Here is a 57671-nt window from a genome sequence, read left to right as displayed (position 1 = left end):
AACAGCTGGGAGCTCGCCGTTATGAACGAACGGAAGAACGAAAAGGCTATCGAAACGGTTCGTATCCACACCAGCTGACGACCCGGGTGGGACGGTTGACCTTGCGCGTTCCACGGACAAGAGATGGGGAGTTCTCTACGGAACTGTTCTAACGGTATCAACGGAGCGAACAAGCACTGGTACTGGCACTAATGGAAATGGTGGTAAACGGGGTGTCTACCCGAAAAATCACTCAAATCACGGAGGAATTATGCGGCACTTCGTTTTCCAAGTCGACGGTCTCCTCGCTGTGCAAGGGACTGGATCCGATTATCCAAGACTGGAATTACCGTTCCCTTCATGAACACGTGTATCCGTTTGTGCTAGTAGATGCTATTTATACGAAAGTCCGGGAGGATGGACGATTACGCTCCAGAGCCGTGTTGATCGCTACAGGAGTGAATGAGGAAGGATATCGAGAAATTCTTGGCCTGCAAATCGGAAACAGTGAATCGGAGTCCAGCTGGAGCGAGTTCTTCGGATGGCTGAAAGACCGGGGACTCCGGGGAGTGGACTTGATCATCTCGGATCAGCACGGCGGGCTGGTGCAAGCCATTGAAAAGCATTTCCAAGGCGCTACATGGCAACGATGCCAGACACATTTTATTCGCAATATCCTCGATGCCGCACCAAAGTATATGCAGGATGCCTTGCTCGAGGAGATTCGTGGGATTCTTCATGTAAGCAAACGGCCCGGCTGTTATTGGAACAAGTGCTGGCCAAATGGGAAGAAAAAGCCCCAAAAGCCATGCAAATCCTCGAAGAGGGATTCGAAGACGCCACCGCCGTATTGGACTATCCGGACCGTTATCGTCGGCGTCTGCGTACGACAAACGGAGTGGAACGGCTGAACGAAGAAATTCGCCGCAGAGAACGGGTCATCCGCATCTTTCCGAACCGGGAATCGGTGTATCGCCTCGTTGGTGCCGTGTTGATCGAAATCGATGAGAAATGGATGTCGGGACGTAAATACTTAGATATGTCCGAATATTGGCAGTGGCGGAAAACGAAAGAGCAAGAAGCTCGATCGGTGAATCAGGAGGCTCCGGCGATCAAGAGAGTGGGATAACCTCTATGCCGTGTCAAGGAGAACGTGGAATACCGGAGCGAAGCGAGGATATGCCGCGAAAGCTCCTTGACACGCCTGTTCCTTGACAACATGATGTTTTGTCCGGAAGGCGACTGGCAGGGAGACTTGCCGGACTTACCTACTATACGTCAAGTCATCAGGTCCATGTTGTCTATCAAAGGGGAATTACACAATAATTTGGACTTGACCCTGCAGTGCTGGGATTAATCTTTGAAAAAATTAATGGTTATAGGGATGGCTCATACTTTACACCTGGTCACATCACAATGTATATGAGCAGATATATTATTAGAAAAGCTGTGGTTGATAAGATAAATGAGGTCAAAGGTTGGAACTGTAAAGATATTTACGAGGTTCAGTTTAGAATTACATCGTTAGATGAAGCAAAAGAAATTAGTGGAATTATAGACACTATTAAAATTTGTGATCCTGCGGTTGGATCAGGACATTTTCTTGTTTCAGTGTTGAATGAACTTATCGCTATTAAAAGCGAACTTAGAGTCTTAATTGATACTGAAGGGCGATCAATGAATGATATTCGTTGTACAGTTGTGAATGACGAATTAGTCATTCAAGATATGAATGGTGATAATTTTACTTATAGAAAAGGAAATCCAGAATCTGAACGTATTCAAAAAGCAATTTTCCATGAAAAAAGAAAATTAATAGAAAACTGTCTATTTGGTGTAGATATTAACCCTAACTCTGTTAATATTTGTCGCCTACGTTTGTGGATTGAATTACTTAAAAGCTCTTACTATTATCATGATGAAGAATCAAATACACAGCAATTAATCACATTGCCTAATATTGATATTAATATCAAGGTTGGTAATAGCTTGCTTCATAAATTTGGCATTCACGATAGTTTAGATAAACGGTTTTCTGAATTGAAAAATTATACACAACTTGTTTCTGAATATAAGGGTGCTAATGACAAACGGAAGAAACAAGATTTGATGAAGCAGATCGATGAAATTAAAAAGCGGTTCTTATCCAGTATTGAAACACCTGAATCACGGCGTGTAAAACGATTAAATCGCAAATTAGCACTAGTTGGGCAAACCAATTTGTTTGCTTCGGATGAAGATGTAAAAAAACAACGTAAAGAATTTGCTGAAATTGAGAAGAAACTTAAAGAAGCAATTGCTGACTTGGAGTATTCGCGTCAAAATCCTCTGTTCCGTAAAGGCTTAGAATGGCGAATGGAATTTCCTGAAGTTCTAGATGATGAAGGTAACTTCGTTGGTTTTGATGTTGTAATTGCTAATCCACCATATATATATTCGTCTGATGGTGCTTTTAGTGAATCTGAAAAACGGTATTTTGAAACAAAATATCCTCTTTGCAAGTATCAAGCAAATACATTTGGTCTTTTTTTAGAACTGAGTTTTAAAATTTTAAGAAAAAATGGATATTGCTCAATGATTATTCCAAATACTTTCCTTACAATTGGTCAATACGATACATTACGTCGATATATCTTGGAACACACAGGCGATGTATTCATTATAAATTCCCATGATAAGATTTTTGAAGATGCATCGGTTGATAATTGCATTGTAAACTTTAAAATGTCATCTCCTAATACAGTTGTTTTAGCGGAACTAATAAATGAAGAAGTATGTATAGTTAACAAAGTTACGCCAGATCAGTTATTAAGATTCAGTGTTATTAATATTTCTTCAACCCGTGGTGCTAGTTGAGTCTTAACGCTCAACTAGCCCAAGAACAACAAGGGAGTAAGCCAGTAAAATACCATCCAGTGCCGTTTCAAATCCAGAAACCGAGTTCGCTCGAATCTCGGTGATCCGATACGAATCGACTAAAATCGAAAACACGGTTTCAATCACTTTGCGTTTTCGTTTCATCCACTGTTTCCATGCGTCGGATTGGAGAATTCGCTGATTTTTTCGAACGGGCGTCCAAAAAGCGACTTGATGCTCTTCGTACAGCTTCTTTTGCAGTTTTTGGCTGATGTACCCTTTGTCACCTAGGTTATATGGATGTGGAATTTGCGTCATGACGGTTTCAGCGGCCACCCGGTCGTGACAAGACGCTTCGGTGACAACATATCCCATCGGAAGCCCTTGGTCGGTGACTTGCAGGTGAAGTTTCAACCCATAGAAAGTGATCCTTTTGGAAGCACAATAGCCAATATCCGCAATTCCACGAAACCGTTTGGCGCGATACATTCGAGCTGAATGACACAGCTCGATCGGCAAACTGTCCACGACCGCATACGCATGGTGTTGTCCACGCTTGGCCAGCTGGTGCCGCATCCACTTGATCGCAAAGCCAAGCGCTCGGCAGCGACGGTTGTATCGAGAACGTTCAGGGAACAAGTCCTTGGAAAACAAATTCCCGATCACAAACCGGTGCCAAGCCCGTTCGGAAGTGAAGCCTAACAACTTTCCAAGGACATGGACGGCGATGATGACCTCGTCCTTCTGTTTCAACAAATGAAGATTTCGACGTTGAAGATGAATCTGGATACTCGATAGTTGAGCTGATACAAAACACAAAATCGATACATATTGTTTTTGAAGTTTGGCTCGATCTGTTGTAAAATGAAAGTGCTCTTGCATGTGAATTCTCCTTTTAAATGTTTGGTCGCACTTTCATTTTAAGGAGATCCTCATGCAAGGGCTTTTTTTATGCTTGTCTGATTTTATCTAGCACCACGGGTTTTAAATATCTTCTTAGGCTCCTTTAAATTTAATTCAGGAGTAATTTACACTATTCGGACAGCCCCTCTTAAAAATTAGATTTTTCGATAATCCTCTCTAGCTCCTAACCACTCTTTCCCATATTGATATAATGTTAAAGCAGCACCGAATGGACCTACTTTAACGGCACCTCCAACAACTTTTTTAATTAAAGCCAACTCAATAGATTACCAGCTTTTAACGCTTTTATTATATCATCTGCAAAACTTGCTACTCCAAAAGTAACCAAATCAAGCTCTTTACCCCTTAACCCATCTGCATGTCCTTGAAATCTAATAAAATTAGAATTATTTTTTCTTGTGTCTTTATAGTAAGGTTTTTGCCCAGCCATAATTGCTGTCGCCTTACTGTCAGAAAACACTCTATATCTAACATCTGCTACGTAAGATCCACCATCAGTATAATAATAATTTACTGCAAAAACACGGTTGCTTTTCAAATTACTACTATTGTTATACTAGTATCAATAAGAATCTTTTCACCTTCTTCTGATTCCACTTCAATCTTATCAGAGTCTACTTCAGAAACAATAGTAGTTCCTTCATCTATCAACAATTTATTTTCTCCATCAACTTTATAAAAAATTTGATTCATCACCACATTTTGTGATTTAACCTAAAAAATAAGGAAAACACTCACGAATTCCTGGCAATAATGTTAGCGTCACTTAACATAACAGGAGGTTCTAAAGTGTTTTCCGTATCACTAGATTTGCCAGAATTTGAAGTTGTTAAACAAGTGTTTCTTGAAGATTGCAATTTGTTACATGTCGAGAAAAATACTACAGAAGAACGCTGTTCTTACTGCGGTTTTTTTTCTAGTCATGTCCATGACTGGCGGACAAGAAAGGTTCGTGACTTGTCCGTATTGGGTAAGCCCCTTTTCTTATTTGTCAGAGTGTATAGATACCGTTGTCACAACTGTAATGAGGTATTTTCACAAACATTTGAATCTATCAGTCCTAATAAGCATCAGACCAATCGGTACAGAGAATATCTGTACGAAATGTGCATTGGCTCTACTATCCAAGAAGTGAGTCGAAAGGAAAAAATACCTTATACAACCGTTGAAAGAATATTTTATTCCGTTGCTAAAGAAAAAGAGAAGGAGCATTTAGAAACTCTTGAAAGTGTTTTAGAAAACAATGAATTAATCCTTAGCCTTGATGAGATCGCTGTCCGAAAGGGTCACCGATATGAAACAGTTCTTATGGATACCCAATCCGGGAGTGTGCTTGGTATGGAACATCAACGGAGTTATCATTCAACTCAGATCTTACTTGCCAAGAAGATTCTGTCTAATAATGGTATTATGTCAATAATATGGACACAAAAAATTAAGATTTTCACTTTGAACTCTACCGCGCTTTCGCTTGGTGGCCTCTAGATAAGATTGAGAGTTTCACTCGCAATCTTATCTAGAGGTTGTAATATCTTGATTCCTACTGTAATAGAGTTTTTCATACGCAATAGGAGACATATAATTATTAGAAGAATGAATCCGTTGATCATTATAAAAACTCACAATATATTCAAATATGCTTTGTTCCGCTTGCTTACGAGTTTGATAGTCTTGAAGAAAAACAAGTTCTTTCTTGATTACGCTATGAAACGATTCCATGCAAGCGTTATCGTAACAATTTCCTTTTCTGCTCATACTTGTCTTGATATGATGTTCACGTAATAACTTTTGATAATCTTTAGATGCATACTGGCTACCGCGATCTGAATGATGGACCAACCCTTCCTTAGGTGGTTGAGTTCTTATTGCTCGTTCTAATGCTGTTATTACTAACTCTTTGTTCATTCTTTTACTCATATACCAACCAATAATCCGCCTTGAAAACAAGTCCATTATCGTAGCTAAATACAGCCATCCTTCACGAGTCCAAATATACGTAATATCCCCAACCCACACTTTACCTGGTTTGTCTACTTCAAACTGTTGATTTAATAAGTTCGGATAAACTGGCAAGTTATGCTTCGAATTGGTTGTTGCTTTATACTTTTTCATAGTTTTTGAGCGAATATTGTTCTCACACATAATACGGCTGACCGTCTTTTGTGAGACCTTCGTTCCTTGTTCGTTAAGTACCTTTGTAATTTTAGGACTACCATATAGGCCTCTTGATTCTAAATGTGCACGTTTAATCTTAGCTGTTAGCTTTTCTTTTCGTTTCTTTTGTTGACTCTTTTCACGCTTTTTCCAAGCATAATATCCACTTTTTGCAACACCTAATACTTGGCACATCTTCGCTACACGAAACTCGTGTTGGTGTTTTTCAATGAAGTCATATATTACTTCTGGTTTTTGGCGAAGATGCCCATAGCCTTTTTTAAGATTGCGTTCTCTTCCTCCAAATCCTTTATACGCTTATTTAATTCACGCATAGCTGCATCCTCAGGTTTTAAGTTGCCACTCCCAACAAAACTATTTACTGGATCCTTTTTATAATCACTCACCCATCTATGTAAGGTTTTTGGTGAAATATCTAGTTGTCTAGCCGTTGCTGTAATTTGTTTTCCACCTTCTAAAACTAATTTTACTGCTCCTTCTTTAAATTCTTTATCAAATCGCTTTGCCATTATGGCCACACTCCCTTGAATTATTATATTAACTATAAACTTCTCAATTCTGTGTGTCCATAATTTAGACTAACACCATAAATGTGTTCATACCGTTGTTATGGATATGTGGGATCCCTTCCATAAAGCTGTTAAATCTATATTCCCAGAGGCCTGTATCGTCATTGATAAATATCATGTGGTGCAAAAGGTGACACATGCACTTGACCAAGTTAGAAAGAAAACTCCTGGACTAAAAAAGGGACGGTTTAAACTCTTGAAAGGTTCTGAAAAGTTAACGGCTAATGAAAAACAACAATTAGACGAGATGCTCAAAGAGCATTCAGAATTGTCATATGCCTATTTTCTAAAAGAACTCTTTAGAGAAATATACCAAGTGAATGACTATGATACAGCTGATTCACTCTTAGAAGAATGGATTCAACTCGCATGGAGCAGCCCATTTCCTTCATTTCATCAAGTTGCCAAGACGATAGAAAATTGGAAGGCACAAATTTTACAATATTTTCTTACACCTTTTACGAATGGCCGGATTGAAGGTACAAACCATAAGAGTAAGAACATCAAAAGACGTGCTTTTGGCTTCAGAAACCTTGAAAGATTTCGGCTACGTGTATTTTTGGAATGTACAGGTAAAACTTATAAAAATCAGGTTGCTTAACCATGCCCTTCATCAGCTTTCCGCATTGTAGTTGGTAGAATGGAATCCGTCAAGGAAAGCGCTTGACCTCTTCCATTCTACCCACTTAGTGGTCTGCAAGCTGACGAAGGAGCTACTCTAGATTGAGTATCAATCTCGCTAACTTATTACCGGAATTGTGTGAACATCACAGAATATGGTGATGAGACAAAAATTTTTAAAAATAAAAAATATAAAGTTTTTACTAAGTATTTTTTTATATTGTTGAAGATAATGAAATTTTGTGGATATTGTGCGTTTATGCCTTATAAGGTTAATTTTATTATTTGAATATTTAGGTTATTTTTTGTTAGCGCTTACTTTTTATTTGGCGATATCAAAAAGTGCTAATTAAAACGAGAAAATAAAGATTTAAAAAATTGGATAGAATAAGCGCTTGTAAATGATTACTATATGCATCAAGAAGAGGTCTTCTATATTCAAAATAAAGAATGAGAAAGGGGATGTTGGATGAGCGAGGTGTTTATCACTTTATTTTTTCTAGTATTTGCTATTGTTATGTTTGTATGGGAAATAATCCCTTTATCTATCACGGCAATGATCGTTGCAGTTGGTCTTACGGTTTCCGGGGTTCTTGAGCCTGCTGATGCTTTTGCTGGGTTCGTTGATGGAAATGTTCTTCTTTTCATGGCGATGTTTATTGTTGGTGCTGCTTTTTTTGAAACGGGTATGGCACAAAAAGTCGGAGAGGTTGTTACTAAATTTGCTAAAACAGAAAAACAGTTAATTATAGCTGTGATGATCGTTACTGGATTAATGTCTGGATTTCTTTCTAATACTGGAACAGCAGCAGTTTTAATACCGTGTGTCATAGGTATTGCAGCGAAATCCGGTTTTTCGCGTTCCAGATTATTGTTACCTCTTGTGTTGGCTGCTGCAATGGGAGGGAACTTAAGTTTAATTGGTGCGCCTGGAAATATGATTGCTCAGTCAGCGCTTCAAGAGATTGGATTAGAATTCGGCTTTTTTGAGTATGCCAAAGCAGGTTTACCAATTCTTATTGTAGGTATTTTGTACTTCAGTTTATTTGGTCATAAGGTTTTACCAAGGGGTGAAGATACTCTTTTAGATTCAGATTCCATTTACAATAAGCAAATCGATTATTCAAGCATACCGAAATGGAAACAGCATATGTCCTTCATTGTGCTCGTATTAACTATTTTGGCGATGGTATTTGAAAAACAAATTGGAATAAAGCTTTATGTGTCAGCGTGGATAGGAGCATTAATATTAGTAGCGATGCGGATTATTTCTAAAAGTAATGCGATGAAGTCAATAGATATGGATACGATCATGTTATTTGTCGGTTCTCTCGCACTAGCTAAAGCTATAGATGTAACTGGAACAGGGGCGGTCATAGCCGATTCAATTATTGGTGCTGTAGGAAACACTTCATCTCCTTACGTTCTGTTGTTCGTTATTTTAATACTTTCGGCGATGATGACAAACTTTATGTCGAATACGGCGACAACTGCATTGCTCGTTCCTATAAGTCTTTCCATTGCTAGTGCTATGGGTGCAGATCCAAGGGCCGTTTTAATGGCAACAGTAATTGGTGGTTCCATGGCTTATGCGACACCTATTGGAATGCCGGCAAACACAATGGTCTATGGTCTAGGGGGGTATAAGTTTAAAGATTATGTAAAAGCTGGCGCCCCGTTAATTATTATTTCAATTATTGTTTCGATGATTTTGTTACCGATTTTCTTTCCTTTCTATAGGTAAAATGGTGGTTAAGCGCTTTATTTTAGCTTATAAACAAAAGTACCATTGTTCAAACTCATACTTAAAAGTTGAATCGACTTAAAAATTATCTTATTAGAAAGTGAGGTTGAGATTTTGATGGATAAAAAACAGCAAAAAGAAAAAATGATTGAACTGATGTCAAATTTTATTTCACTCGTTAGCTATAAGCTTCCAGATGATGTGGAAAGTAAATTGAGAGAACTGAGTGAAGAGGAAAGCAACCAGCTTGCTAAAACCATATACAAAACGATGTTTGAAAATCAAAAGATAGCTTATAAGTTAAAGAGACCTTCCTGTCAAGATACTGGTGTACTACAGTTTTTTGTGAAATGCGGCGAAGACTTTCCTTTAATTGGACAGTTAGAAAGTATTTTAAGAGAGAGCACCTATAAAGCAACAAAAGAAACTCCATTACGTCATAATTCGGTTGAAACATTTGATGAATATAATACTGGAAAGAATATCGGAAGCGGTACACCGAGCATTTTTTGGGAGGTAGTAGAAGGTAGTGACAAAGCAGAAATTTATACTTATATGGCAGGCGGGGGGTGTACACTTCCGGGAGTGGCAACGGTTCTAATGCCGAGTGAGGGATATGAAGGAGTTGTCAAGTTTGTGCTTGATCGTATGACAAGCTACGGAATTAATGCATGTCCTCCTCTTCTCGTCGGAGTAGGTATCGGTACATCAGTTGAAACAGCAGCTTTAAATTCAAAGCTGGCACTTATGAGACCTGTCGGTAGTCGAAATGAAAATGAAAACGCTGCTAAATTAGAGAAACTTCTCGAAGATGGAATAAATGCGATCGGTCTTGGTCCTCAAGGATTAAAAGGTTCGAAGTCTGTCATGGGAGTTAACGTCGTGAACTCAGCAAGACATCCTTCTACTATCGGAGTAGCAGTTAATACAGGTTGTTGGTCGCATAGAAGAGGCAAAATCACTTTTGATAGAAATTTGAACTATGAAATTCACACACACAAGGGGGTAAAGTTGTGAATAAGAAAATATTAACTACTCCAATAACAGATGAAGATCTAAAGAATATAAGAATAGGAGATATTATTTACTTAAACGGAACGTTAGTTACTTGCAGAGATGTCGCTCATAGAAGAGTGGTTGAAGGAGGAATTCCGTTACCGATTGACCTTAAAGGAAAAGCGATTTTCCATGCGGGTCCCATCGTGAGAGAAACTGAGGATAATAAGTATGAGATTGTTTCTATCGGCCCTACTACAAGCATGAGAATGGAAAAATTCGAAAAACAATTTATAGAAAAAACTGGCGTTAAACTGATTATCGGAAAAGGTGGAATGGGGAAAAGGACAGAAGAAGGGTGTAAAACTTATAAAGCTCTTCATCTCGTCTTTCCCGCTGGTAATGCAGTTTATGCTGCAACAAAAGTTGAACGAATTAAGGAAGTTTATTGGACAGACTTAGGAATGCCGGAGTCACTTTGGGTATGTGAAGTGAAGGAATTTGGCCCTTTAATTGTTTCAATTGATGCAGAAGGTAACAATGTATTCGAACAAAATAAAGCGGAGTTTAATAGAAAAAAAGAAGAGCAATATGAGTACATTAGCAAGCAGGTAGGGTTTATTAAGTAGTCGAGGGAGTTTTGTGAATCATGCGAATAATGACCAAGACCCAAACGATAGTTCGGTATCAACGATATGAGGGCAATATTTTCTATGGCGTTTTAGAAGGAGATGAAATTTTACAACTGTCTAGTGATTTTAAGGACATTGTCCACAATGAATTAAAATACGATGGTGAAAAAGTAAAATATAGTGATGTGCAGATTTTAGAACCGATAGTACCATCAAAGATTATTAATTTCGGCTGGACATATGCTGAACATGCTGTTGAAACGGGAGGGAAGGTTGGTCTCCAAGAACCATTTTTGTTTTTAAAGCCGCCGTCTTGCTTGATTCCGGATCAAGGGGATATTATCATTCCGCCAAGTGATTTAACTAACCAGGTGGAGATGGAAGGAGAAGTAGCGCTTATTGTTGGAAAGCAAGGAAAAAATATAAAAGAAGAACATGCATTAGATTATATTTTCGGCTGTACGATATTTAATGATGTGACTGCGAGGGATCTTACAAAAACGGATCCGCAATTTACTAGAGGTAAAGGATTTGATACTTTTGGTCCTATTGGTCCGTATATTGTAACGGGTATAGATCCAACTAATTTACGAATCGTTACGACTTTAAATGGGAAAGTTGTGCAAGAAGGTAATACGAATCAGATGTTATTTTCGATCCCTTATCTCATAAGTTGGGTTTCGAGAATTATGACGTTAGAGCCCGGCGATGTTTTAGCTACAGGATCTCCTTCCGGCAGTTGTGCGATGAAGCGAGGAGATACTGTAGTCGTCGAAGTAGAAGGTATGGGTAAGCTTTGTAATTATGTGAAGTAAGAGCAAATAGTCTTTACCCGTGGTGCTAGTTGAGCGTTAACACTTAACTAGCACCACGGGTATTTTGATTGTTTGTGCGGATTATTTCCAATCCTGGATACGGTTGTGGAAGAAAGGGGATTAGGACTTACTATCCCATAGAAGGACGGTGAAAAAGTTCACTCTGAGAGAGGGGATGATAGGGCTTGTGTCGAAAAAAGTAAAAGAATGTTGTCGGGCTGTTTACAAATATGAAAAAGTCGGGGGGATTTAATGAGTATCGTATACTATGAATGGAAGAATGATAAAAAAGATATAGATGTAAAGCAGTACGTGTATTATATTAAGCATTATCATTACAACTGGCATGAATCATTAGAGTTCATCATCGTTCTTCAAGGTGAGGTTGAAATGAGCGTAAACGGGAATATATATATTCTGCAAGAAGACGATATTATGCTCGTTAACTCTAATGTTGGGCATGCTACTATTGCGAAAAAGATAAATTCAATAGCTATGGTTATTCATATTAATCCGATATATTTTCGCTCTTATTACAAAGACTATCATTTACTTCAGTTTTCATGTAGATCTAACTTTAAAACTAGAAATAATGAGAGTTTTAGCCGATTAAGAAATTTAGCGCTCGAAATGGTTAAATATATAAAAGGTGAACATCCTGAAGAAAAAATTTACTTCGAGAGCCTTCTTAATCAGCTAATAGCCAATTTGATCAGAGATTTTCCTCCGAAAATGATGTCTTCAAAAGAGTTAGTTAGAAATAAAAAGAGAAAAGAAGATGTAGACAATATTGTTGCGTATATTGAAAAAAACTATAAAAATAAAATTAGTCTTGAAGAGCTTTCATCATTTTCAGGATATCATGAAAGTTATATTTCTCAAATTGTAAAGCAACAGCTCGGTATTAATTATTACGAATATCTCACAAGAATTAGACTTCGTGAAGCTACGTATGACTTAACGGATTTAAAAAGAAAAATTTCTGATATCGCTTTGTCACACGGTTTTTCTGATGTCAAGTCTTTTAATATTGCATTTAAGAAAAACTTTGGAAAAACGCCTTCAGAGTACAGGAAGCAGCTCCTCAAAGAAAAGATGCACGAGACTGAGTTGCGGGAAAAGAGATATTTAGAGGAATATGAGTTTAATACGTTGCTTATGGGCAGGGAAGAAATCAAAAATAAAGTTGTTGCCGACCAAATCAGTAACAAGAAAATACCTAAAGGTTTGAGCGAAGAGGACTTTCTTGATATGAAGGAAATTATAGATAGTTTAGATGATTCTGTTGTTAAACTTATAAATCTATATGATAAATGGCGTAGAGAAGCAAATGATTAGTACTTGATCCTTCCTAATGCCAAGCGTTGAAGACAAAAAGGCGAAAATCGCACCTACAAACAGGATGCGAGAAAAAGAAAACGTTTACAAAAATCGAAATCACAGAAAATTAAAACAAAAAAAGGAACCTTAAATTGGCAATATAAAAAAACAAGACCCAACCGCTGTTTAAGTAAACAGATCGAATGCTGGATGCTTCCTTAGATTATCGAGCAACTTTATATGGGGTGGCGGGCATGATAGTCTAAAAAAATACTATTGTATAAAGCAACATGACATAAAGGACTGTGGTCCTGCTTGCTTAGCAACGATAGCGAAACAATATGGTCTAAAAATTCCTATTTCCAAATTAAGAGAGATAGCGAAAACAGATAAGCAAGGTACAAACTTATATGGATTAATTAAAGCAGCAGAGCAACTAGGGTTTACAGCAAAAGGTGTGAAGGGAAATAAAGAGAGTTTTTTTAGTCCATTTCCTTTGCCCGCTATTGCACATGTCGTAATCAATAATAGTTTGTTGCACTATGTTGTTATTCATAAGATTACAAAAGAGCAAGTCATTATTGCTGATCCTGCATCCTGCAGAAGGCTTGAAAAAAATGAGCCCAGAAGAATTTTTTCAGATTTGGACAGGGGTTTTAGTCCTTCTTGTTCCTGCTCCAACATTTGAAAAAGGAGATCAGACTAAAGGGTTATTTCAGAGGTTTATTGGTTTATTAAAGCCACAAAAAGGCATTCTTCTACAAATATTCTTTGCAAGTATTTTATTTACCATCTTTGGAATTATTGGTTCGTTTTATTTCCAATTTTTAATAGATGACATATTGACACAGAGTTTAGAAAAATCTCTTCATGTTTTATCTATCGGAATCATAGTACTATATACATTTAAAGTGTTACTAAATGCTTTTCGATCTTATCTACTTATTCATTTAAGTCAAAAGTTAGATTTAGGACTTGTACTTGGATACTATCATCATGTTTTATCTTTACCAATGAACTTTTTTAGTACAAGAAAAGTTGGAGAAATTATTTCTAGGCTAATGGACGCCTCAAAAGTAAGAGATGCTATTTCAGGTGCGACTTTAACGATTATGATTGATACTCTAATGGTCGTTATTGGTGGTGCCATTTTATATGCACAAAATACACTTCTTTTTGGTGTAACTGTTTTGCTTGTTCCTTTATATGCCTTAGTTGTATGGCTTTCTTACGATTAGTCAAGAGGTTTATCAATAGTTATTTGAGATCATTAATCTTTTTTTGGCGGAAGGGGTACCCCTTCCGCCAAAAAAAGATTTTCGCATGCCAAATAGACCTAACGATTTTTGCTTTTTTTCGCTAGGCCCATTATGTTATACTTTTACTACACAATTACGAAGATACTGAAGCGATTTCGTAATTGTACGTTAAATTGTGTGTAATAAGGTGGAAAAGGCACTTCAATAACTTATTCACACATGCGATGGACGCAACTTTATAACATTTGTTATAGGGTTGCGTTTTTAATTTGTCATAGTATTCTACAAAATGATTGTGTCCAAAGCGTCTGTTGGCGGATCATATTTTGAATCGTAAAATAAAGGATTTTGCGCAGATGACTGTTGCCACGCTTATTGATTTTATCTTTGTAAAACAAGGTGCCTGATTGAAAACGCCTTATATCAATTCCTGCATAGGCATTGAGTTGCTTATGATTTTCGAAGCGTGTCATGTCGCCTATTTCTCCAATCAAACGAACGGCTGTATTTTTCCCTATACCAGGAATACTGATTAAGATTTGATATTCATTTCGTTCTTCTGAAAGAACAACCATCTGCTGAATCAGTTCCTCACGTTTTCTCAAAATGGCTAAAGAACGTTTGGCATAATCTTTTAGCTGTTCACAGCGAATGTCGTCTTGATCCACTGCTGGATACGAATCCTGTGCTGCACTTATTAACTGTATGGCCTTTTTCTCTGCCGTTTTAGGCGCTAATTTCTTATCTGTGTTGGCAAGTAGTCGGTTGCGTACAACCGTTTTTGAAAGATTTTTAACGTAATCAGGATGTGGGAATAGCTGTAGGATATTTAAAAACAGTTCGGATTTTTGTGTGAACAGCGATTCCATTTCTGGGAAAGTCAGTTGTAGTAAAGTGTGCATTCTACTTCGAAGCATCGCTAATTCTTCGTCTAATTCATGATAGTATCGGGAAAGCGCACGCATTTGGTCGAAGTAGTGGTCCTGCGGTTTTTTTATGCGCCGTTCGGTTGTAAAGTGAGTTTGGGCCAAACGGTGGGCATCACTTTTATCGGTTTTATGAATGCGCATAGTAGCCGTTTGAATCTTTGATTCAAGGGGATTTAACAGACAGTACGGAAAACCGTGATCATTCATAAAGCGCTCTAATGGTCGGGAATACACGCCTGTTGCTTCAAATACAATGGCTGGAACTTGTCCATCTTTTTGTACTAAATCGATGATTCGTTTATTTAGCTGTTCAAAATGGGGGCGATTATGCAAAATTTCCCCTCAAAAATACAAGAACGTGCAGCGTTATAAATCACCATATAACTTTTTCCCATACTGACATCAAAAGCAATGACGCTTTTCATATACATTCCTCCTGATTTTTATGTAGAAGTCTTCACTTCACCTTATCGATTCCCTTTTCTTATACACGATCTCAAGGATCCAACATACTGAAACTGATTCTTATAAGGGCAGTGAAGTAGGCCAGTTTTTCATACGAACTCAAGGTTCTGGGGCTGTCACGACCTATTCTCCACTTCTACTATAAAAAAATAGTAGCACAGACCATGGCCGTGGTCTGTGCTACTAATCTTAGTATGTTTCTTATGTTTTCTTGCTTAAAAAAATAACTTTTATCATATATAAGCCTCTCCATACCATACCCTGTCAAAAAGTTGGTAAAAAATTTATAAATGAAAATGTGTAAAAGTAGTTTCTTTTCAAAAATATCCTATGATACCATTCAATTATTAGGTATTAAGATATGGTTTTTGTGAAGAGGAGTGGGATGAATTTCCAAATATCAATTTAAGATTTCCGGTAAAATTTTTTTGGTAATATCCATTGTAATTTATTTATTGGTCGGAGCTTATATGGTAGGAACAGGATATTATATCGATGAGGAGGCACCTGATGCGCTTGTTTTTCATAAATTTGGCTTTTTGGAATTAATCATCCTGTCCTATGCGTACATTTTTTTAGGACTTGCAGTAGGGTTTGGGAAAAGGAAAGAGAATTGAAATTGGAAATCCCCAAGGAATTTGGAGCCGTGGAGACGGGATATAAGGATGTAATCCATAATAAAGGAATCAAGGAGAACGATAACAATGAAAATTAGTGAATTGGCTGTTTACGAGCCATATTATATTTCAATTTTTTTAGTCTTACTTGGATTAGGATATTGGATGATAATTGCGTTAGTTGTTTCTAAATTTCGTTTTACTATATTCGGTAAATTATTTTTGGCAATATCCATTGTGATCTATCTCTTGGTCGGGGTTTATATGGTTGGCAAGGGGGATTATATCGATGAAAAAGCTCCGGATTCACTTGTTTTTCATAAATTTGGCTTTTTGGAATTAATCATCCTGTCCTATGCGTATATTTTTCTAGGACTTGCGGTAGGGTTTGGGAAAAGGAAAGACAATTGAATGTTAAATCTTGGATTTTTCAATATTCCACTTGTTTTTTCATAACACGGTTATGCAAAAAAGATTGGCCAAATTTTATGGTCAATCTTTTCATTTATCTATTCAAATACTTTTGTTGAAGAGGAAGATCTTATCGTTTTATTTTCTCTCCGCTTTTATTTCTTTTTTTAAGAAACCAGAACAGGACTGTAAGTGAAAATAATAAAATTGGTATATATCCAACTAACCGCCATGCGTTTAACGCACCGAGAAAATAATATGCAACTGGTAAAAATGTTACAGTACTAATAAGCATAAACAGCCAAGAACGATGGAGTAAACCAATTATAAATGTAATTATTGAAATAACAAATGAAGTTCTCCATAAGAATATAATCAAATTAAAATCATCCAATAAATCGTCCCCCCCTGCGTGAAATACTGTAATATTTAAAGAAACTAGGAGCTGTCCAAAAGGTCAGGGTTAACTGACTTTTTCGAGCCCCTTCATTTTAGGGACTTATCGGGCAGACCATTTTTTCTATCTTTTTATATCCTTCAGAAGTCTTATGAAGGACTTTTCTTATGCTCCCTCTTTCTGAATTGGTTCTTCAAAAGTTTTCTGACGGACATTCAGCACATACAATTTCTTCTTGTTGGGTTCATTGCCTCTATGAAGGACATTTACAAATTTATTCAATTATTTTTGTCCTTCACTGTAGTATTTCTCCAAACTCCTTCATTTTAGGAACTCATCAGGCAGCCCCTTTAAAAAATTGATTTCTTTCTCATCATCAACTTTTAATTTTAAATTTGAGTAAAGAACTAAATTCCTACCTCAAATTTTGCTTCGTCATCCGATGTATCAGCATCTATTTCATTAGAAGATCGTTAATCGATATTATTTCACCAGCTGTGAAAGCATTCGTTATTGGGATTTTACAAATAAATCTAATAGAATATTGCCGTATATAAATATTCTTCATTATGCACTCAATTCCTTTTTTGTTTTAAGAAGTGAGTCTTCAAGCTTTTTTCTGCAACGATATGGCATGCAGGCACAAAACTAAACAATTTAAATTCAATAGAGCAAATGTCCCGTGTATTTTATGTGAGTAAAAAGAATTAGTTAAAAATAGGGAAAATTTTAAGTTATAAAAACGTTTTACTATGCACATACATTTTATGAATCGTGATAGATCTGAATGTACTGATACGATTTCAAGATTTCCACAGGCTCTAAATCTCATTTTGGTACTTTCGTGTATATAAAAATAATTCAGCATCTGTCCGCATTTTTATAAAAAGTAGCTCCAAAAGCTGCCCCACTTGCCCCAAAATAATACATTATGAAAACCTAAATTGAAACAAAAAAACCCTGAAATCCTTTCTTCTCAAGGGTTTCAGGGTTTTTAAATACTGAATTATACAATCTAATTTTATTAACGAGAGTAGAACTCAACGATGAGCGATTCGTTGATTTCCGCAGGCAATTCAGAGCGTTCAGGCAGACGAGTGTATGTTCCTTCAAGCTTTTCCGGATCAAATGTTAAATATTCAGGAACAAAGTTGTTTAATTCAACCGCTTCTTTAATGATTTGAAGGTTGCGGGATTTTTCACGGACAGAAATCGTTTGGCCTGGTTTTACTTGGTAAGACGGAATGTCCACGCGGCTTCCATCCACTAAAATATGGCCGTGGTTAACCAATTGGCGTGCTTGACGGCGAGTGCGAGCCAAGCCAAGACGATAAACAATGTTATCTAAACGAGACTCTAAAAGGATCATAAAGTTTTCACCGTGAATACCCGGCATTTTGCCCGCCTTTACGAAAGTATTGCGGAATTGACGTTCGTTAACTCCGTACATATGGCGAAGCTTTTGTTTTTCTTGCAATTGTAAGCCGTATTCAGAAAGTTTTTTCCGTTGGCCTGGACCATGCTGACCAGGTGCATACGGACGTTTTTCAAGCTCTTTGCCTGTGCCGCTCAAAGAAATGCCTAAACGGCGGGAAATTTTCCATGTAGGACCTGTATAACGAGACATATTGCTCCTCCTTTTGTATTTTCGATTGTAAAATACAAACAGACTGATTCTCTCAATTATGCACATTTTGTTTTCATGTACCTTCGCTCCAGCAGCAGAGAGTTACACGGTACACCTCAGATTTGAGGAACAAAATGACATCATAATTGTCGAATCCTTAGGCTGCTATATTTTACACAACGATCATTATATGATTTTAAATGAGCGGTGTCAAGATTATTTCCTTTGCTGTCAGCGAAAAGGAATATTTAATCCGACGAACTTCACACATTCATTTCTATTTTTTGTGAAAAAAATACCAATTTTTTCACAAAAAAAATGTGCTTCATGTTATAATACTATTAAAGTCATAAGGTCTATTTTCCCGGTTATAGGTGGTGGAGTATGGATTGGGATCATTTTGAAAACTTATTTTTCCGATTACTTATGAATGATTCGGACAGGCAGCATTTCGATGAATTTATTAATGAAATGTTTGCCATTTTAATCAAAGCATTTAATCTTCAAAATGTGTCGATTTGGAAAGAGATCGGTTCGAATCTTTTTTTATGCCAATACTCGAGCAATGACGATGTAAAAGGTGCTTCGAAATCATTTAGCTTCAAAGACGATGAACAATTTGTAGTTTACAAAGAAAAAGGACGATTGTTTTTGCAGTATTCGGCAGATTCCTCTCCAAAAATGCTGTTGGAATTCAGAGGAGGCCGTGTACTTCACAAACTTTCTAATCAACAACTAGAAAAAATTTCTAAAATATGTTTTGCCATGTTTTTTCACGGAAAAAAATTATATTTGCAAAAAACGCTTAAAGAAAAATATTATCAATTGTTTTTATTAACTGATGAACTTTATTCCATTATGAAAGAAGAAGAAGTGTTAAACAAGCTTTATAACACTTTGAGGCAAATGTATCCCGACCTATTATGCCATTTCATTTTGCCAATGGATTATTCATTAGGACATGAAATTCCTGTGAAAAATTTGGAGCAGGAAATAGATCAGTATGAGGAAGCTATGACAGCCTTTTTGAAAGGCGATATGGTCGTAAGAAGCTCGTCAAACGGGCTCTATATTTATGTCCCGATTGCAGGAAGACAGGGTGTTTATGGATTAATTGATGTACATATCCCACTTCATATTGAACAAATCGATGACGTAATCGATATGATCGAAAAAGTGGCAAAGGCCGGCGGCAAAGCGCTGGAAAATGCCAAGCTGTATGAACAGTCGAAGCAGCATGTAAACGATTTGCAGCTCATTAATGATACGGCTCGAAAAATTAATAAAAACTTGCGGATTTCAGATACGATGAAATACATGGTTAAAAGAATGCTTCGTTCATTTTCTGCAGATGAGGCCGCTTTTTTTATTTTTGATGAAAATAAAAAATGGAACATGCTTTCAGAAAGTACATCGTTTTTCCATTCAGATGAATCGAAGGCTTACGTTGATTGGGTTGCACAAAATATATTGGAGCAAAATAGTGTATTCACTGGCGATATTTCCAATTCCATTCTCGGGGAAGCCGTTTATAAATCAATAATGGCCGTTCCGATGATCGACAGTGAAAAAATCATCGGATTTGCTGTTGTGCTGCGTAAAGAACCGTATTCCTTCACGTTTGATATGTACAAATTAATGGAATCGCTTGTGTCTCATTCTACACTCGCCTTTACGAACTCCATGCTTCGGGAAAAGCTGGAATTGCTCGTGATCACAGATCCGCTTACAAATCTTTTTAATAGAAAATATTTTGACGAGGTTGTTCATCAATCGTTTAAAGAAGACCAAAGAGGCACATTAATTTTAATAGACGTAGACAATTTTAAACAAATCAATGATACGTATGGCCACCAAGTAGGCGATAAAGTGCTTATTCAAATTGCTAAAACTATAAGGAACAACATACGGGAGGAAGATGTAGGAGCTAGATGGGGCGGAGAAGAGCTGGCCATTTATCTTCCTAAAGTGGGTTTAAAAATCGGATGTGAAGTGGCAAACAGAATTGTTTCAGCTGTGCGGAAATCAACGAAACCGCCTGTAACAGTTTCATGCGGTGTTTCCTGTTGGGATGCAGCCCATAAAAATGATTCGCCTGCCCTTTTTTTTAAAAGAGCAGATGATGCCTTGTATCAGGCAAAGCGCAATGGAAAAAATCAAGTATCGGTTTTAGACCAAGAAAGAGCATAAAGGGTTCCTAGGTATTGCTCTGATTTGTTAAAATCGTTTGACAGATCGTAACTAGGGACCCTTTTTTATATCATTTGAAAGGGTTCAAAAGTTGAATGCTCATTTCCACTCGTTCACGACTTCCGGCGTTTGAAAAACAAGGCTATTAAAGGTATTCTGTAAGAATATTCGTGAATTTTTCTAAATATCTTTGGTCTATTTTATCAAATCGGTTTTTAATCGGGCTGTCAATATCTAACACACCGATTACCTCATCGTTCTTAATAAGCGGGACAACGATTTCCGATTGTGATCGCGCGTCGCAGGCGATGTGTCCAGGGAACTCATTTACATCAGCCACTCTCACCGTTCTTTTTTCGAAAGCAGCCGTTCCGCATACACCTTTGCCAATAGGAATTCGAACGCATGCCGGCAGCCCCTGAAAAGGTCCGAGAACAAGCTCATCTCCGTCTTTTACATAAAAACCAACCCAATTGATTTCTGACAAAAATTGATTCAACAAGGCGGATGCATTAGCTAAATTCGCTATGACATTTTTTTCCCCTTCAATCAATGCTGTAAGCTGTTTTAACACAAGCTCATAATTTTCTTCTTTTGTTCCATTATAGCTTTCGACGACAAACATGGAAATTCCTCACTTTCTTTTTCAAAATGACAAGTAAGTACGAACTTTGTCGAGAAATTATAGCAGGAAAATATCGTTGCGGGTAGAAAACTTCTAACAGCCATCAACAAAAGGAGTGATCCACTTGCAAACGAAAACGAACACTGTTACGAAAGAAAATATCGTTGATGCAGCAATTTTCCTTTTTAATACAAAAGGTTACACCGGAACATCGGTTAGGGAAATTGCCAAACGGGCCAATGCAAATATCGCCCATATTTCTTACTATTTTAAAGGAAAAAACGGATTATTGGAACATTTAGTGTCCAAGTTTTATGAAGGTTATTTAGACGTAATCGATCAATGCTATCAAAAATGTACAGAATCTCCAAAACTCTCTCTTATGGCAATCGTTGAAGAACTTCTCCGCTATCAATATGAAAACCGCCGGCTTGCCCGTTTTGTCCACCGAGAAGTAACGCTTGATTCGACTCTCATTCGCCAGGTGATGATGACTTATTTAGCGAAAGAAAAATATTATTTGCTTAACCTGCTTGAACGAGGGATGCGAGCGAACCAATTTAAACAAGTAGACATTCCCCATTTTTTAGTACAATTCAAAAGCTTAATAAATATGCCGTTTTTACAGCCTCAATACATGTATGAAGTTTTACATATTAATCCGTACGAAGAATATTTTGTCAAGCAATATAGTAAACAGCTGGTTTCATGGCTGGAACAAATACTTTTTCAGAAAAACGAAAAACAATCAAATGACTAAACCATTTTTTCAAAAAGTGAAAAATCGCTGCCTACATCCTTCGCGCTATGGGCATCAGAACCATAAACGAGAGGGATGCTTTGTTTTTTTGCCGCTTGTATAATATCCTCTGGCGGGTAAATTTCTCCGCAAAAGGCTTTTCGTAAACCGGAAGTGTTGACGTCCAGTTCCATCCCCCTTTTGTTCATTTCAGCAAAAATCTGTTCAATATAAGGCTTTTCATCAAATGTGGCTTGGAAAAGCTTTTGAAATTTGTGTATTAGCGTAATATGTCCAAGCCGCTTCGGCTTATACTTTCCAAGATCTGAAACAACCCCTTTTAATACTGTCGCATAATATAATTCGTATAAATGATTGATGCCGCCTGAAAGCTCCGCCATTTTTTGAAACGTATGTTCATCAAAATCTACACAATAATATTGTCCATTTAATTTTAAAAAATGTACGGACAAAATGCTGTCATCAAGAAAAGGACCGTATTTGTCCAAAAATTGCGCTGTTTCTCTTTCAAAACCGTTAATATAGTCTACTTCTAAACCGATATGAATATCGATATCGCGTTTATATTGTTTTTTTAAGTCTAGCAAAATAGACAAGTAGCGGTCGATATCACTGAAGGGCATTGCGCTGTCCTTATCGGGAGTTGGATCAACAAACCCTTCCGGCAATGGAGCATGTTCTGTAAAGGTTATAGCAGAAAATCCTTTTTTTATGGCAGTTTCAATATACAATTCAAATGAATCGTCCGTACCGTGGGGACAAAAAGGGGTGTGAACATGTCCATCTTTTTTCATAGAAATCACCTCAAGTTTGTCGAGATTTATGTGAAAAAATTAAAAATTTTGCTCAAAAAATGTCGTTATCATGGTATCATAAATACATTGAGAACACATTATTTTCTTTTGAAAGTTTTTTCGACAACGTCGTTTAAAATATACATACCCTTTAAGAAAGTGAAACGGACCGAGGGGGCTCATAATGGAAGTTGTGATTGTATTAATTTTATTGATTTTCCTTCTATTTGGAATCGGTTATGGATTTCGAAAAAATATTTATAAAGAAGTAGACCGTCTTGAAGCTTGGAAAATAGACATTATGAATCAGTCCATAACAGATGAACTGTCCAAAGTAAAAGAATTAATCATGAGTGGAGAAACAGAAGAATTGTTTGAACGCTGGCGAAAAGATTGGGACGATATCGTCACTAGCAGGCTTCCGCAGGTGGAAGAGCTTCTGTTTGAAGCGGAGGAATATGCTGAAAAATACCGCTTTAAAAAGTCAAAAGAAGTTTTATTACATATTGAATCGGTTTTAAAAGAAATAGAAGAACAAATAGCCGGCATTGTTCAGCACATTAACGATCTTGTTGCAACAGAAAGCAATAATAAGACAGAAGGTGAAGCAGTCAAACAACAGCTAAAAGAGTTGAAAAAAACACTGCTCTCCCATCGCCATACATTTGGAACTGCGTATGAACGGCTGGAAAAAGAGTTGTATGAAATGTTACATACAATGGAAAAATTTGATGAGGAAATGAACTCGGGAAATTACGTAACAGCGAAGGAAATTTTGGATGAACAAAAACAGAAGCTTGAAGCACTCCAATTAAAAGTAGAGGAGATTCCAAAGCTTTTAACTGAATGTCAAATGATTGTGCCGAACGAGATTTCCGAATTGAAAGAAGGGTATAAAAAACTGCTCGAGGATGGCTACAAGCTTGAGCATTTGGAAGTGGAAAAAGAAATTTCGCATATTGAGGAAAAAATGCAGGGCTTGAAAAAGAAGCTAAGTGAAGCAGAGACAGAAGACGTGAAAATGGGTCTTGATTCCATAAAAGAAACGATTGATAACATTTACGAAATGCTTGAGAAGGAAGTGTATGCGAGCCAATATGTAAGACAAGAAGCGGAAAAAACCGGGGAAAAGCTGCAATCTTTATTAGAGGAAAAAAATGATTTAAAAGAACAAGTCAGTCTTGTACAGCAGAGCTACCAGCTGTCAAATGATGATGTCGACAAGCTAAAAGAGTTGGATAAACTGATGAACCAACTGAAAAATCATTACAAGCATATTTTGGCAAGCATAGAGAACTCCAATATTGCGTATTCCGTTTTACAGGAGGAACTGGAAAGTTTTAATAAGCAAATTGATCAAGCAAAGGAAAAATACAACGAATGGCATTCGATGCTTCAGGCATTGAGAAAGGATGAATTAAACGCGCGCGACAAATTAGCAGAACTAAAGCGAATGATGGCTGAGATTAAACGGGCGATTCGAAAAAACAACATTCCCGGCCTTCCGGAAAGCTTCGTGGAGCAATTACAAACTGCTCAGCAATCGTTTGAAAAGGTCAGCAATGCGCTTGAAGAAATTCCGCTCGATATGGATCGAGTCCAAACGTATTTAAACGATGCTGTGAGCATCATCGAACAATTAAAAGAAAACACAGATGAGATCATTGCCCAAGTTTGTTTAGTCGAAAGATTAATACAATACGGTAATCGATACCGCAGCACGTATTCGGGCCTTGATAAAAAATTAAAAGAAGCTGAACAGTTGTTCAGAAATTATGAATACAGCAAATCTTTGGAGCAAGCGGCTGCTGCCATAGAGGAAATCGATTCGGAAGCGATGGAAAGAATACAGAAGCTTGTTGAAAATGAATTGAAAGATCTATGATTTATGCCTGTCTTCGTTTGAAAGACGGGCATTTTTATTGCCCATGCTTCCATATTGGACTATAGTCAGTAAGCATTTTTATATAACTATGAGGAGTTGAAGCAATAATGCTGTGCGAAATGTCGGTTTGGAGAGCATATTTTTTCACTTAACATGAGAAAACCTATAAGAAATTGAAACTCCACTCGTACAAACATGAACAATTGCAGAGCTTGTTATCTATAAGATAATGAAATTCCACAGCCGGATGATTTTGCAAATCGCCCTTTCCTTATTTTTATTTGTCCCTTCTAGGCGCTTGCCGCTGTGAAGGGCTTTTTTATTGTAATTCATTGCCACATTTGTTATAAAGGTGTAAAAGGGAAACAATAGCAATTAAACAAACACTAAAAACAAGTTTCGAAAGCACGTACATATTTTTGAAGTCGAAAAGGTATGAAAGCGGAATTTTATAGAATGGGAAATTCACAATATAACGGAAAGGGTCGAGAGTGGATGGGATTATTGGACAGTAATAAAATCATGGAAATAAGAAGTCATGTTGAAAAACGAGTAGTGAAGCTGCCTGATGGCACGACTGTTCCATGTATAGGTCAAGGAACATGGTACATGGGAGATAAGCCACAGGAGAAAGCTAAAGAAATAAAAGCCTTACAACTTGGAATAGAATTGGGCATGAAAGTAATTGACACTGCTGAGATGTACGGAAATGGCGCTTCTGAACGCTTAGTCGGCGAAGCAATCAAAGGGCGCAGAGATGATGTGTTTTTAGTCTCTAAAGTGTATCCGCATAATGCAGGACTAGACAAGATTTCCGTTGCATGTGAAAACAGCTTAAAACGGCTGGGGACGGACTATTTAGATTTATATCTTTTACATTGGCGAGGCCGCATTCCTTTAGAAGAAACAATCGAAGGCATGGAAAAGCTGCGAAAAGAAGGAAAAATATTAAGATGGGGAGTCTCCAATTTTGACACAGACGATATGGAAGAGCTATGGAACACGCTCAACGGATCAAACTGTGCGACAAACCAAGTGTTATACCATATAGGTTCGAGAGGAATTGATTTTGATCTGCTGCCTTGGCACCGGGAACATCATATACCGATTATGGCGTACAGCCCCCTTGCCCAAGGAGGTACATTAAGAAAGCAGTTGTTGACGGATCCAACTGTTAATGAAATTGCCAAAAAATACAATGTAAAACCATTACAAATTGCACTTGCTTGGACGATACGCACGAATGATGTCATTGCTATTCCAAAAGCTGGGCAAGAGCAGCATGTGCTGGAGAATGCTGAAGCTGCTGCTATTGAATTAACCCAAGAAGACTTGAACCGACTTGATGAGGCATTTCCAAAACCTCATAAAAAAGTGCCTTTGGATATCATTTAACATGTTGCTGAAGCAATATTCGGTAATACGCTGGAGTTGTCCAGAAAGTCAAGCTCCCATTGAAAACAAAAAATCATAAACACCGATATATCAAAGTTTCTATAACATTAAAGGGATCAATAACCCGAAAAAACGACTTATTAGACAGCCCCTTCATTAAAAGGAAATAGAAAACGAAGGTCGTCATGAAAACTTTTTTTCAAGGATTGACGTTTCCCGAGTTAGCTCTGGCAGGCAAGGAGCAAGCAAAAAGGGCAGCTAAAGGACATGATGATGAACGGATTCAAGAAGCGAATCATCAGCGGGTTAAAACTATTGAACCTGCTGGCAGCTGTGGCAGTGTTCCGGCAGTCTTTTGGAACGACATTACGCTTTGCGCTATAGGCGTTTTATGAGCTGCTTAAAAAGTAATTCACGATAGTCCGGTTATTTTGAAAAATAGAAGCCGATGCTTTTATCAACTTTTTATGGCATAATGAACAGCGGCGAAAATCAGCTTTTTCTCGTTTCTCTCTAGCGTAATGCTAGTGAGAAACGAGTTTTTTATTGTGTGCATGTTCTAAGCGTCATTGATAGGAATAAGGAAGAGTTTGATCTCACTAGTAAAGGATTGAGAGAAATGAAATTTTATTTTCGGCGCAAGGAGTAGGAAACGATTGATGGAGAAATCATCCGCTTTGTGAAGCGAGTGACGAAGGAATACGATAGGTTAGTCGTGCTTGATGATGTCAGTTTTTAAGATTGAACGCGGGAAGTTTTACACGCTGCTTGGGATCGGCGGATGCGGGAAGACGACGATGATCGAAGATGACGTTGTTGAATTCACAAAAAAAGCGGCTTACGTGCGTGGACAAAGGCTTTCGTCTGAATGAGCCCGTTTATGTTATGATCTTTTCTTTTTCATTTCAATTTACTTATGTTAATATTGCATTGCAAAGTGTTAGAAAATATAATTCAAAGGGGTATACAACCGATGCTTTACTTGGATAATAGTGCAACTACAAAGCCTTACCCTGATGTACTTGATACGTACCGGCAAGTGGCGGAAAAGTTTTTCGGGAACCCATCATCTCTTCATCATTTGGGTGTTCAAGCGGAAAGACTTTTAACAAAAGCAAGAGAACAAGTAGCCGATTTGCTAGGTGTAAGCGGACAGGAAATCATATTTACGTCTGGAGCAACGGAAGGAAATAATTTGGCGATTAAAGGCGCGGCTTTTGCACAAAGACATAAAGGAAAGCATTTGATTACGACTGTAATTGAACACCCTTCTGTCAGCGAAGCATTTGAACAGCTTGAAAAAGAATTCGGGTTTGAAGTGACGTGGATTCCTGTAAATGAAAATGGCATTGTGTCTCCAGCTGACATACAAAAGGCTGTACGTAACGATACAATCTTAGTGTCCGTTATGCATGTCAACAATGAAATCGGAGCGATTCAGCCAATTGAAGAGATTGGCGAAATACTTAAAAACTATCCGAACATCGTTTATCATGTCGATCACGTGCAAGGAGTCGGGAAGGTTCCTTTAAATATAAAAAAAGCGGGAATTGATTTATGTACAATATCTGGCCATAAATTTCATGCCCTAAACGGTACAGGAGTGTTGTACATTAGAAAAAATACACCAATTCTCACTCTTTTATCAGGGGGTGGCCAGGAAGCAAGCATTAGATCAGGCACTGAAAATTTAGCGGGCAGCGTGTCCCTAGCGAAAGGTTTAAGGCTGGCATTCAACGACTATGAAGAGAAGATCGATCGTCTGATTAATACGAAAAACTATCTTATAAATGAGCTTGAAAAAATAGATGGCATTATTATCAACACACCAAAGGAATCTTCCGCCCCTCATATTATCAACTTTTCTGTACCTGGTATAAAAGCGGAAGTTCTAGTTCATATGCTTGAAGAGGAGAATATTTATGTCTCCACTACTTCAGCTTGTTCTTCAAGGAAAAAGGGAGAAAGCAAAGTATTGAAGGCGATGGGCAAAAAAAGCAGCATCACCGAAAGCGCCATCCGCATAAGCCTTTCAATTGGGCAGACGATCGATGATGTCAAGCCGTTGATTGACGTCCTGCCATCATCTATACAAAAATTAAAAAATATAATGGGGTTATAAACATGCAATATGATCATATTTTAGTCAGATATGGTGAAATGTCTTTAAAGGGAAAAAATCGCAAACATTTTATTAACCATTTGAAAAACAATATAAAACTTGCATTGTCTTCCTTTTCGTCTTTAGAGTATACAGCGAACAGAGATCGTCTTTTCATCAAATTAAATGGAGAAGACGGGGAAAAGGTAGCGGAAAAATTGCAAACAGTTTTTGGCATACAGTCCTTCAGTTTGGCAATCAGAACGAAAAGCGACATCGAAGCCATAAAGGACTCGGCTTTACAGGCAGTCAAGCAATTGTATAAAAACGGAGACACTTTTAAAGTGTCGGCCAAAAGAGCAGATAAATCGTTTCCGTTAACTTCAGACCAACTCAATTATGAAATTGGCCGGCATATACTTATTCATACTGACGGTTTGAAAGTAGATGTTCATCATCCGGACATAAACGTGCGCGTAGAAGTCCGTCCGCACGCCACATATATAATGTGCAAAGATTTTAAAGGGGCGGGAGGGCTTCCGGTTGGTTCAAGCGGAAAGGCGATGCTGATGCTTTCTGGAGGAATTGACAGTCCTGTCGCTGGGTATTTGTCAATGAAAAGAGGCTTGGAGATTGAAGCGATCCATTTCTTCAGCCCTCCTTATACGAATGAAAGAGCGAAGCAAAAGGTTATGGATCTCGTAGAAAAATTAACCGAATTTGGCGGCAAAATCGTGCTTCACATCGTTCCGTTTACAGAAATTCAAGTGACCATTCAGCAAAAAATATTAGAAAATTATACAATGACATCGACTAGAAGAATGATGTTAAAAATTGCCGATGAAATTCGGAAAAAACGAGGCGCCTTAGCCATTGTAACAGGCGAAAGTCTAGGGCAGGTAGCAAGCCAAACGCTTGAGAGCATGTATGCTATTAATGAAGTGACGACAACTCCTATACTGAGACCTTTAATTTCAATGGATAAAAATGAAATCATTGAAATTGCCGAAAAAATTGATACGTTTGAGATTTCAAACAGACCTTATGAAGACTGCTGTACTATTTTTACACCAGCTTCACCGAAAACGAAGCCGAAAAGGGAGAAAATATTAAAGCTTGAAAGCTATGTAGATTTTCAACCTCTCATTCAGAAGGCGATTGAGGAAACAGTAACAATTGAATTTCCAAGAAAACATGATATACAAGAAAAAATAGAAGAGGATTTTGAAAATTTACTATAATATTCCACAAGTTCAAAACAATTACCATTTCGTTTTATGCATGAAGCCATGTGTTTTTTCACATTCTATATCCACAAGGAGGTGAATGACACATGGCTCAAAACAGATCTAGCAACTCTAACCAAATTTTAGTTCCTGGTGCTGAACAAGCACTTGAGCAATTAAAAACTGAAATCGCATCAGAATTCGGTGTAAACTTAGGTCCTGATACTACATCCCGCGCGAACGGCTCCGTTGGAGGAGAAATTACAAAGCGGCTTGTATCTTTTGCTCAGCAGCAACTATCTGGCGGTGGCGGAACATTTCAATAAATGAATATTTTGGCTTTTGAGCGAAAAGGTGATCCTTTTCGCTCATTTTCATTTTATAACTGTAGATGAGCAAATTCACTAACATAAATTTACATCCGAACAAAAAAGGAGACATGAACCCGATTCCTTGGTTAGAATAGATGTGCCAACAAACCATTCACACAAGGAGGTTCATGTCTCATGAATAGATTAGCACATCATCAAGGAATCCACAAGTTTTTCACGATGTTGGGGTTGGCACTTTATTTTTCAAAACCTGTCATGAAGCATCTCGTTCATATCGTGGATGCGATGATCACGAAAGGCTTTTCTGGAACGTTGACCGATCTTCATCATTGGAGCTTTCACCCCAATCATCGAACGACACTCAGCCATTTTTTCACGAAAAGCCCTTGGGATGAAGAGACGCTGCTTCGCAAACTCCAGCAATGGATGCTTCATCGTGTCGAACGGATCGCCAAACAGAAAAATCAACCCCTTTTTGTTTCGATCGATGATACGATTTGCCAAAAAATCAAGCCTTCGTCACGGGCAACGCACGCCATTCAAGGGTGTGATTGGCACTATTCTCACACAGAGAAAAAGTCGATCTGGGGACATTCTCTTGTTTGGCTCATGGTTCATACGATGACCCAGGCTTTTCCCTTTGCGTTCCGCCTCTACGACAAGGCGGCTGGGAAAAGCAAGGGGGAACTCGCGATCGAGATGCTTTCTTCTTTGGATGTACGCCGTCCCGTTTATGTGCTGATGGATTCGTGGTATCCATCGCAAGCGCTCGTGGAAGCCTGTCTGAAAAAAGGATTTCACGTCATCGCGATGCTCAAAACGAACCGGATTCTCTATCCGAAAGGCATCGCCATCCAAGCCAAACAGTTTGCCCGCTATATCGAACCGAACGACACCCATCTCGTCACGGTGGGAGAAGAGCGTTATCGCGTGTATCGCTACGAGGGATCGCTGAAAGGTCTCGATGATGCCGTTGTGTTGTTGGCTTGGAAAGCCGATCAGCCGATGACACCCGAACATCTTCACTGCGTCTTGAGCACCGACCGGGAGCTAAGCGATGAAGAGATCTTGCGCTACTATGCCCAGCGTTGGTCGATCGAATGCTTTTTTCGACAAGCGAAAGACCAGCTGAAGCTCGATGGGTACCGCGTTCGTCAACGTCGGGCGGTGAAACGGTATTGGATCTTGGTGCAACTCGCTTATGTGTACAGTATGGTCGAGTCCAACCGGGATTTCTCTACTGGGCTTGATCTTCTCCGAACGAAGAAAGGGCATAGTCTCGTCGAGTTCATTTACCATGCAGCGAAGCAAGATATTCCCATTGATGTCGTTAAAAAACAGCTCCATGTGGCATAAGGGGTACTCCGTTTGTCTCTTTTTACATGGTAATTATTGTAATGAAAATTGCTCAACTACAGTTATAAAAAGGTTCTTTTCACTTTATCCCAGAAAGAATTATCTTTTAATTTAACAGTTTTAATTTTTTTCTTTCCTAATTCAATATCCAGCTGGTTGACATGACGAATGCTTAGAGCTTCGTTGTCCATTCCGATAATCGGATAATCGTTGCCGTCCTGCACTACTTTTAACGTAAGCTTTCGATTTCCGCTTAAAATAAAAGAGGATCCTAACGTCCGATATAGATTATTGTTCAAAGATGCAAGTTCAGTTACTTGTAAACAGTCTATGAGCGGATCGACGACAGCTCCCTTCACAGATTTATTGTAGGCTGTGCTCCCTGTTGGAGTGGCAATAATCATTCCATCGCCTCGGAACGTTTCAAAATGCATATCATCAATAAATACATCCAGAACAAATGTTTTAATAATTGCTGATCTGACACTACATTCATTTAAGCAGGAAATCTTTACTTCATGGTCGACGGTGACATCGATGGTTGGATATCTTCTTACCTCGACCTTTTCCAGCTGAAAAGCTTCAACTAATTTGTCTTTTTGATCTATATGGAAATCACAATAAAAACTGATATGCCCTTCAGTTGCGATGCCTATGTACAGACAGTCGTCGCGAAATTGCGTTTTTCTAACCGCTTGCAAAAATGTTCCGTCCCCTCCGATTGCTACGATAATGTTCGCATGTCTCCAATCTTCAACAGGACGAAAATCATACTGCTTCGCCAAGTCAATCAACGAAGCTATTTTCTGTTCAAGGTGATCGCTATGTTTGTAAAAGAAGTAGATATTTCGGCGTGGATCCATCAAAAAAACCCCCTCTTTTTGGAAGATTCTCCACAATTATATAAATAAATGTTAAAATACACTATGATATATAGTTTAACATTTTTATAATGGAACATGTCAAAAAAGGTGAAATTGAATCAAGGAGGTAAACATCTTGAGTGGAAAAAGGTGGGCTGCGTTAGGAATTGCCGCAGCATTATTTGTTTTTTCGATGATCATTAGCTTTACTTCTATGGCTGTTTCAAATGCAGAAAAATTGTCTGAGAATTTTTTTGAATCGCAGTTTTCCGAGGAAGTCCTTGAAGAAGGAATGCCGGATGAAAAAATTGCGGTGCTGGAAGTAAATGGAGTGATTCAAGATACGGGTGAAGATGTTACATCGATTTTTGCCAGTGAAGGCTACAATCATAAAGAATTTTTGAAATTGATTGAAAAGGCCGGCGAGGATAAAAGCGTAAAAGGAATAATTTTGCGAGTCAACTCTCCTGGCGGGGGAGTAGTGGAAAGTGCAGAAATTCATAAAAAACTAATGGAAGTTAAAGAAAAGGCGAAAAAGCCGATTTATGTTTCAATGGGAACCATGGCAGCTTCAGGAGGATATTATATTTCAACTCCTGCCGATAAAATTATTGCAGCACCGGATACGATGACAGGCTCGCTAGGGGTCATTATGCAAGGAATAAACTACAGTGAATTGGCAAAAAACTTTGGGGTGAAAGTAGAAACGATCAAAAGCGGTCCATATAAAGACATTTTTTCTTCAACAAGAGATATGACAAAAGAGGAAAGAGAAATTCTTCAAAAAATGGTGAATAACGCTTATGAAGGCTTTGTAGACGTAATCTCGCAAGGAAGAAAGATGGATGAAGGGGAAGTGCGGAAAATTGCCGATGGACGAATTTATGACGGCCGGCAGGCGAAACAGCTCCATTTAGTTGACGAGCTAGGCTATTTTGATGATGCGGTGGAAATGATGAAAAAAGACTTAGACTTATCAGATCCATATGTATTCAAATATAAATCGAGCTTTGGATTTGAATCGTTCCTTTCCATGATGGCTGGGAAGGTGATCTCTAAAGATCTGGAAATGCAAGGACTATACAAATTGTTTTCACAACCGAATTCTCCCCGCCTGATGTATTTATATTCGGAGTAGGAGGTGCCAACATGGATGGAACATTTGAAGAAATAAATCAAATTGAACAAAAGCGTGAGGTTCAAACAGACATCTCTTATCACTTTGCGGGATTTTGGATGCGGTTTTGGGCATACTTGCTTGACCTCATTGTTGTTTCAAGCGTCATCCGAATTGTTGCCAATCCGCTTTTTTTACTGATCGGATTGGAAAAAAGCGATTTTATTTTTTCACCTTATCGAATTTTAAGCGCCTTGTTTTTCTTTTCCTACTTTATTCTTATGACGAAGTTTTTAGGACAAACGCTCGGGAAAATGGTTTTTGGCCTGCGTGTTATATCTTTAAAAAATGATAAGCTTACATGGACCGATGTTTTCTTCAGGGAATGGATCGGACGGTACATTTCCAAGGTTACGTGGATCGGATATTTGATCGTTGCTTTTACAAAAAAGAAACAAGGACTGCACGATTTATTCAGCGATACAACAGTTATTCATGATGAACGGTTTTCAAGATGACCTGCCGAAAAGGCAGGTTTATTTTTTTATAGAGAGGTGATAATGGTTCACTGAAAGGATGTGAAATTATGCCATTTTGGCTTGCAATAGTCTTTTTCCTATTTTTGATATTTGTGCTTCTTGTTGCAATGACAAAATTAACGATTGTACTTTCATATAAACACGATAAATATGACGATCGGTTAAGAGTGACATTTCTATTGTTTTTTGGCCTTATTCGCTACACAATCAAAATCCCTTTTATAAAACTGGATCAAGAAGGTCCAAATATTGTTTATAAACAAGAAAAAGAAACGAAACATTCAACTCAAAAATCGTCCGAAAAAGTGACTCCTGAAGAGCTGTTTGAGAAGCTGCAAAATTTTAAAGAAATATTGGAAAATGTTATCCATTTTTCCTTTATTATTCGGAAATTTTTGAAGAAGGTTCGGATTGTGAAATGGGAGTGGCGTACTGAAATCGGAACGGGAGAAGCTGCCTCAACAGGAATGTCGGCGGGTACACTATGGGGGATGAAAAGCTCTATTATTTATTTCGCTTCCCGATACTTTACATTAATAGGTTATCCAGTTGTTTCAATCTTTCCTAATTTCAACCGAATGGTTTTGAAAACGACATTTGTATGTATGATGCAATTCCGACTTGGGAATGCTATCATAGCAGGATTGCGTCTCGTAAAATGGTCGAGATCAAAAACAGCATTATGGCGAAACTTACCGTTTGCCAAGAAAAACAAGAAGAATGAACATAGTTTAGAGGAGGCAAAAGTATGAGCGATCATCCGATTCAAGGGTTAATGAAAACGGCAATGGAAAACTTGCAGCAAATGATCGATGTCAATACCATAATTGGCGATCCAGTTGAAACTCCTGATGGGAGTGTTATACTAACCGTTTCAAAAGTGGGATTCGGATTTGCGGCAGGTGGCAGTGAATTTTACGGACCGACAGGTGAAAAACATTCAAGCAGTCCTTATGGAAGCAGCACTACAGGTGAAAAAGGAAAACTTCCTTTCGGCGGAGGAAGCGGAGGCGGTGTATCGATTACGCCAATCGCATTTCTTATTGTTGGAACAAATGGAATCAAAATTCTTCATTTAGATGAAAATACCCATCTTTATGAAAAAATTTTAGATGCAACCCCTCAAACGGTAGAAAAAATTCAAGAACTGTTTCGAAAGAAAAAACATATACAAGACGATAACAATGAAAAAGAAAAAATTGATTTTGACATTTAAAGCTGCTTTGGCAGCTTTTTGAAATTTTCAAACACTTTTTCTTTGAAAAGTCTTCAAAAACAAGCTATAGTTAAACTATACATAGATTTGGAGGGGATAAAATGGCAAACGTAACATTTAAAGGAAATCCGGTAACTCTTTTAGGAAATGAAGTGAAGGTTGGAGATAAAGCGCCTGATTTCAAAGTGCTTGCGAATGATTTGTCGGAAGTTACTTTAGCTGATACAAAAGGGCAGGTCCGAATCATTTCTGTTGTTCCTTCGATCGATACTGGCGTATGTGATGCACAAACACGCCGCTTTAATGAAGAAGCTTCCAAGCTGGATAATGTTAAAATTTTAACAATCAGCATGGATCTTCCTTTTGCGCAAAAACGTTGGTGCGGTGCGAACGGAATTGAAAATGTACAATTGTTATCTGACCATCGCGACGCTTCTTTCGGACAGGCGTACGGAGTATTAATCAAAGAATTGCGTCTGCTTGCTCGCGCTGTTTTTGTTGTTGATTCAAACGATAATGTAACATATGTAGAATATGTCAGCGAGGCGACAAATCATCCAAACTATGAAGCGGCGATTGAAGCTGCAAAAGCAGCAAATTAAGGACCTGATGCAAGGTCCTTTTTTTCTTGCTTATAAAACAATGAAACGCTAAAATGAAAGGATGTGACGAGCTTAAAGGAGGAAGCCTTTATGCAAGGATTTTCAAATGTTGAAAAACTGTTTTCACTCATTAATGAGACGGCAGAAATCATTAAAAACGAAATGAATTGTACATACATTGAAGCGATAGCGAACACAGGAGAAAACCTATTTCACGGAACTACAGTTCAAGATTCCATTAGCGAAATTACAAGTAAAAAACTGAACAATATATACCGGACGTTTCATTTGGACCACTACTCAAATGAAGAAATTCGGAGAGCTTTTCAGCTCGCTGTTTTAAAAGGATTAAAGGAGGATAATCAGCAAATCCACCAAATGACTCCTGACAGCGTTTGCATATTGCTCGGCTATCTTGTGCAAAAATTTTTTCAAGATGAAAAAAATTTAATGATTTTAGACCCTGCTGTAGGTTCGGGTAATTTACTCTCGGCTGTCTTAAACCAACTTGAAGCAAAGCAAGTTGAAAGCATTGGAATCGATATAAATGATTTGTTAGTTAAAATCGCTTATGTGAATGCAAATTTGCAGAAGCATTCTATTGACTTTTATAATCAGGACAGCCTAAAAAACCTTTTTATCGACCCTGTGGATGCGGTGGTGTGCGACCTGCCAGTCGGCTATTATCCCGATCATGACGTCGCAAAGCATTTTGAATTGAAGGCTGATGAAGGCCATTCTTACGCCCATCATCTTTTTATTGAGCAGAGCATCCGCTATACAAAAGAAGGCGGTTATTTGTTTTTCCTTATACCAAACCATCTTTTTGAGACGCCTGAAGCTCCAAAATTGAATCGATATCTAAAAGAAAATACAGTGATCCAAGGCCTGTTGCAGCTCCCGCGCTCCATGTTTAAATCGGAAAATAGTCGAAAAAGCATCTTTATTTTGCAAAAAAAGGGAGAAGGAATTGTACCGCCCAAACGGGTTATGCTTGTTGATCTACCGAAATTTTCGAATAAAAAAGCTCTTGCTTCGATTATGGATCAAATTGATGAGTGGCTCCGGACAAATAAATGAAAAGATGAAGACACTAAAAGGTGACAGCCATGTCGCCTTTTTTTTAGGATTCGGTTTATTTCTTCTATTTTTCATAAAAACTAAACTAGAGAAAAGAAATCTTCGGTTTTAGCGAATAGTGGCTTTCCGTTTCATTTAGGAAGTGGATGGAAGCGCTTTTTATTTTTAGAAATTTTTGTATACAGATAAACATTTATTTTTCACTTGAAATGTTGCTTTATCAATGTTTAAATGTATAGAGCGATCATCTCTCTTTTTAAAATTAGACAAGTCTGGTGTTTCACATATTTTGCTAATTTCTATGTCACATGCAGGAATTTTTAAAAAAGTTTCATCAACAAAAAGAAGGAGAGAATGAAAATACATGCCTAAGATTTTAGCTGTAAATGCTGGAAGCTCTTCATTAAAGTTTAAATTGTTTGAAATGCCGAATGAAGAAGTTTTAACAAAAGGGGTAGTTGAAAGGATTGGTTTGGACCAATCATTTTTTAAGATATATGTTAACGGAGAAGAAAAGAAAGAAAGTTGTCAAATTACCGATTTTTCAATAGCGGTACAGCTTGTGCTAAATAAATTAACTGAATATGGAATTATCCGGACGTTAAATGATATTGACGGAATCGGTCATAGGGTTGTACATGGAGGAGAGATCTTCAGTGACTCAGCGCTTATTACGGAAGGAACTTTAAAGAAAATTGAAGAACTCTCTCATTTGGCGCCTTTGCATAATCCAGTCAATGTGCTTGGCATTCGCGCCTTCCAAAAGGTGCTTCCGGACGTTCCAGCGGTAGCGGTGTTCGATACTGCCTTTCACCAATCGATGCCGGAACAATCTTACTTATACAGTTTGCCATATGATTATTATGAAAAATACGGAATTCGCAAATACGGCTTCCATGGAACGTCTCATAAATATGTAACGGAACGGGCAGCTCAATTGCTTGAAAGACCTTTAAAGCATTTGCGGCTTATTTCCTGCCATCTAGGAAATGGTGCCAGCATTGCAGCAGTTGAAGGCGGAAAATCAATCGATACATCGATGGGATTTACGCCTCTTGAAGGTGTTGCGATGGGAACTCGTTCCGGAAGTATTGATCCAGCGCTTATCCCATATATCATGGAAAAAACAGGTAAAACCGCTGATGAAGTTATTAATGTATTAAATAAAAAGAGCGGACTTTTAGGAATATCCGGTTTCTCAAGCGATTTGCGCGATATCGAAGATGCTGCAGCGAAGGGGAATGCTCGCGCCGAATTGGCATTGGCGGTTTTTGCTGACCGCATTCATAAATATATCGGATCTTATGCGGCGCGGATGTGCGGTGTGGATGCGATTATCTTTACCGCCGGCATTGGTGAAAACAGTGACATTGTCCGCGAACGAGTGCTGCGGGGATTGGAATTTATGGGCGTTTATTGGGATCCTGCCTTAAACAAAGTACGTGGAAAAGAAGCGTTTATTAACTATCCACACTCACCAGTAAAAGTTCTAGTTATACCGACAAATGAAGAAGTGATGATTGCAAGAGATGTAATGAGAATAGCGAATTTATAAGGTTTTGCCGAGGGATAACAGCAAAACCTGAACTCGTAACCAACGCAACCTTTTTTCATATTCCGAAATGGATATGAAAGGAGGTTGTTTTTTTTACCAATAAAAAGTGGAAATAATCTATTTATATGATGAACGATGCATGGGAACTAAAATGATTCATTCCCTCCAACATTTTTTATTTCAAAAATAAAGTAGTGATGATTGAAGGGTGATGAGAATGATAATAGCGTTTAATATTGCTCCGGTTAAAAAACCGGAGTTTTTTGCATGATTTTCACCTTCTAGACAAATTCTAATAGCAAATAAACGATGAGGATGGAACAAAATGGCTAAAAAAAATGTGATATTGTTGATTATCGATACTCTCATGCTCCCTTTTTTGAAAAAAGCAGTAGACAATAAAATGGCGCCGGCTTTCGCCTTTTTCATGAAGCATGGTACTGCTTCAGAAATTATCAGTCCTTTTCCGACGATGTCCGTCAATGTGGAAAGCAGTCTGCTTACCGGGCATTACTCAGATGTGCATCACGTTCCAGGATTAGTCTGGTTTCATGATGAAGAAAAGCGTCTTATTAATTATGGAACAAATGCATCTGAGCTTTTACAGCTGGGGCTCGCAACTTCATTAAAGGATCCGCTGTACAATATAAATCATGAGCATTTAAACAAAAAGGCCGCAACCATTTTTGAAGAACTGAGCAAAAAGGGGAAAAATTCCGCGTCTATTAATGGACTTCTCTATCGAGGAAGTCAGGAAAAAGTAATGCAGCTTCCGTTTTTATTATCTTTGCTGCCTACTTTTCATAGAAGCCTTACTGTTAAGGGACCGGATTTGTTAACTTACGGCTCCTTCATTAAACAAAACCCATTTGCAAAGTATGGACACTTCTGGCAAAGATTTGGCTTTAATAATCGATTTTCTGCTCAGGAGCTTATTTATCTTATTAAAAATCATTCTTTGCCTCCTTTTACAATGGTCTATTTTCCTGATATGGATCAAATTATACATAAAAAAGGAGTTGAGGATCTGTCAGGAATCGTAAAAACAGATCGTGAATTGCAAAAAGTGTTAGACAGCTTTCATTCATGGGAGGAAGCGCTGGAGAACAATGTTTGGATCATTATGGGCGATAACGGCCAAGCGGTTGTCCGCCCGAGAAATCAAAATCCTCTGATCCATTTAGAAAAGCTACTCAGCCCATATCGTATTACCAAGCTGTCAAAAGGTGTACGGAAGGATGATGATATCGTACTTGCGGTCAATCAACGCATGGCGTTCGTATATTTATTACAGCCGAACCATTCGCTTGAAGAAATTGCAAACATTTTGAAAACAGATGCACGCATCGATGTCATCGCTTGGCGGGAAGAAGAGGAAAAAATAAAAGTTGTTTCAGGGCGGCGGGAAGGAATGCTGATGTTTAAAAAAGGAGGTCAATGGGAAGATCCGTATGGAAGTATGTGGACTTTAAACGGAGACATTGAAGTGTTGGATATTTTCACGGAAGGAAGCCGAATTAAGTACGGGGAATATCCGGATGCGCTGGCAAGATTACATGCAGCCGCTTTGTCACATAAAGGACAATTTCTTATGATTAGCGCTTATCCTGGCTTTGAATTCAAGTACGGGTCATCTCCAGTGCATGTGGGCGGTGCGAGTCATGGCGGTTTACACCAGCATGACTCTTTAGCAGCAATCATCGTTTCAGGGACAGAGCGATTGCCGAAGTATAATCGGATGATAGATGTAAAGGATTGGATTTTATCAATGCTCGACTCTTAAGAGTTATATCAATTCCGTGATATAATATCATTGTATATTTGCGAGCATTTGTTTAAAAAGAAAGGCGGTGCATTTTTGGGGGCCATTTTGGAAGAAAGCTGGGTAAATCAAATGAAATGCTGGGAGGAAGAGTTGGAAAAATGTGCATGTAAATGCACGCTTCCATTTGACAAATGGCTGGAAACAAGATTGAATGACCTTCCTGAGCATATTCAAAAAGAAATGTTTGAGAAGGTCGATTACGTTTTGTTTCATATGCATTCGATTTTGCAAAGCTCGATCTTCTATTCAGAAACACGGAAGCGGATCCTCTCATTTGCACGTGTTATTTCCGATCAAGTTCAAACGATCACTGATTTAAAAAAGCTCCCTTTAGAAGAATGCTATCAATTGGCTGAGAAGGAAATGGCGAAGCAGCGGCTGTATTCCTTTATTCAAGGAGGAATCGCATCTTCCAGTGGTGTTTTTTCGCTAAGTGCAGATATTGTGCTGCAAATAATTTTTCATATGCGGGCTGTGCAAACATTATCTCTTGCGTATGGTTATGAAGTTTCGTCACCTTATGAAATGATGCTGTCTCTAAAGGTTTTTCACAGCTCTTTAATGCCGAAACATTTAAAATTTGAAGCGTGGAATCAACTAAAAGAGGAATTACAAAATGGAGATGATGCTTATTTTTATGAGCAGAACGAACCATTTGTCAACCATCAAACTGTAAACCAAATCTTAAAATGCATTGCCGTGCAAACATTCAAATATAAAACAATTCGGGGAAAACCGATTTTAAGCTTAATGATCGGAGGCGGCATTCGCTATCGTTCAATGAAAGTGGCCATTGAGTTTGCACATAAATTTTATCAATATAGACATCATTATGAAGGGATGAGCTTGAGATGAAAATATAATTTCTCAAGCTTTTGTTATATGCGGATCAATCCGGTACCAAAGCCATAAATCATTGATGATGGAAGCAATCTCACTGATTTCTTCATTTAGTCTGCACGAAAGATCAAAATCCTCTTCGTCATTCAACTGCTCTTGCTTTTTATTTATTATCGCTTCTAAATGTTTAATGCGGTCAGGGATTTGTCCACGTATACATTCCCAATCCGATAAAATTTGCTGTTGAACCTCATTTGGATATTCCTCCCAATGCTTGCTGAATGCAGGAAGAGGAATCCCCAATCTTTCGTTATATTCAAACATTTCCATTCCTCCATTTTTTATTATGCAAATTATATCATAAACAAATAATGCTTTTTTAAAAAAACTATTGAAAAAAGTCAGCAAAACTGTTACATTTTTAATTAATGATTGCATTTTTATGAATAAAAAAGTATTTTTATTCATTTTGTATACATCGGAGAGGAGAATGAACATGTCAAAACCAAAAGTAGTATTGGCCTATTCTGGAGGTTTAGATACATCTGTCGCCATCAAGTGGCTGCAAGAAAAAGGATACGACGTCGTTGCCTGCTGTCTGGACGTTGGGGAAGGGAAGGATTTAGAGTTTATTAAAGAAAAAGCACTAAAAGTCGGTGCTGTACAATCTTATATTATAGATGCGAAAAAAGAGTTTGCGGAAGAATATGCGTTGATCGCCCTTCAGGCACACACCCTTTATGAAGGTAAATATCCTCTTGTTTCCGCTCTTTCAAGACCGCTCATTGCCAAAAAATTAGTGGAAATAGCGGAAAAGACCGGCGCTGTCGCAGTTGCTCACGGTTGTACCGGAAAAGGAAACGACCAAGTGCGCTTTGAAGTTTCCATAAAAGCGTTAAATCCTGAGCTGGAGGTTTTGGCACCTGTTCGGGAATGGAAATGGTCGCGTGAAGAGGAAATTGAATATGCGAAACAGCATGACATTCCAATTCCGATTGATCTGGACAGCCCATATTCCATCGATCAAAACTTATGGGGAAGAAGCAATGAATGCGGAGTTTTAGAAGATCCATGGGCTGCACCGCCTGAGGATGCCTATGAACTGACTTCTTCCATTGAAAATGCACCGGATGAAGCGGACATCATTGAAATTGAATTTGAACAAGGCGTACCGGTAGCAGTGAACGGTCAAAGAATGCAGTTAGATGAACTAATTTTGAAGCTGAATGCGCTCGCTGGAAAACATGGCGTCGGCAGAATCGATCATGTGGAAAACAGACTTGTCGGCATTAAATCGCGCGAAGTGTACGAATGCCCTGCGGCTATGACATTGATCAAAGCGCATAAAGAATTGGAAGATTTAACACAGGTTAAAGAAGTAGCGCATTTTAAACCGCTGATCGAACAAAAGCTTGCCGAGCTTATTTACAACGGTCTTTGGTTCTCTCCGCTGAAAAGCGCATTGGAAGCATTTTTGAAAGAAACTCAAAAATATGTAACAGGGACAGTGCGCGTAAAATTGTATAAAGGGCACGCAATTGTAGAAGGAAGAAAATCTCCGTACTCGCTTTATGATGAAAAGCTGGCCACCTACACGCAAGAAGATTCATTTGATCATGAAGCAGCAGTCGGCTTTATTAAACTGTTCGGCCTTCCAACAGCGGTGAACAGCATCGTGAAAAACAAGAAGGTGACAATATGAAAAAACTTTGGGGCGGCCGTTTTCAAAAGACGCCCGAAGCATGGGTCGACGAATTCAATGCGTCGATCACGTTTGACAAACAGCTCGTAGAGGAAGACATTCAAGGGAGCCTCGCCCATGTTAAAATGCTTGCCAAGTGCGGCATTTTAACAAAAGAGGAAGGAGAAGCGATTGAAAAAGGGCTGCACCGTCTTTTGGAAAAAGCAAAAAATGGGGAGCTTGAATACTCCGTTCAATATGAAGATATTCATTTAAACATTGAAAAAATGTTAATAGATGAAATCGGACCGATCGGCGGAAAGCTGCATACATCAAGAAGCCGCAACGACCAAGTGGCGACCGATATGCATCTATACTTAAAAAAACATGTTGAAGCCATTGTGGAACTGATCAGAGAATTGCAAAAAGCGCTTGTAAACAAAGCTGAACAGCATATTGAGACGATTTTGCCGGGATATACACATTTGCAGCGGGCGCAGCCGGTTTCATTTGCCCATCATTTATTGGCTTATTTTTGGATGCTTGAGCGTGACAAATCTAGATTTACAGAATCTTTGAAACGGATTAATATCAGTCCGCTTGGCGCTGCCGCATTAGCTGGGACAACCTTTCCGATTGACCGGAAATATACGGCTGAGCTTTTAGGCTTCGATGAAGTTTATTTAAACAGCCTGGATGCGGTGAGCGACAGGGATTTTATTGTTGAATTTATGAGCAACAGCTCGCTGTTGATGATTCATCTCTCAAGATTTTGCGAAGAATTAATTTTATGGTGCTCGCAGGAATTCCAGTTCGTTGAAATGGATGACGCTTATTCGACCGGCAGCAGCATCATGCCACAAAAGAAAAATCCGGATATGGCGGAATTAATTCGAGGGAAGAGCGGTCGCGTCGTCGGCAATCTCGTCGGTTTGCTGACGGTTTTAAAAGGTCTCCCTCTTGCCTATAACAAAGACTTGCAGGAAGATAAAGAGGGCATGTTCGATACTGTAAAAACAGTAGAGGGCTGTTTGCAAATTATGACGGGAATGATCGAAACGCTGAAAGTAAATAAAGAGCAGATGGAAAAATCGGTGAAGCAGGATTTTTCAAACGCTACTGAACTCGCTGACTATTTGGCGAAAAAAGGTCTTCCTTTCCGCGAAGCTCATGAAGTAGTCGGGAAACTTGTATATAAATGCATTCAAAAAGGAATCTATTTACTTGACTTGCCATTAGAAGAGTATAAGGAAGCATCCTCTCTGTTTGAAAATGATGTATATGAAGTTCTGAACCCATACGAAGCGGTCAACAAACGAAACAGCTTAGGTGGAACCGGATTTAAGGAAGTAAAGGAGCAAATCAATAAAGCAAAGGCGATTATATAAATCCAACTCCATTTGTTTTAATTGAATAAAGACCTTCAATGAAAAATCAGTCTTCTGCGCATAAGCTGAAACAGGCGGGTACTCATTGTGCCCGCTTTTTTGTATGGAAAGGCCGCCTTGCACTTGCATTCCAACCTCTTGCTGATAAAAATCGTGGAAGCTATTCCGTTTTTGCATTTTAAAAAATTATTGTAAAATGATTGTAGTAAATAAAGGGAGGAATTGATGGGTGCGCCATGCAATTGTTACGGCAGGCTCAAGAGGTCTTGGAAGAAAGGTGACCGAATTATTTTTGGAAAAGGGGTACAGCGTGACGGTCAGTTATCACAATAATCAAACAGGAGTTGAACAACTGCAGGAAAAATATGCTTCTATGCGCGACCGTTTGCTGTTTATACGATGTGATGTGACGAAAAAGGAAGATTTAATTCGGCTGATTGATCAAACTTATCAGTGCTTTGGCCGTATTGACTGTTTAGTTAATAATGCGGGTCCGTATATATTTGAGAGGAAAAAGCTTGCTGATTATTCTGATCAGGAATGGTATGAAATGATTGAAGGAAATTTAAGCTCGGTGTTTCATTTAGTGAAACGAACAATCCCGATTATGAGGAAACAAAAGTACGGCCGAATCATTACCTACGGCTTCCAAGGTGCCGGGGATGCTTCAGGTTGGCTTCACCGCTCGGCGTTCAGCGCGGCTAAGACCGGACTAGTCTCTTTGACAAAAACGATTGCTATTGAAGAGGCGGAAAACGGCATCACAGCGAATATGGTTTGTCCAGGAAACATTACGGCGGAAATGAAAGAGGCGACCATTGAAGAAGCTAGAAAGCATATTGACGTGAACACGCCGATTGGAAGATCAGGTACAGGGGAAGATATCGCAAGAATTATAACCTTTTTGTGCGATGAACAGTCAGATTTTATTACAGGCGCCATAATTGAAGCGACGGGAGCCGCTAATGTCATTCATCGATTTCATCAATAACGATAAAACGTTTTCAAAAGCATAAGTTTCCAGTAAAATGAAAGTAGATTCAAAAAGGAGGGTTTTTTTATGAAGGTTTCCTTTCACGGTCATTCCATCGTTCAAATTGAAACAAATGGGAAAAACATTATCATTGATCCGTTCATTAATGGGAACGGGCAAACTGATTTGAAGGTTGAAGATGTGAAAGCAGATGTCATTTTGTTGACACACGGCCATAATGATCATGTAGGGGATACGGTTGAGATTGCAAAAAGAAATGATTCGTTAGTCGTGGCGATTGCAGAGCTGGCTACATACTTGAGCTGGAAAGGGATTAAAACCCATGGAATGAGCATCGGGGGAGCATACGAGTTTGAGTTTGGAAAAGTAAAGCTGACTCAGGCTTTCCATGGCTCCAGCTATACGGAAGATAACCAAAACATTGTGTATACTGGCATGCCAGCAGGAATTTTGTTGACAGCTGAGGACAAAACGATTTATCATGCAGGCGATACAGCATTGTTTTCTGATATGAAATTAATTGGAGAACGCAATGAAATTGATTTAGCCTTTTTGCCAATTGGCGATAATTATACAATGGGGCTGGAGGATGCTCTTACAGCAGCAGAATGGATTCGAGCTAAAAAAGTCGTGCCAATTCATTACAACACGTTCCCAGTGATCCAGCAAAACCCTGAAGATTTTGTTTCCAAGCTTCCAGACGGTGTCGGTCTCCTATTGAAACCAGGAGAAACAATCGAACTGTGAGATTTTTGATGGACGGCTTTTAGCCGTTCATTTTACGTATTATGAGTTCCAAGCATTTGTTTGCTAAACAGTAAATTTTAGGAAAAAATAAGTAAATGTTTGAAGAATTCGCCAATCATGTAACTTAAAAGGAGGGAAGAAATTGGCGACAAAGCATGAACAAATTTTGAACTATATTGAGTCTCTGCCCGTCGGAGATAAAATTTCAGTCAGACAAATTGCCAAAGTTATGAATGTCAGTGAAGGAACTGCCTATCGTGCGATTAAAGATGCGGAAAATAAAGGCTTTGTCAGCACAATCGAAAGGGTCGGCACCATTCGAATTGAAAAAAAGAAAAAAGACAATATTGAAAAGCTGACATTTGCGGAGGTTGTCAATATTGTCGACGGACAAGTGTTAGGCGGCAGGGCCGGCCTTCATAAAACATTAAATAAATTCGTTATCGGCGCCATGAAATTGGAAGCGATGATGAGATATACAGGTGCTGGAAACTTGCTCATTGTCGGCAACAGGACAAAAGCTCAGCAGTCGGCTTTGGAAGCAGGAGCCGCCGTTTTAATAACCGGGGGATTTGACACAGATGATTATGTAAAAAAACTGGCGGATGAGCTCGAGCTCCCGATAATATCCACTAGCTACGATACTTTTACAGTGGCTACGATGATAAACAGAGCGATATATGACCAGCTGATCAAAAAGGAAATCGTGTTAGTGGAAGACATTTTGACCCCATTAGAAAAAACTGTCACGTTAACCCCGAATGATCCGATTGAACGCTGGTTTGAATACAACCGGCAAACTGGACACGGACGATTCCCGGTCATTGATCAAGGTTTGAAGGTTGTTGGAATTGTCACGGCAAAGGATATTATGACGTCAGATCGAAAAACATCCATTGAAAAAGTGATGACAAAAAGCCCGATAACCGTTACAGGAAAAACATCTGTCGCTTCAGCTGCGCAAATAATGGTTTGGGAAGGAATTGAAGTATTGCCTGTTGTGGACGGAAACGGCCGCCTATCAGGTATGATTTCCAGACAGGACGTTTTAAAGGCTCTCCATTCAATTGAACGGCAGCCGCACACAGGTGAAAAAATTGATGACATCATCACGAGGCAGATGATCAATCTTTCTGATGAAGCAAAAGAATCAAACATTTTTAAATGTGAAGTAACACCGCAAATGACAAACCAGTTCGGTACCATTTCATACGGTGCCTTCACAACTCTAGTTACAGAAGCGGCCAATTATCATTTGAGACAGAAAAAGAAAGGCGAGCTTGTCGTTGAGAATATGACGATTTATTTTTTGAAACCTGTTCAAATGGAAAGCATGATTGAAATTCATCCGAAAATATTGGACGTGGGTCGAAAATTCGGGAAAATTGATGTGGAAGTATTCCATGAAAACACTTTAGTCGGCAAAGCTATGTTAATGGTGCAAATCATGGATCGTAATTAAAAAAAGACTGTCTGAAAAATAAGGACAGTCTCTTCCATATAATTTTCTTAGCGGGCATTTTCGCTTTCTTTGATTGCCAAAGGCAAATAATATTTGTAAGCTTTATATCCTGCCCAAATGCTCAGACAACCTGTTATAATAAAAACAACACCGACGATGAGCGCAACAGTGGATCGGTTTAAAAACATTTGGTTTAATCCGAAAAAGAAGACAAACAATCCTAGAGAAATGCTAGATTTAGATGAAATCCAGCTTCTTTCCATCGGACGTTTCGTGCGAAAATATTTGATTTTGTAAAAAACATAAAAAGATAAAGAAATGACCGTTAGGATAGCTAAAACAGGCATGATGTCAACCTCCATCTAAGTATCGTATATCATTTTACCATTAGTAAATGATGAAATAAAACATTTATGATGATAAAGGAGAGCTGAAATGAAACAACAGATTTTAAATGAAATAAAAGCATTCGATACGATTATTATACATAGACATGTCCGGCCGGATCCTGATGCATACGGTTCTCAGTGCGGGCTTGCGGAATTGTTAAAAGAATCGTTTCCTGAAAAAAACATATATGTAGTCGGCAACGATGAGCCTTCTTTAACGTTTTTGTACAAAATGGATGAAATTCAAGATGACGTCTATCAAGAAGCGCTCGTCATCGTATGTGACACAGCAAACCAAGAACGAATTTGCGATCAAAGATATGATAAAGGGAAAAAATTGATCAAAATCGATCATCATCCAAATGAAGATCCTTATGGAGATATAGTCTGGGTAGACACATCTGCCAGCTCTGTCAGCGAAATGATTTATGAATTTTATCTATTTGGCAAAGATCAAGGCTTAACATTATCGAAAAAAGCAGCCAGTCTCATTTATGCCGGAATTGTTGGGGATACAGGAAGATTTTTGTTTTCAAATACGACGAAAAAAACGTTCCAATATGCAAGCGAGATTATAGACTATGGGTTTTCATTTACGCAAATATACGACGAAATGTATAAAACGAAACTTAATGTGGCGAAGCTGAACGGTTACGTCCTGCAAAATTTCGTTTTGACTGATTCAGGGGCCGCTTATATAAAGCTTCCTAAAGAACTATTGGACGAATACCGCGTCACTCCTTCCGAAGCTTCACAGCTCGTCGGTGCTTTAGGAAATATTGAAGGGATCAAGGCGTGGGTGCTGTTTGTCGAGGAAAACAACGAAATTCGGGTCAGATTCCGCTCGAAGGGAATCGTGATCAATGAGCTTGCAAAACGCTTTAAAGGCGGAGGCCATCCGCTTGCGGCCGGAGCTACGATCGACAGCTGGGAAACTGCGGATCAAATCATTCAAGAGCTGGTCGCTTTATGTAAAACATCTTAAGGAGGGCGCTTTTTCCCTCCTCATAATAGGAGAAAAGTTGGCATTATTATTTGCTCAATTTCAATTCTACTTCAACAATAATGGTCGGTGTAATGACAAGCTCCACGACAGTAGCGTTGTATTCTTTGTCATCTATTTTATATTTTCTATTTTCAATCGTTTTGGCAATTAAATGCCTTGTTTTCACAACACTGTCAATATCTTTTGCAATTAAATCAGCTAAATCGTTTTTGATCGTATTTTCAATCGAATATTTCATTAATTCATCCAGCTTATATTTTTCCGCATTTTTAATTTCGATTTTGACATCCTGTACAGTCAATAATTCTAAGTTTCTCTTATTTAGCTCTTTGTAATCCCTCTGCCAAATTTGAATGTCGTTTTTTAATTGTTCGATCGTTTCTTGCTGTGTTGAAATGATTTTTACTTGTTTTTCTTGGTAATAGCCAAAGGAATATAGAAAAAACCCCCAGCTAATAAGAGCTCCTACGGCAACTCCGGCAAAAAAACGCTGCCATGAAGGCTTTTTATAATAAGGCGGGATTCTCATTGCGAAACATGCTCCTGTGTGAACCAAGAGATTAAGAGCCAGCCTGTTTGAGAACCACCCATGGCGGAAATGATTAACAAAATCTGTTTCACAATGTCCTTTGTCGCTCCTTCAAAAATCCCTCGTTCAAAGCTGTAAAACGCATCAAACGTCCCTCCAATAGCTGCAACAAGAGCCCAAATTTTCAATTTGTTTGCCATTCTGAAAATGGAGGTGAGAGGAGCATCGCCTGTAATATATGCGCCAATACCGCCGATTAACGAGCCGCCGAAAATGACTCCTAACGCAATAAAATACACTTTAATAAAGGTTGCAATAAAAGTATCTGTTTCCATTGAGCTTCCACCATCCTTTCTTCCGTTCATTGGTGAAATATGATTATAATAAACTTGCTAAATAGCCGGTTTCAGCAAGCAGTGAAAAGGCTTGTTTTATTCTCTTTCTTTATATGTATATGGATGGGAAGATAAAAGTATGAAGTTTGTCTTTCATTGAAAACAATGACTATAATTGTTTTAAGAAATCATTGAAAAAAGGTGGGGTCTTCATTGCCTTTTGTTCACCTACAAGTGAAGAGCGCCTATAGTTTGCTGACTAGTGCTGCGGGATTGGACAAGCTTGTCCGCTATGCGAAAAAAACTGGTCAAACAGCTCTAGCCTTGACAGACCATCATGTCATGTATGGAGCGCTCTCTTTTTATAAAATTTGTAAAGAACACGGGATTAAACCGATTTTCGGTTTAACTGCTACCGTTATCATAAAAAACGAACCGTATCCTTTTGTTTTGCTTGCTAAAAATAACAGCGGATACCGCAATTTGCTTAAATTAAGCAGTTTGCTGCAAACAAAGTTTCCGAAAGGACTTCCGCTTTCTTTTTTTAAACAATACAGCAGGGATCTTTTTGTGATCACACCTGGCAGACAAGGCTTGATTGAGCAGCTGCTTATAAACGGACAGATTGCAGAGGCAGGAAAAGCGGTGGAGTTTTTTCAAAGCATGCTCGATCCCAATTCTTTTTACATATCCTTACAAAATCACGGCTTGCCGGAAGAGCAGCAATTAAATGAAAAAATTGCGGAGCTGAGAGAAACGATCAAAGTTCCGATTGTCGCAACGAACGATGTTTTATATGTTGAAAAGGATGATGCATTTGCACACCGCTGTTTGCTGGCGATTAAAGACGGAACGACTGTAGAAGAACAAGACGCAGCGTTTGCTTCCGAATATTATTTAAAATCCCCGGCGGAAATGATAAACAATTTCGCGAACTTTCCTGATTCCATTGAGAATACTGTTCGGATCGCCTCCGAATGCCATGTTGAAATAGAATTAGGCAAAACAAAATTGCCCAAATACCCCTTTTCTGGAGGATTGAGCAGCGATGATTTTCTTGAACAACTGTGCTTTGAAGGATTAAGAAAAAAAGTAACATCCCCTTCGGACGAGTATGTCAAAAGGCTTTCGTATGAGCTGTCTGTTATAAAAAAAATGAATTTTAGCGATTATTTTTTAATCGTTTGGGATTTTATGAAATACGCGCATGAAAAAGGTATTGTAACCGGTCCAGGCCGCGGTTCAGCAGCCGGCTCTTTAGTGGCATATGTACTAGATATTACGAATGTAGATCCAATTCGCTATAATCTATTGTTTGAGCGTTTTTTAAATCCTGAACGTGTTTCTATGCCAGATATCGATATTGATTTTCCGGATACAAGACGGGATGAAATGATTGAATATGTTGCGCGAAAATACGGAAAAGGGCATGTGGCTCAAATCATCACTTTCGGTACTTTTGCGGCCAAAGCTGCTATTCGAGATGTGGCAAAAGCGCTTGGAGCTTCGAATAAAGAGGTGGATGTGCTCGCAAAGCACATACCTTCAAAGCTCGGAATTACTTTAAGAGAAGCATTTGAACAATCGGCAGCATTTCGAAACATCCTTCATTCAATGGAAAAAGGAAAGGAAATTTTTGAAACGGCTTTAAAGCTGGAAGGCTTGCCGCGCCATGTATCGACGCATGCTGCGGGAGTGGTGCTAAGCGATCATCCGCTGACTGAAGTCATTCCGATTCAAAATGGTCATCACGATATATATTTAACACAATATTCAATGGATTTTTTAGAAGAAATCGGGCTGTTGAAAATCGATTTTTTAGGTCTGCGAAATTTAACGTTAATAGAAGATATCAAACGTTTAATTGAACGTTACGAGGGAACAAAGCTCTCTGTCCACTTTACAAATTATGATGATGAAAAAACGTTTTCCCTTTTATCGGAAGGAAATACGACAGGTGTGTTCCAATTTGAGTCAGAAGGAATGAGGAAAGTTTTACAAAAGCTAAAACCTACTAATTTGGAAGATTTGGTTGCGGTTAATGCTTTGTATCGTCCAGGACCGATGGAAAACATTCCTGTCTATATCGAACGGAAGCACGGCCGGATGCCGGTAGAATATTTGCATAAAGATTTGCAGCCTATTTTAGAAAAGACATACGGAGTCATTGTGTATCAAGAGCAAATAATGGAAATCGCAGCGAAAATGGCCGGTTTTTCGTTAGGGGAAGCAGACCTGTTGAGACGGGCCGTCGGCAAAAAAATTAAAACGATTTTGGATGAAAACAGAAATCGCTTTATTATAGGTTGTTTAAAAAAAGGATACGACGAAAAAACCGCGAATAAAGTATACGATCTCATTGTTAAATTTGCCAACTACGGTTTTAACCGCAGCCACGCTGTTGCCTACAGCATGATTGCCTATCAGCTTGCTTATTTAAAAGCCCACTATCCTTTATATTTTATGGCTGCGTTAATGTCGAGCATCGGAGGAAATCAAGAAAAATTAGCGCAATATGTTCGAGAAGCTTCAGAAATGGGAATTACAATCCTGCCACCGTCCATTCATAAAAGCGGTTTTTCTTTTTTAGTGGAAAACGGATCTATCCGATTCGGACTTGCCTCGATTAAAAATGTTGGCATTGCCGCCATGAAAGAAATTGCAAAAGAAAGAAAAAAGAAGCCTTTTGAAGATTTGTTTGATTTTTGTATCAGGATGTCTTCAAAGGCAGTCAATCGCCGAACAATAGAAGCGCTCATTTTTTCTGGCGCGATGGATGATTTTGGGCAAGATCGGGCAACGTTGCTTGCTAGTATAGATGTTGCGCTCGAGCATGCAGAATTATTCAAAATGGATGAAAAAGAGCAAATCGTTTTTCCGCTTGACGATCTTGCTGCGATTAAACCAAAGTATGTGGAAGTGGAACCGTTCACCATTGAAGAAAAATTAAAATTCGAAAAGGAAACATTAGGATTTTATTTATCAAGCCATCCGATTCAGCCTTACGATTCGGTTTTGAAGCAGCTGGGGGCAGTTCGATTAATGGATTTATCGCAATGGATTGAAAAAAAAGTTCATGTGGGCGCGTATGTGACAAACGTAAAGGCAATTCGCACAAAAAGCGGCCAGGCGATGGCTTTTCTCAATATAAGCGATCAAAGCGGGGATGTAGAAGCGGTCTTGTTTCCTAATGAATACGCAAAGTTCAGCGGAAAAATAAAGAAAGGGAATGTATATTTATTGACCGGAAAACCGGAAATTAGAAATGAACATGTTCAATATATAATTCAAGACGTAAAAGACATCTCGGAATTTAAACGGCAGCGTGCTTTATTTTTAAAAATTGCAGATGAAGCATCAGAGAAACAAAAGCTTCTCGAAATAAAAAAAGTATTGCAGGATTATCCAGGCAGCATACCTGTATTTATTTACCATGAACGAAAAAAGAAAGCGGTCAAGCTTCCCGAAACATTTGGTGTACAACCGTCTGAACAATGTTTGAATCGATTGCGGGCATTGCTCGGAGAAAGGAATGTCGCCTTGAGAGAATAAACATGTCTTTTTCTTTACAACGGATTGCATGTATAATATTTTAGAAATATCTAAAAAGTGGTCTTTCCATTTTGACGATTATCCATGTTGTTAAGGAGTGATAAAGGTTGTCATTAAGAGAAGAAGCATTACATATTCATAGTGTTCAGAAGGGAAAACTTGAAACAAAATCAAAAATTCCGGTACGAAATGCAAAAGATTTAAGTTTAGCATACTCTCCTGGAGTGGCTGAGCCGTGCAAGGCAATTTATGATGATAAAAGCAAAGTGTATGAGTATACGATGAAGGGGAATATGGTGGCGGTTGTCTCTGATGGAACAGCCGTTTTAGGGCTTGGAAACATCGGACCGGAGGCAGCTCTCCCTGTCATGGAAGGAAAAGCTGTTTTATTTAAAAGCTTTGCAGGTGTCGATGCGTTCCCGATTTGTATAGATACGACAGATGTGGAAAAAATTATTGAGACAGTAAAGCTTCTTGAGCCGACTTTTGGCGGCATAAACTTGGAAGATATTGCCGCACCAAATTGCTTCGAAATTGAAGAGCGTTTAAAAAAGGAAACGAACATTCCGATTTTCCATGACGATCAACACGGAACCGCCATTGTAACTGTCGCTGGTTTATTAAATGCGTTGAAGCTGGTCGGCAAAGAGATGTCAAATATTAAAGTTGTCGCAAACGGAGCAGGAGCGGCTGGAATAGCTATTATAAAATTATTATATCGCTATGGTGTTCGTGACATTATTTTGTGCGATTCAAAAGGAGCCATTTTCGACGGACGCCCTTACGGAATGAACAGCATAAAAGCTGAAGTGGCTAAATATACAAATCATGATCGCTTAGAGGGCTCTTTGGCCGATGTAATCGAAGGAGCGGATGTTTTTATCGGTGTGTCAGTCGCAGGAGCCCTAACAAAAGAAATGGTAAAATTAATGGCGGATAATCCGATCATTTTCGCTATGGCCAATCCAGATCCGGAAATTATGCCTGACGATGCGAAAGAAGCTGGAGCAAAAGTCATTGGAACAGGACGTTCAGATTTCCCTAACCAGGTGAATAACGTTTTAGCATTTCCAGGGATTTTCCGTGGAGCATTGGATGTAAGAGCAACACATATAAATGAACAGATGAAAATGGCTGCTGCTGAAGCGATTGCTTCTCTTATTAAGGAAGATGAGCTTCGTCCAGATTATGTTATTCCGGCGCCGTTTGATCCAAGGGTTGCACCATGTGTTGCTGCAGCTGTTGCGAAAACGGCAATGGAAACAGGTGTTGCACGCATAAAAGTAGATCCGGAAGAAGTTGCAGAAAAAACAAGAAAGCTTGCTATTATTGGAAAATAAAAGCGGCTACAAATGGCGAAAGAATGAGAAACCTCTCTTCTCTGCTGTTGGGAGAAAGAAAAATATGATATATTTATAATATTTGAATACCTCTCAAAAGATATAGGAAGAAGATCCGGAAGATTTAAGATTGATTGAAGGTGTCATCCCTTGCAATGAAGACATTATTCAGCCAAAAAGGGAGGTTCTATTTTGATAAAAAACATTTTTTCAAAAAAGAAAAAATATGCATCGATCCCTTCCGGACATGCAAAATATGATGTTCCTGAAGGTATTATGACAAAATGTCCAAAATGTAAAAAGATTATGTACTCAAAAGAAATTGAAAAAAATTTAAAAGTGTGCAACAACTGCGGCTACCATTTTCAAATGGGAGCGAGAGAAAGAATTGCCAGCCTTTTAGATCATGGCAGCTTTTTAGAATATGACAGCGATATGCGTTCTGAAAACCCTCTTAATTTTGAAGGGTATTTAGAAAAGCTAGAAAAAGACAAAGAGAAAACGAAGCTAAATGAAGCTGTCGTGACAGGCGAAGGAACAATCGGCGGATTTCCAGTAGTGATTGCCGTTATGGATGCGAGTTTTCGCATGGGGAGCATGGGTTCGGTAGTTGGAGAAAAAATTACAAGGGCAATTGAAAAAGCGAAGAAAAAAAACATCCCCTTTATTATTTTCACAGCTTCAGGCGGTGCTCGTATGCAAGAAGGCGTCCTCAGTTTAATGCAGATGGCGAAAACTAGCGCTGCTTTAAAATTATTCAGCGATGAAGGCGGACTCATTATTTCGGTTATGACCCATCCGACTACAGGGGGTGTATCGGCTAGCTTCGCTTCTTTAGGTGACTACAATTTTGCCGAGCCTGGTGCATTAATCGGTTTTGCAGGGCGCAGAATCATAGAACAAACGATCAGAGAAGAGCTTCCGGAAGATTTCCAAACTGCTGAATTTCTGCTGAAGCATGGGCAGCTTGATTCTGTATTGCACCGCCACCAACTGCGGGATACGTTAATCAACCTCTTGGATATACACCAAGCAAAGGGGGATGTAGATTGGTAGGAGAACTGGAATTTGAAAAGCCGATTATAGAATTAAAGAAAAAAATTCATGAATTAAAGGAATTTACAAAAACAGCGGATGTAGATTTGTCGGCTGAAATTGAAAAGCTGGAAACAAGACTAAAAAATTTAGAAAAGGAAATATATGATCACCTCTCCCCGTGGAATCGCGTCCAAATCGCACGCCATCCGAATCGCCCTACAACGCTTGATTATATTGAGCTGTTATTTGAAAATTTTTTCGAATGCCACGGAGACAGATATTTTGGTGATGACGAAGCGATTGTAGGAGGCGTTGCAAAATTTCATGGGATCCCTGTAACGGTAATCGGGCAGCAAAGAGGAAAAGATACGAAAGACAATATCCGAAGAAATTTTGGTATGCCGCATCCTGAAGGTTACCGTAAAGCATTGCGCCTTATGAAACAGGCGAACAAGTTTAACCGCCCTATTATTACATTTATCGATACAAAAGGAGCTTACCCAGGAAAAGCTGCAGAAGAGCGGGGACAAAGTGAAGCAATTGCCAGAAATTTGTTTGAAATGGCCGGTTTTTCTGTTCCAATTATATGTATTGTCATTGGAGAAGGGGGAAGCGGCGGCGCATTAGCATTAGGAGTAGGAAATCATATATATATGTTGGAAAATTCTACTTATTCAGTTATTTCTCCCGAAGGGGCTGCCGCCCTATTATGGAAGGATGCCGGCTTAGCTAAAAAAGCGGCAGAAACAATGAAGATCACTGCCCAAGATTTAAAAGCGCTTGGTGTCATTGATGATATCATTCCGGAAGTAAAAGGCGGGGCACATAGGGATGTCCAATTGCAAGCTAAACACATTGAACAGGCTTTAAAACGTTCATTAAAAGAATTGACCAATATGAGCGGAGAAGAGCTGATCAGGCATCGGTACGAAAAATTTAAAAGTATTGGGGCCGTTATTGACGAACAAGTGACAAATACGCAGTAACGTGCGCTCCTTGATGGAGCTGCACGTTATTTTTTTATTTTTATCTTTCGCATCGCTTCTTTTTGTGTATAATAATAAAGAATTTAACTATTCTAAGCTTACTATGCTCAGCGATTATCAGATAATATGATCATTATTTTATGTAAGCTTTGTTTGAGCAGTCCAAGAGAGGTGAAATTATGAAAAAAATCGGCGTTTTAACGAGCGGCGGCGATTCTCCTGGCATGAACGCTGCAATTCGTGCCGTTGTCCGCAAAGGAATTTTTCATGGATTAGAAGTTTATGGAATTTATAATGGTTACTCAGGTCTTATTTCGGGAAAAATTCAAAAGCTTGAACTTGGTTCAGTAGGTGACATCATTCATCGCGGTGGAACGATGCTCTATACGGCACGGTGCGAAGAATTTAAAACAATCGAAGGACAAAAAAAAGGAATTGAACAATTGAAGAAATTCGGGATTGAAGGTCTTGTCGTTATTGGCGGAAACGGCTCCTACATGGGCGCAAAAAAGTTGACTGAACATGGATATCCATGCGTCGGGGTGCCGGGCACCATCGACAATGACATACCTGGAACTGACTATACGATCGGTTTTGATACAGCACTTAATACGGTGATACAAGCAATTGATAAAATTCGTGATACAGCTACCTCCCATGAGCGTACATACGTAATAGAAGTAATGGGTCGGGATGCCGGTGACATCGCTTTATGGTCCGGGCTTGCCGGAGGTGCGGAAACCATTTTAATTCCGGAAGCAGATTTCAAAATAGAGGAAATCATCGATCGATTAAAACGAGGCCATGAAAGAGGGAAAAAACATAGTATTATTATTGTCGCTGAAGGTGTGGGAAGCGGCGTCGAAATAGGCCAAAAGATCAAAGAGATGACAAACTTTGAAACGCGTGTTTCTGTATTAGGCCACATTCAACGCGGCGGATCGCCTACCGCATTTGATAGAGTATTGGCAAGCAGACTAGGCGCTTATGCGGTGGAACTGCTTCTTAATGGTAAAGGCGGACGATGTGTAGGCATCCAAAATAATCAGCTTGTGGATCATGACATTTTAGAAATTTTGGATCAGCCTCATACGGTTGATAAGTCAATGTACAAGCTTTCAAAAGAACTTTCTATATAAAGTATGAACATGGGATCGTTTTCATAATGTTTAGGAGGTATGCCAATTTATGCGAAAAACGAAAATTGTTTGTACAATAGGTCCTGCAAGCGAGAGCATCGAAATGTTGGAAAAACTAATTAAGGCCGGCATGAATGTGGCTCGGCTCAATTTTTCGCATGGAGATCATGAGGAGCATAAAGCGAGAATTCAAAACATTCGGGAGGCAGCGAAGCGCTTGGGCAAAAGTGTTGCAATATTATTGGACACAAAAGGCCCTGAGATTCGAACGCATACAATGGAAAACGGGGAGATACAATTAGAAGCAGGATCCCGCCTTCTTATTTCAATGGAAGAGGTTGTCGGCACGAAAGAAAAAATTTCGGTTACATATAAAGGATTAATAAATGATGTGTCCGTTGGTTCTAAAATATTGCTTGATGACGGATTAATTGGTTTAGAAGTTACA

53 protein-coding genes and 4 pseudogenes (2 of these 57 running past the window's edge) are annotated in these 57671 nt (G+C 38.7%); 44 read left to right on the top strand and 13 right to left on the bottom strand.

Features of this window, described 5'->3' with window-relative positions; genetic code table 11:
* Together NST97_RS08335 and NST97_RS08330 are read left to right on the top strand one after the other, a co-directional pair.
* Positions 1-1108 (top strand): annotated as a pseudogene (locus NST97_RS08335) (IS256 family transposase) (it extends 121 nt beyond the left edge of the window).
* A gap of 215 nt (positions 1109-1323) precedes the next feature.
* Positions 1324-2835 (top strand): Eco57I restriction-modification methylase domain-containing protein, encoded by a 1512-nt coding sequence (locus NST97_RS08330; protein ID WP_340734136.1) that lies wholly within the window; start codon positions 1324-1326, stop codon positions 2833-2835.
* 3 nt (positions 2836-2838) lie between these two features.
* Here the strand turns inward: NST97_RS08330 and NST97_RS08325 are convergent, their stop codons facing one another.
* The 3 genes from NST97_RS08325 to NST97_RS08315 form a co-directional block, all read right to left on the bottom strand.
* Entirely contained in the window at positions 2839-3717 is an 879-nt protein-coding gene (locus NST97_RS08325; RefSeq protein ID WP_094246354.1) for an IS982-like element ISGth1 family transposase, read from the bottom strand.
* A gap of 289 nt (positions 3718-4006) precedes the next feature.
* Positions 4007-4189, bottom strand: coding sequence for a hypothetical protein (locus tag NST97_RS08320; protein ID WP_340734135.1), 183 nt, complete (start codon positions 4187-4189; stop codon positions 4007-4009).
* A gap of 104 nt (positions 4190-4293) precedes the next feature.
* The gene (locus tag NST97_RS08315; protein ID WP_340734134.1) at positions 4294-4452 is read right to left on the bottom strand and encodes a hypothetical protein; all 159 of its coding nucleotides are present in this window, start codon (positions 4450-4452) and stop codon (positions 4294-4296) included.
* A 96-nt stretch (positions 4453-4548) separates the two neighbouring features.
* Here NST97_RS08315 and NST97_RS08310 point away from each other — a divergent pair, with 96 nt between their 5' ends.
* On the top strand, positions 4549-5244 hold the full coding sequence (locus tag NST97_RS08310) for a transposase family protein (protein WP_341343102.1): 696 nt from the start codon (positions 4549-4551) through the stop codon (positions 5242-5244).
* A 27-nt stretch (positions 5245-5271) separates the two neighbouring features.
* Here NST97_RS08310 and NST97_RS08305 read toward each other — a convergent pair.
* Positions 5272-6443, bottom strand: a protein-coding gene (locus tag NST97_RS08305; protein WP_249026639.1) for an IS3 family transposase whose coding sequence is annotated in 2 segments (ribosomal slippage) — positions 5272-6185 and positions 6185-6443 — 1173 coding nt in all. Because the reading frame shifts where the segments join, the coding sequence is not laid out codon by codon here.
* An 85-nt stretch (positions 6444-6528) separates the two neighbouring features.
* Between NST97_RS08305 and NST97_RS08300 the strand changes: the two are divergent.
* The 8 genes and pseudogenes from NST97_RS08300 to NST97_RS08265 all read left to right on the top strand — a co-directional run.
* Positions 6529-7104 (top strand): annotated as a pseudogene (locus NST97_RS08300) (ISL3 family transposase); the annotation flags it as partial.
* Between the two features lie 489 nt (positions 7105-7593).
* Entirely contained in the window at positions 7594-8868 is a 1275-nt protein-coding gene (locus NST97_RS08295; RefSeq protein WP_340734132.1) for an SLC13 family permease, read from the top strand.
* A gap of 117 nt (positions 8869-8985) precedes the next feature.
* The gene (gene ttdA, locus NST97_RS08290) at positions 8986-9885 is read left to right on the top strand and encodes a L(+)-tartrate dehydratase subunit alpha (protein WP_340734131.1); all 900 of its coding nucleotides are present in this window, start codon (positions 8986-8988) and stop codon (positions 9883-9885) included.
* A complete protein-coding gene (gene ttdB / locus NST97_RS08285) occupies positions 9882-10493 on the top strand; it encodes a L(+)-tartrate dehydratase subunit beta (RefSeq protein ID WP_340734130.1) in 612 nt (203 codons plus the stop codon). The genes ttdA and ttdB overlap by 4 nt, the downstream gene beginning before the upstream one ends.
* A gap of 20 nt (positions 10494-10513) precedes the next feature.
* A complete protein-coding gene (locus NST97_RS08280) occupies positions 10514-11311 on the top strand; it encodes a fumarylacetoacetate hydrolase family protein (protein ID WP_340734129.1) in 798 nt (265 codons plus the stop codon).
* Between the two features lie 252 nt (positions 11312-11563).
* Positions 11564-12649 (top strand): AraC family transcriptional regulator, encoded by a 1086-nt coding sequence (locus tag NST97_RS08275; protein WP_340734128.1) that lies wholly within the window; start codon positions 11564-11566, stop codon positions 12647-12649.
* Between the two features lie 220 nt (positions 12650-12869).
* Positions 12870-13319, top strand: a complete 450-nt coding sequence (locus NST97_RS08270; protein WP_341343176.1) for a cysteine peptidase family C39 domain-containing protein — start codon at positions 12870-12872, stop codon at positions 13317-13319.
* A complete protein-coding gene (locus tag NST97_RS08265; RefSeq protein WP_340734127.1) occupies positions 13249-13869 on the top strand; it encodes an ABC transporter transmembrane domain-containing protein in 621 nt (206 codons plus the stop codon). The genes NST97_RS08270 and NST97_RS08265 overlap by 71 nt, the downstream gene beginning before the upstream one ends.
* A 154-nt stretch (positions 13870-14023) precedes the next feature.
* On the opposite strand, the pseudogene NST97_RS08260 reads toward NST97_RS08265, so the two are convergent.
* Positions 14024-15244, bottom strand: a pseudogene (locus NST97_RS08260) (IS110 family transposase).
* 468 nt (positions 15245-15712) lie between these two features.
* Here NST97_RS08260 and NST97_RS08255 point away from each other — a divergent pair.
* Entirely contained in the window at positions 15713-15901 is a 189-nt protein-coding gene (locus tag NST97_RS08255; RefSeq protein ID WP_341343101.1) for a hypothetical protein, read from the top strand.
* A gap of 87 nt (positions 15902-15988) precedes the next feature.
* On the top strand, positions 15989-16312 hold the full coding sequence (locus NST97_RS08250; RefSeq protein ID WP_340881918.1) for a hypothetical protein: 324 nt from the start codon (positions 15989-15991) through the stop codon (positions 16310-16312).
* Positions 16313-17733: 1421 nt separating this feature from the next.
* Here the strand turns inward: NST97_RS08250 and rpsD are convergent.
* On the bottom strand, positions 17734-18336 hold the full coding sequence (rpsD, locus tag NST97_RS08245; RefSeq protein ID WP_063387361.1) for a 30S ribosomal protein S4: 603 nt from the start codon (positions 18334-18336) through the stop codon (positions 17734-17736).
* Between the two features lie 384 nt (positions 18337-18720).
* Here rpsD and NST97_RS08240 point away from each other — a divergent pair, with 384 nt between their 5' ends.
* Positions 18721-20526 carry a sensor domain-containing diguanylate cyclase gene (locus NST97_RS08240; RefSeq protein ID WP_341343100.1) on the top strand — a complete coding sequence of 602 codons (1806 nt, stop codon included), beginning with the start codon at positions 18721-18723 and terminating at the stop codon, positions 20524-20526.
* A 145-nt stretch (positions 20527-20671) separates the two neighbouring features.
* Here NST97_RS08240 and NST97_RS08235 read toward each other — a convergent pair whose 3' ends face one another.
* Positions 20672-21151, bottom strand: a complete 480-nt coding sequence (locus NST97_RS08235; RefSeq protein ID WP_340881913.1) for a GAF domain-containing protein — start codon at positions 21149-21151, stop codon at positions 20672-20674.
* Between the two features lie 124 nt (positions 21152-21275).
* On the opposite strand from NST97_RS08235, the gene refZ reads away from it, so the two are divergent.
* The gene (gene refZ / locus NST97_RS08230; RefSeq protein ID WP_063387364.1) at positions 21276-21911 is read left to right on the top strand and encodes a forespore capture DNA-binding protein RefZ; all 636 of its coding nucleotides are present in this window, start codon (positions 21276-21278) and stop codon (positions 21909-21911) included.
* Here the strand turns inward: refZ and hisJ are convergent.
* Positions 21908-22705, bottom strand: a complete 798-nt coding sequence (hisJ, locus tag NST97_RS08225; RefSeq protein WP_063387365.1) for a histidinol-phosphatase HisJ — start codon at positions 22703-22705, stop codon at positions 21908-21910. The genes refZ and hisJ overlap by 4 nt on opposite strands.
* A 184-nt stretch (positions 22706-22889) precedes the next feature.
* Here hisJ and ezrA point away from each other — a divergent pair, with 184 nt between their 5' ends.
* The 8 genes and pseudogenes from ezrA (at position 22890) to NST97_RS08185 (ending at position 31000) form a co-directional block, all read left to right on the top strand.
* On the top strand, positions 22890-24590 hold the full coding sequence (gene ezrA / locus NST97_RS08220; protein ID WP_327873804.1) for a septation ring formation regulator EzrA: 1701 nt from the start codon (positions 22890-22892) through the stop codon (positions 24588-24590).
* Between the two features lie 495 nt (positions 24591-25085).
* A complete protein-coding gene (locus NST97_RS08215) occupies positions 25086-25985 on the top strand; it encodes an aldo/keto reductase (protein ID WP_327847833.1) in 900 nt (299 codons plus the stop codon).
* Between the two features lie 185 nt (positions 25986-26170).
* On the top strand, positions 26171-26380 hold the full coding sequence (locus NST97_RS08210) for a hypothetical protein (protein ID WP_327847832.1): 210 nt from the start codon (positions 26171-26173) through the stop codon (positions 26378-26380).
* A gap of 260 nt (positions 26381-26640) precedes the next feature.
* Positions 26641-26786, top strand: a pseudogene (locus NST97_RS08205) (spermidine/putrescine ABC transporter ATP-binding protein); the annotation flags it as partial.
* Between the two features lie 172 nt (positions 26787-26958).
* On the top strand, positions 26959-28107 hold the full coding sequence (locus tag NST97_RS08200; protein ID WP_117017221.1) for a cysteine desulfurase family protein: 1149 nt from the start codon (positions 26959-26961) through the stop codon (positions 28105-28107).
* Between the two features lie 2 nt (positions 28108-28109).
* On the top strand, positions 28110-29327 hold the full coding sequence (gene thiI / locus NST97_RS08195; protein ID WP_063387369.1) for a tRNA uracil 4-sulfurtransferase ThiI: 1218 nt from the start codon (positions 28110-28112) through the stop codon (positions 29325-29327).
* A gap of 92 nt (positions 29328-29419) precedes the next feature.
* Positions 29420-29638 (top strand): alpha/beta-type small acid-soluble spore protein, encoded by a 219-nt coding sequence (locus tag NST97_RS08190; RefSeq protein ID WP_063387370.1) that lies wholly within the window; start codon positions 29420-29422, stop codon positions 29636-29638.
* A 180-nt stretch (positions 29639-29818) separates the two neighbouring features.
* Positions 29819-31000, top strand: coding sequence for an IS701 family transposase (locus tag NST97_RS08185; protein ID WP_311066339.1), 1182 nt, complete (start codon positions 29819-29821; stop codon positions 30998-31000).
* 62 nt (positions 31001-31062) lie between these two features.
* Here NST97_RS08185 and NST97_RS08180 read toward each other — a convergent pair whose 3' ends face one another.
* Entirely contained in the window at positions 31063-31863 is an 801-nt protein-coding gene (locus tag NST97_RS08180; protein ID WP_094246343.1) for an NAD kinase, read from the bottom strand.
* 136 nt (positions 31864-31999) lie between these two features.
* Here NST97_RS08180 and sppA point away from each other — a divergent pair, with 136 nt between their 5' ends.
* From sppA to NST97_RS08135, 9 genes are all read left to right on the top strand, one after another.
* Entirely contained in the window at positions 32000-33001 is a 1002-nt protein-coding gene (gene sppA / locus NST97_RS08175) for a signal peptide peptidase SppA (protein WP_063387372.1), read from the top strand.
* An 11-nt stretch (positions 33002-33012) separates the two neighbouring features.
* On the top strand, positions 33013-33498 hold the full coding sequence (locus tag NST97_RS08170) for an RDD family protein (RefSeq protein ID WP_063387373.1): 486 nt from the start codon (positions 33013-33015) through the stop codon (positions 33496-33498).
* Positions 33499-33566: 68 nt separating this feature from the next.
* Complete coding sequence (locus tag NST97_RS08165) at positions 33567-34271, top strand: DUF2953 domain-containing protein (RefSeq protein ID WP_063387374.1); 705 nt, start codon at positions 33567-33569, stop codon at positions 34269-34271.
* A complete protein-coding gene (gene ytfJ, locus NST97_RS08160) occupies positions 34268-34735 on the top strand; it encodes a GerW family sporulation protein (protein WP_066247839.1) in 468 nt (155 codons plus the stop codon). Before NST97_RS08165 ends, ytfJ begins: the two co-directional genes overlap by 4 nt.
* A 101-nt stretch (positions 34736-34836) precedes the next feature.
* Positions 34837-35337, top strand: a complete 501-nt coding sequence (tpx, locus tag NST97_RS08155; RefSeq protein ID WP_063387376.1) for a thiol peroxidase — start codon at positions 34837-34839, stop codon at positions 35335-35337.
* 90 nt (positions 35338-35427) lie between these two features.
* Positions 35428-36417 (top strand): class I SAM-dependent methyltransferase, encoded by a 990-nt coding sequence (locus tag NST97_RS08150; RefSeq protein ID WP_339197043.1) that lies wholly within the window; start codon positions 35428-35430, stop codon positions 36415-36417.
* 364 nt (positions 36418-36781) lie between these two features.
* Positions 36782-37972 (top strand): acetate kinase, encoded by a 1191-nt coding sequence (locus NST97_RS08145; protein ID WP_341343099.1) that lies wholly within the window; start codon positions 36782-36784, stop codon positions 37970-37972.
* Positions 37973-38297: 325 nt separating this feature from the next.
* Positions 38298-39755, top strand: a complete 1458-nt coding sequence (locus NST97_RS08140; RefSeq protein WP_063387383.1) for an alkaline phosphatase family protein — start codon at positions 38298-38300, stop codon at positions 39753-39755.
* A 75-nt stretch (positions 39756-39830) separates the two neighbouring features.
* On the top strand, positions 39831-40652 hold the full coding sequence (locus NST97_RS08135) for an EcsC family protein (RefSeq protein ID WP_339210203.1): 822 nt from the start codon (positions 39831-39833) through the stop codon (positions 40650-40652).
* A gap of 12 nt (positions 40653-40664) precedes the next feature.
* Here the strand turns inward: NST97_RS08135 and NST97_RS08130 are convergent, their stop codons facing one another.
* The gene (locus NST97_RS08130; RefSeq protein ID WP_422386928.1) at positions 40665-40961 is read right to left on the bottom strand and encodes a hypothetical protein; all 297 of its coding nucleotides are present in this window, start codon (positions 40959-40961) and stop codon (positions 40665-40667) included.
* Between the two features lie 172 nt (positions 40962-41133).
* Here NST97_RS08130 and NST97_RS08125 point away from each other — a divergent pair, with 172 nt between their 5' ends.
* The 5 genes from NST97_RS08125 (at position 41134) to NST97_RS08105 (ending at position 46909) form a co-directional block, all read left to right on the top strand.
* A complete protein-coding gene (locus NST97_RS08125) occupies positions 41134-42339 on the top strand; it encodes an argininosuccinate synthase (protein ID WP_063387384.1) in 1206 nt (401 codons plus the stop codon).
* Entirely contained in the window at positions 42336-43706 is a 1371-nt protein-coding gene (argH, locus tag NST97_RS08120) for an argininosuccinate lyase (protein ID WP_063387385.1), read from the top strand. The genes NST97_RS08125 and argH overlap by 4 nt, the downstream gene beginning before the upstream one ends.
* A 229-nt stretch (positions 43707-43935) precedes the next feature.
* Positions 43936-44697, top strand: a complete 762-nt coding sequence (locus tag NST97_RS08115) for an SDR family oxidoreductase (RefSeq protein ID WP_063387386.1) — start codon at positions 43936-43938, stop codon at positions 44695-44697.
* A 69-nt stretch (positions 44698-44766) separates the two neighbouring features.
* A complete protein-coding gene (locus NST97_RS08110; protein ID WP_341343098.1) occupies positions 44767-45447 on the top strand; it encodes a metal-dependent hydrolase in 681 nt (226 codons plus the stop codon).
* Between the two features lie 142 nt (positions 45448-45589).
* Positions 45590-46909, top strand: coding sequence for a CBS domain-containing protein (locus NST97_RS08105; RefSeq protein WP_066247825.1), 1320 nt, complete (start codon positions 45590-45592; stop codon positions 46907-46909).
* A 47-nt stretch (positions 46910-46956) separates the two neighbouring features.
* Here NST97_RS08105 and NST97_RS08100 read toward each other — a convergent pair whose 3' ends face one another.
* Complete coding sequence (locus tag NST97_RS08100) at positions 46957-47256, bottom strand: YtpI family protein (protein WP_063387389.1); 300 nt, start codon at positions 47254-47256, stop codon at positions 46957-46959.
* Positions 47257-47344: 88 nt separating this feature from the next.
* Here NST97_RS08100 and NST97_RS08095 point away from each other — a divergent pair, with 88 nt between their 5' ends.
* Entirely contained in the window at positions 47345-48283 is a 939-nt protein-coding gene (locus NST97_RS08095) for a DHH family phosphoesterase (RefSeq protein ID WP_130156151.1), read from the top strand.
* A gap of 46 nt (positions 48284-48329) precedes the next feature.
* Here the strand turns inward: NST97_RS08095 and ytrI are convergent, their stop codons facing one another.
* Together ytrI and NST97_RS08085 are read right to left on the bottom strand one after the other, a co-directional pair.
* Positions 48330-48833 carry a sporulation membrane protein YtrI gene (ytrI, locus tag NST97_RS08090; protein WP_066247820.1) on the bottom strand — a complete coding sequence of 168 codons (504 nt, stop codon included), beginning with the start codon at positions 48831-48833 and terminating at the stop codon, positions 48330-48332.
* A complete protein-coding gene (locus NST97_RS08085) occupies positions 48830-49168 on the bottom strand; it encodes a YtrH family sporulation protein (RefSeq protein ID WP_063387392.1) in 339 nt (112 codons plus the stop codon). The genes ytrI and NST97_RS08085 overlap by 4 nt, the downstream gene beginning before the upstream one ends.
* Positions 49169-49381: 213 nt before the next feature.
* On the opposite strand from NST97_RS08085, the gene dnaE reads away from it, so the two are divergent.
* From dnaE to pyk, 6 genes are all read left to right on the top strand, one after another.
* The gene (gene dnaE, locus NST97_RS08080; protein WP_341343097.1) at positions 49382-52720 is read left to right on the top strand and encodes a DNA polymerase III subunit alpha; all 3339 of its coding nucleotides are present in this window, start codon (positions 49382-49384) and stop codon (positions 52718-52720) included.
* A gap of 107 nt (positions 52721-52827) precedes the next feature.
* Positions 52828-54060 (top strand): NAD(P)-dependent malic enzyme, encoded by a 1233-nt coding sequence (locus NST97_RS08075; RefSeq protein ID WP_066247817.1) that lies wholly within the window; start codon positions 52828-52830, stop codon positions 54058-54060.
* Positions 54061-54252: 192 nt separating this feature from the next.
* Positions 54253-55116, top strand: a complete 864-nt coding sequence (gene accD, locus NST97_RS08070; protein WP_066247816.1) for an acetyl-CoA carboxylase, carboxyltransferase subunit beta — start codon at positions 54253-54255, stop codon at positions 55114-55116.
* Complete coding sequence (gene accA / locus NST97_RS08065; protein WP_311066383.1) at positions 55110-56084, top strand: acetyl-CoA carboxylase carboxyl transferase subunit alpha; 975 nt, start codon at positions 55110-55112, stop codon at positions 56082-56084. The genes accD and accA overlap by 7 nt, the downstream gene beginning before the upstream one ends.
* Before the next feature lie 179 nt (positions 56085-56263).
* On the top strand, positions 56264-57223 hold the full coding sequence (pfkA, locus tag NST97_RS08060; RefSeq protein ID WP_063387397.1) for a 6-phosphofructokinase: 960 nt from the start codon (positions 56264-56266) through the stop codon (positions 57221-57223).
* 49 nt (positions 57224-57272) lie between these two features.
* On the top strand, positions 57273-57671 hold the 5' portion of the coding sequence (pyk, locus tag NST97_RS08055) for a pyruvate kinase (RefSeq protein WP_311066382.1). Its footprint extends 1362 nt past the window's final position; the window shows 399 of its 1761 coding nt (coding positions 1-399); it begins with the start codon at positions 57273-57275; the stop codon falls past the right edge of the window.

The sequence above is a fragment of the Aeribacillus sp. FSL K6-1305 genome (genome assembly GCF_038050115.1).
GTDB classification, from domain to species: domain Bacteria; phylum Bacillota; class Bacilli; order Bacillales; family Aeribacillaceae; genus Aeribacillus; species Aeribacillus composti.
This window is presented reverse-complemented; position numbering and strand designations above follow the sequence as displayed.

Excerpts from the sequence above, each read along its gene's own strand:
- NST97_RS08325 (WP_094246354.1), bottom strand. The coding sequence starts at position 3,717 with ATGCAAGAGCACTTTCATTTTACAACAGATCGAGCCAAACTTCAAAAA.
- NST97_RS08320 (WP_340734135.1), bottom strand. The coding sequence starts at position 4,189 with ATGGCTGGGCAAAAACCTTACTATAAAGACACAAGAAAAAATAATTCT.
- NST97_RS08315 (WP_340734134.1), bottom strand. The coding sequence starts at position 4,452 with ATGAATCAAATTTTTTATAAAGTTGATGGAGAAAATAAATTGTTGATA.
- NST97_RS08295 (WP_340734132.1), top strand. The coding sequence starts at position 7,594 with ATGAGCGAGGTGTTTATCACTTTATTTTTTCTAGTATTTGCTATTGTT.
- ttdA (WP_340734131.1), top strand. The coding sequence starts at position 8,986 with ATGGATAAAAAACAGCAAAAAGAAAAAATGATTGAACTGATGTCAAAT.
- NST97_RS08280 (WP_340734129.1), top strand. The coding sequence starts at position 10,514 with ATGCGAATAATGACCAAGACCCAAACGATAGTTCGGTATCAACGATAT.
- NST97_RS08275 (WP_340734128.1), top strand. The coding sequence starts at position 11,564 with ATGAGTATCGTATACTATGAATGGAAGAATGATAAAAAAGATATAGAT.
- NST97_RS08265 (WP_340734127.1), top strand. The coding sequence starts at position 13,249 with ATGAGCCCAGAAGAATTTTTTCAGATTTGGACAGGGGTTTTAGTCCTT.
- NST97_RS08250 (WP_340881918.1), top strand. The coding sequence starts at position 15,989 with ATGAAAATTAGTGAATTGGCTGTTTACGAGCCATATTATATTTCAATT.
- rpsD (WP_063387361.1), bottom strand. The coding sequence starts at position 18,336 with ATGTCTCGTTATACAGGTCCTACATGGAAAATTTCCCGCCGTTTAGGC.
- NST97_RS08240 (WP_341343100.1), top strand. The coding sequence starts at position 18,721 with ATGGATTGGGATCATTTTGAAAACTTATTTTTCCGATTACTTATGAAT.
- NST97_RS08235 (WP_340881913.1), bottom strand. The coding sequence starts at position 21,151 with ATGTTTGTCGTCGAAAGCTATAATGGAACAAAAGAAGAAAATTATGAG.
- hisJ (WP_063387365.1), bottom strand. The coding sequence starts at position 22,705 with ATGAAAAAAGATGGACATGTTCACACCCCTTTTTGTCCCCACGGTACG.
- ezrA (WP_327873804.1), top strand. The coding sequence starts at position 22,890 with ATGGAAGTTGTGATTGTATTAATTTTATTGATTTTCCTTCTATTTGGA.
- NST97_RS08215 (WP_327847833.1), top strand. The coding sequence starts at position 25,086 with ATGGGATTATTGGACAGTAATAAAATCATGGAAATAAGAAGTCATGTT.
- NST97_RS08210 (WP_327847832.1), top strand. The coding sequence starts at position 26,171 with ATGAAAACTTTTTTTCAAGGATTGACGTTTCCCGAGTTAGCTCTGGCA.
- NST97_RS08200 (WP_117017221.1), top strand. The coding sequence starts at position 26,959 with ATGCTTTACTTGGATAATAGTGCAACTACAAAGCCTTACCCTGATGTA.
- thiI (WP_063387369.1), top strand. The coding sequence starts at position 28,110 with ATGCAATATGATCATATTTTAGTCAGATATGGTGAAATGTCTTTAAAG.
- NST97_RS08190 (WP_063387370.1), top strand. The coding sequence starts at position 29,420 with ATGGCTCAAAACAGATCTAGCAACTCTAACCAAATTTTAGTTCCTGGT.
- NST97_RS08185 (WP_311066339.1), top strand. The coding sequence starts at position 29,819 with ATGAATAGATTAGCACATCATCAAGGAATCCACAAGTTTTTCACGATG.
- NST97_RS08180 (WP_094246343.1), bottom strand. The coding sequence starts at position 31,863 with ATGGATCCACGCCGAAATATCTACTTCTTTTACAAACATAGCGATCAC.
- NST97_RS08170 (WP_063387373.1), top strand. The coding sequence starts at position 33,013 with ATGGATGGAACATTTGAAGAAATAAATCAAATTGAACAAAAGCGTGAG.
- NST97_RS08165 (WP_063387374.1), top strand. The coding sequence starts at position 33,567 with ATGCCATTTTGGCTTGCAATAGTCTTTTTCCTATTTTTGATATTTGTG.
- ytfJ (WP_066247839.1), top strand. The coding sequence starts at position 34,268 with ATGAGCGATCATCCGATTCAAGGGTTAATGAAAACGGCAATGGAAAAC.
- tpx (WP_063387376.1), top strand. The coding sequence starts at position 34,837 with ATGGCAAACGTAACATTTAAAGGAAATCCGGTAACTCTTTTAGGAAAT.
- NST97_RS08150 (WP_339197043.1), top strand. The coding sequence starts at position 35,428 with ATGCAAGGATTTTCAAATGTTGAAAAACTGTTTTCACTCATTAATGAG.
- NST97_RS08145 (WP_341343099.1), top strand. The coding sequence starts at position 36,782 with ATGCCTAAGATTTTAGCTGTAAATGCTGGAAGCTCTTCATTAAAGTTT.
- NST97_RS08140 (WP_063387383.1), top strand. The coding sequence starts at position 38,298 with ATGGCTAAAAAAAATGTGATATTGTTGATTATCGATACTCTCATGCTC.
- NST97_RS08130 (WP_422386928.1), bottom strand. The coding sequence starts at position 40,961 with ATGTTTGAATATAACGAAAGATTGGGGATTCCTCTTCCTGCATTCAGC.
- NST97_RS08125 (WP_063387384.1), top strand. The coding sequence starts at position 41,134 with ATGTCAAAACCAAAAGTAGTATTGGCCTATTCTGGAGGTTTAGATACA.
- argH (WP_063387385.1), top strand. The coding sequence starts at position 42,336 with ATGAAAAAACTTTGGGGCGGCCGTTTTCAAAAGACGCCCGAAGCATGG.
- NST97_RS08110 (WP_341343098.1), top strand. The coding sequence starts at position 44,767 with ATGAAGGTTTCCTTTCACGGTCATTCCATCGTTCAAATTGAAACAAAT.
- NST97_RS08100 (WP_063387389.1), bottom strand. The coding sequence starts at position 47,256 with ATGCCTGTTTTAGCTATCCTAACGGTCATTTCTTTATCTTTTTATGTT.
- NST97_RS08095 (WP_130156151.1), top strand. The coding sequence starts at position 47,345 with ATGAAACAACAGATTTTAAATGAAATAAAAGCATTCGATACGATTATT.
- ytrI (WP_066247820.1), bottom strand. The coding sequence starts at position 48,833 with ATGAGAATCCCGCCTTATTATAAAAAGCCTTCATGGCAGCGTTTTTTT.
- NST97_RS08085 (WP_063387392.1), bottom strand. The coding sequence starts at position 49,168 with ATGGAAACAGATACTTTTATTGCAACCTTTATTAAAGTGTATTTTATT.
- pfkA (WP_063387397.1), top strand. The coding sequence starts at position 56,264 with ATGAAAAAAATCGGCGTTTTAACGAGCGGCGGCGATTCTCCTGGCATG.